This is a genomic window from Cyanobium sp. T1G-Tous, from assembly GCF_024345455.1.
GTDB lineage: Bacteria > Cyanobacteriota > Cyanobacteriia > PCC-6307 > Cyanobiaceae > Cyanobium_A.
Map to the genome: position 1 here is coordinate 1 of NZ_JAGQBD010000018.1, position 55,422 is coordinate 55,422.

The window sequence follows — 55,422 nt, forward strand, 5'->3', positions numbered from 1 at the left end:
AGGCAACCAAGCGCAACCTCTCGCTGAAGATTTTTGACTTTCAGAGCCCCGAGCCCGTGGGGGGCAACCGGGTCAAGCAGGTGGTGAAACTGCGCAAAGGGTTGAGCTCTGAGCTGGCCAAGCAGCTGAGCAAAACCGTGCGCGATGAGCTCAAGAAGGTGACCGTTTCGATCCAGGGCGAAAGCCTGCGGATCACCGGCAAAAACAAGGACGACCTGCAGCAGGCGATCAACCTGCTCAAGGCCCAGGACGTGGAAGTGCCTTTGCAGTTTGAGAACTACCGCTGAGCCAGTGCAGCCGGTCTGTTCCGCCCCTGGCTGGCGGTTCTGGGTTGATCGGGGTGGCACTTTCACAGACGTGGTGGGCTGCAGTCCCGCCGGCGAGCTGGTGGTGCGCAAGGTGCTGTCGGTGCAGCCGGAGTGCCCGGGGGACCCGGCCGTGCGGGCGATCGGGGCCGTGCTGGGCCTGGCGCCCGGCTACCCCCTGCCGCTGGGATTGGTTCGGGAGGTGAGGCTCGGTACCACCGTGGCCACCAATGCCTTGCTGGAGCAGCGCGGCGCCGGGGTGGTGCTGCTGATCAACCGGGGCTTTGCCGACCTGCTCAGCATCGGCGACCTGCACCGCCCCGACCTCTTTGCCCTGGCCATTCAGCGGCCCAACCCCCTGCGGGTGCGGGTGCTGGAGGTGGAGGGGCGCCTGGATGCGCAGGGGTTCGAGCTTGAGGCGCTGCAGTGGGGAGAGGATTTGCAGCAGCAGCTGCTGCAAGCCCAGGCCGACGGCTACAGCAGTTGCGCGGTGGCCCTGCTGCACAGCACCCGCAATCCCAGCCAGGAGCTGCAGTTGGAGCAGTGGCTCGCACCCATGGGCTTCGAGGCCGTGGTGCTCTCCCATCGGCTCAGCAGCCAGCCCCGGCTGGTGCCCCGCGGCCAGACCGCCCTGGTGGAGGCGGCGGTGGCGCCGGTGCTGGGCCGCTACCTGCGCCAGGTGCAGCGGGCCTTGGGGCCAGCAACCCGGCTGCGGGTGATGCGATCCAGTGGGGCTCTGGCAGCGCCTGAGCTGCTGCTGGCCAAAGACACGATCCTCTCGGGGCCGGCCGGAGGCATGGTGGGCGCCGTGGCAGTGGGCAGGAGGGCCCTTGCTGCCGCTGGGCTGCCGCCGCAGCCGATCGTTGGTTTCGACATGGGTGGCACCTCCACCGATGTGTTCCATTTCGATGACCGCTGCCTTTCAAACGCAGGCGGTGATTTGGCCTGGGAGCGCAGCCCTGCCACCGAGATCGCTGGCCTGGAATTGCAAGCTCCGATGTTGCCGATTCACACCGTGGCTGCTGGCGGCGGCTCGGTGCTGCGCTTTGACGGCAGGCGGCTGCAGGTTGGGCCTGTTTCTGCAGGCGCTGATCCCGGTCCGGCGGCTTACCGCCGCGGCGGGCCGCTCACCATCACCGATGCCAACGTGCTGCTCGGCCGTCTGCCGCTTGCCGCCCTGCCAGCGGTGTTTGGCCCCAAGGGCGACCAAGCCGCTGATGGGGAAGCGGTGCGGCGAGGGTTTGCGGAGCTGGCGCTTGAGATGAATGCGGTGGCACCTGGGATCAGTCCGGAGCGGCTGGCGGCAGGGGCCCTGCAGATCGCTATTGAAACGATGGCGGAAGCCCTGCGCCGCATCTCGATCCAACGCGGCCACGACCTGCGCGAGGCCCTGTTGGTGAGCTACGGCGGGGCTGGCGGTCAGCATGCCTGCCGCCTGGCCGAGGTGCTGGCTGTGACGCGGGTGTTGCTCCACCCCTTGGCGGGGGTGCTTTCCGCCTATGGCCTCGGCATGGCCGAGCAGAGGCTGCTGCTGGAGTGCTCGCCGCGGTTGCCGCTGCGCTCCGACAGCCTGCCCCTGCTGCGTCAGCGCTGCGCTGAGCTGGAGCAGCAGGGCCTCGCCGACCTGCGCCGGCTGGGGGATTTGGCCGAGGGGGCCACTGGCCGGATTGGGGTGCAGCTGGAGCTGCGGGCCGCCGGCAGTGAGCGGGGTCTGGAGGTGGCGTGGTTGCCAGACGAGCAAGGGGTGGAAGACCTGCAGCGAGCTTTTAGCGCCGCCCATCTGCAGCGCTTCGGCTATCGCCCGGTGGGCGAAGACTGGATCGTGGAGCGCCTGCTGGTGGAGCTGGCTCCCCCGGTGGTGGTTGGAGGGCAGGCTGTTGCTGAGGGCCCTGGTTGGGATGCAGCCCCGCTTGCTGCCCCAACCACTCCCCTGTGGCTGGGCGAGGCGGCCGGCTGGCGGCCGGTGCCGCTGTGGCAGCGCTCCCAGCTGCAGCCCCAGCAAAGGCTCGAGGGTCCAGCCCTGGTTGTCGATGCGACCAGCACCACCGTGTTGGAGCCTGGCTGGCAAGCCCTGGTGCTATGCGATGGAGCCCTGCTGTTGGAGCGGGCCGGCGCGGCGGCGGCAGGCGGCGGGGTTGACCAGGCTGGTGATCAGACTGTTGAACTTGTGGAGCAGGGTCCCGATCCCACCCTGCTTGAGCTCTACAACCACCGCTTTGCTGCCATCGCCGAGCAGATGGGCGGGCGGCTGCAGCAGAGCGCCCGCTCGGTGAACATCCGCGAGCGGCTCGATTTCTCCTGCGCCCTCTTCGATGCGGCGGGTCAGCTGGTAGCCAATGCCCCCCATATCCCGGTGCACCTTGGTTCGATGGGCGACAGCGTGGTCAGCCTGCTTGCGGCTATCGCCCGGGGCGAGCGTCCCCCATTGGCTTCTGGCGATGTGGTGCTGTCAAACAATCCCTACAACGGCGGTACCCACCTACCAGACATCACCGCCATTACGCCGGTTTTTGTCCCTGGCTTGGGCGACTCCCAGGCTGGGGCCCCTTTGTTTTTTGTGGCCTGCCGCGGCCACCACGCCGATGTGGGCGGCATCACCCCTGGCTCGATGCCGGCCTTCAGTCGCAGCATCGACGATGAGGGCCTGCTACTCGACAACGTGCCCTTTTTGAGCAATGGCAACTTTGATGAGTCGCTGTGGCGGCAGCAATTAGCTGCCGGTAGCCATCCCGTGCGCAACCCCGACCAGTTGCTTGCCGATCTGCAGGCCCAGGCGGCGGCTAACCGGCTGGGTGTTCAGGAGCTGGGGCGCTTGATTGAGCGCCATGGCCTCCCAGAGGTGCGGGCCTACATGGCCCACGGGCAGGCCCACGCTGCCGAGGCGGTGGGCCAGGCGCTGGCGCACCTCAGCGACGGGTCTGCCCGGGTGGAGCTCGACCACGGCGCCTTCATCCAGGTAGCTGTTCGCATCGACGCTGCGGCTCTCCGGGTTCAGGTTGATTTCAGCGGCACCTCGCCCCAGCACAGCGGCAATCTCAACGCCCCCTTAGCCGTAACCAAGGCGGTGGTGCTCTATGTGTTTCGCTGCTTGGTGGGCGAACAGATCCCCCTTAATGCCGGCTGCTTCGAGCCGATCGAGCTGATCGTGCCGCCGGGCTCCCTGCTGCATCCCAAGCCACCGGCGGCGGTGGTTGCCGGCAATGTGGAAATCTCCCAAGCGGCAGCCAACGCTCTGTTTGCGGCGCTGGGAGTGCAAGCCGCCGCCCAGGGCACGATGAACAACCTCAGCTTTGGCAATGGCCAATGCCAGTACTACGAAACGATCGGTGGGGGAAGTGGTGCCGGCATCCGCCCCGGTGGTGCCGGCTTTGACGGGGCGGCCGCTGTGCAGAGCCACATGACCAACTCCCGTATCACCGACCCGGAAATTTTGGAAACGCGCTTTCCGGTGCGGCTGGAGCGCTTTGGGATCCGGGCCGGATCGGGCGGGGAAGGGCAGTTTCGTGGCGGCGATGGGGCGGTGCGGCAGTTGCGTTTTTTGGCCCCGATGACCGTTTCCCTGATCTCCGGTGCGCGGCGGGTGGCTCCCGCGGGGTTGGCCGGCGGGCTGCCGGGCGCCTGCGGCCGCAACACCTGGATTGGGGTTGATGGCACGAGCCGGCAGCTCGACGGCTGCTGCGAGCTGGAGCTCCAGCCAGGTGTTGCCCTGCGCATTGAGACCCCCGGCGGTGGGGGCTACGGCGCCCCCAGCAGGCCATGAGCCCTGTTGTTGTTAATTGGCCTTCGCTAGCGCTGGCGACGCTGCTGGCCGCACCAGCCCAGGCAGAGGTGCTGCAGGAGCGCAGCCAGCGCTTCCACCCCCAGTGGTCCGCCGCCGGCATGGTGGCCAGCCAGGAGCGCTGGGCATCGCTGGCGGGCGCTGAGATCCTGGCCAGCGGCGGCAATGCGGTGGATGCGGCGGTGGCCACGGCCTTTGCCCTGGCGGTCACCCTGCCCCAGGCGGGCAACCTCGGCGGCGGTGGTTTTTTGGTGCTGTGGCTGCCCGGGCCATCACCGGCTGCGGGCCGGGGCTGCCCCACCGCCCCGGAGCTGCGGCTTGGCCGCGGCACGGCGGTGGCCGTGAACTTTCGCGAGACGGCGCCCCTGGCAGCCACCGCTGGGATGTTCCTCGGCCCCGAAGGCGAGGTGGATCGTCAGCGGGCCACCCGCAGCCTGTTGAGTGTGGCCGTGCCTGGCAGCCCCGCCGGTCTTTTGCTCAGCCAGCGCTGCTATGGCCGGCTCTCGCGGGCCGCGGTGATGGCGCCGGCGATCCGCCTGGCCAGCCGCGGTTTTCCTGTGGGCAAGGAACTGGCCGATTCCCTGCGCCAGGCCACACCCCTGCTGCAGTCAGACCCCACCTCCAGCCAGCTGTTTCTTAAGCGCCCCCTGCGACCTGCCCAGCTGTGGCGCCAGCCCTTGCTTGCCGCCAGCCTGCGGCGCATCGCCGACCAGGGCGAGCCGGGATTCTACGAGGGCCCGATCGCTGACGCATTGGTGACCTTGATGCGCCAACGGGGCGGCCTGATTCGCCATGCCGACCTCAAGGGCTACCGGGCCCAGCTGGTGCGCCCCCTGCAGGTGAGATTCCGCAACCATCCGGTGCTCACCATGCCGCCCCCCAGTGGTGGCGGGGTCACCCTGGTGCAGCTGCTCCAGGTGCTCGAGCCCATGCCCCTGGCCGAGCTGGGTCTCAACAGTGCCGCCAGCCTGCACCGGATGGTGGAGGCGATGAACCTCGCCTATCGCGATCGCAACCACTGGCTAGGCGATCCCGACCAGGTGGCGATGCCGTTGGAGCGGTTGCTGAGCGCGGCCCATGCGCAGCGGTTGCGGGCCCAGATCCAGCTTCAGCGCCATCGCCCCGCCAGCGAGCTAGCGGCCCAGGGTTTCCAGCTTGGCGGCACCAACACCACCCACCTTTCAGTGGCCGACCCTCAGGGCGGGCTGGTGGCCCTCACCACCACCCTCAACTTCGCCTACGGCAGTGGCATCAGCGTTCCTGGTGCCGGTTTCCTGCTCAACAACGAGATGGATGACTTCACCGCCAAGCCCGGTGTGGCCAATGCCTACGGCCTGGTGCAGGGCAGCGCTAACGCCATCGCCCCGGGCAAGCGTCCCCTGAGCTCGATGACGCCCACCTTGGTGTTTCGCCCCGATGGCCGGCCCTGGCTGGCTACCGGCAGCCCTGGTGGCAGTCGCATCATCACAACGGTGTTGCAGGTGCTGCTCAACCGCCTGGTGCATGGCTTGAACCTGGCATCAGCCGTGGCCAGCCCCCGCATTCACTCCCAGCTCTGGCCCGATCAGATCAGCGTGGAGCAGGGACTCAGCCCTGACACCGTGGGACTACTGGAGGCGAAAGGCCACCGAGTAGTTGTTACGGCCGCTATGGGATCGGCAAACAGTGTTGAGGTGTTGCCGGAGGGCGGCAGCTTGGGGGTGGCCGATCCCCGCCGCCTCGATGCGGCGGCCATTGGCGAGCTGCCGCTCAACTGGCCGGCTGGCTTGGTGGGGCCGTGAGCAGGTTGATTGCGGAAAACGCCATGCCAATGCCAAACAACATGCCGATCGCCCAGATGCTGTCGGAGGGCCACTCGGCAATCAGCATGCCGCCGAGTACGGCGGTGACGATGCCGTCAATCAGCACCAAGCCGCGAGCCGCTCCCTGGCCGGTGGCCGCGGCGGCTAGCTCCATCACGCCCTGAAAAGCAAGCAGGAAGCCGACAAACAGCGTCAAGCTCACCTCACTGGCAACTGGGAATGCCAGCACCCAGACGCCGCCGCCCAGATAAAGCAGGCCTGAGAACAGGCGGAAGATTTTTCCTTTGATATCGGCTTCGCCAGTGAGACGCAGTATTTGGGACACCCCGGCAATCACCGATACGGCCCCAACGGCGATGGTGAGCAAGGTGGCCGAGACAAATGGCAGCACCACCGACAGCCCGGCAGCAGCAAACAGCAGGGCTGCGGTGACCCAGCGCAGGGCGGGAGAAGCGGGAACTGTCACCGAGATAGAGGCAATTAACTTGCAACTTTAATCGCCGCGCAACAGGAGCTCGCTGTCAGGAAATGCTCATGGATATGTAGTAAAGCATCACAGCTTTCGGCGTTGCCCGATCGCTCTCTCCAGCGTGGAGATCAATCGTGATTGGTATGGGCACCATGCTTGAGCTGCTACCGCCGCTCAACGATCACAACCTCCCTTGGATGGACACCATCCATCCGATCGTTGTGCACTTTGTGATTGCCATGGGGCTGATTACCTTTGTCTTTGATCTCATCGGAGTTGTAACCCGCCGGCCAGCTCTGTTTGAGGTCAGCTTTTGGAATCTCCTATTTGCCACAGCTGCCATCTTTGTGGCAATTATGTTTGGCCAGATTGAGGCTGGGCTGGCCAATCCCTACGGCGCCTCCCGCGAGATCCTCAATCTGCACAGCACAATCGGTTGGTCGTTGGCTGGAGTGTTGTCGCTGATGTCGGGCTGGCGTTATGTAATTCGCAGTAAGGACCCTCAGCAGTTGCCCTTGGCATTTCTGGGCGCCGGTGGGCTGCTCAGTGCCCTGATCGTTTTGCAGGTCACCCTTGGTAATCAGTTGATCTGGGTGTACGGCCTGCACACGGTGCCGGTGGTGCAAGCCATGCGCTCAGGGCTGGTGTGATGGCCGCCTTCATTCCGGCGGGCTCACCGATCGAGCAGTTGGCAGCTGATCTTGGGCCCAACGGGCTTCCCTATGCCCTGCCAATTCATCCAAACCTGGTGCATTTCACGATCGGTCTGTTCGTGATTGCCATCGCCTTCGATATTGCCGGTGCCCTATATCCGGTGGAGAAGCGGGTGTTTCGCTTCCTAGCCCTGCCCGTAACCCGCGGGGGCTTCCACGATGTGGGTTGGTACAACCTGCTGGCCTGCTCCATCGTTACCTTCTTCACGGTGGCCGCGGGCTTCTACGAGATGCTGCTGGCAGTGCCCCTGCCCGGAGTCACCAGCAGCATCGGACTGCAGAGCATGGAGACGATGCTTGTGCATGGCGTCGGTGGGGTTTTGATCCTGCTTGTGATCGTCGCCATGACGGTGTGGCGCGGCTATCAGCGCTTTGTCTGGCGTCGTGACATGGGGCGTCAGGTGCAGTGGCTCTACCTGCTGGTGGGTTTGGGCTTATTTCTTGTGATCGGGCTGCACGGCACCCTCGGCGCCGAGCTTGCAGCTGAATTCGGTGTTCACATCACCGCCGACCAACTTCTTGCCGCTGGCGCTGATCTCACCGAGGCCCTGCCGTGAGTAACTCCTCTGACCGCTCCCGCCCACCAATCAGCAGCGCCGGCTTAGCGGGCTTGCTGGCTTGGATTGGGCTGTTGGTGGCCCTCAGCTGGTGGATGGCCCAGCAGTCCTACAGCTGGTTGCCGGTGCAGGCCTCTACTGCGGCACCACTGGTCGATGGGCTGTTCAGCTTTGAAACGGGCATCGGCACCTTCGTGTTTGGGGCGGTGGTGTCGGTGATGGCTTGGGTGCTGCTTAAGCACCGCGCCGAGAAATACGACGAGAGCGATGCGGAGCCGATTGAGGGAAATACCCGGCTCGAGGTGATCTGGACGGTCATTCCCTTACTGCTGGTGATGGCTATCGCGGTTTACGCCATGCGCGTCAACACCAAACTCGGAGTTCTTGGGCCGATGGAGCACATCCATTTGGCTAATCCGGTGGAAGACCAGGGGGGCTACGCCGCCGATCGCTTGCCGGCCGAGCAGGTGGAGGTGATTGCCCGCCAGTGGTCTTGGGAATTTCGCTATCCAAGCGCCAATGTTTCCACCACCGAGCTGCATCTGCCGGTTGATCAGCCCGTCAGCTTCCGTTTGGTGTCAGACGACGTTATTCATGGCTTTTACATTCCAGCTTTCCGCCTCAAGCAGGACGTAATCCCTGGCCGGGCGATCAACTTCAATCTCACTCCAACGCGGCAGGGGCGCTACCGCCTGCGCGATTCCCAGTTCAGTGGCACCTGGTTTGCCGCCAACCAGGCCGATGTGGTGGTCGAGAGCCCCGAGGCCTACCAGGCTTGGCTGAAGAACGCCGCTAGCCAGCCACTGCAGCCTGGCCTAAGTGATGCAGTAATCGAATACGGCGAGCGCAAGCAGCTGAAGAATCCAGGCTGGGCCACCGTGCCGCCAGCTCCACCGCCCCAGGTGAACGTTCCCGGATCCAACACCCTGCCGCACGACGCCTGAGCCCAATGACCTCCGCTACCTTCCCGCCCAGTCCTCCTGAAAACACCTCCTGGAGCCGTTACTTCGGCTTCAACACCGATGCCAAGGTGATTGGCATTCAGTACATCGTTACGGCCTTTTTCTTCTTTCTGATCGGTGGCCTGCTAGCCATGATCATCCGAGGAGAGCTGATTACACCTCCGGCTGATCTGGTGGATCGCACGGTGTACAACGGCATCTACACGATGCACGGAACAATCATGCTGTTCCTGTTCATCTTTCCGGTGCTGAATGGCCTCAACAACCTGCTGATCCCCACGATGATCGGTGCTCCAGATATGGCCTTTCCGCGGCTAAACGCGGTGGCCTTCTGGCTGGTGCCAATTTTTGGCGCCCTGTTGATCGGCAGCTTTTTCGTTCCTGGTGGGCCGGCCTATTCCGGCTGGTGGTCCTATCCACCGGTGAGCACCCAGAACCCGCTGGGCCACTTTATTAATGGCCAAGGCCTGTGGATCACAGCCGTTGCCCTATCGGGGGTGTCCTCGATCATGGGGGCGATCAATTTCGTGACCACGATTCTGCGGATGCGGGCCCCTGGCATGGGCTTTTTCAGGATGCCGGTGTACTGCTGGACGGCTCTTGCAGCCCAAAGTCTGCAGTTGATCGGCCTGCCGGCCCTTACAGGTGGGGCGGTGATGTTGCTGATGGACCTCAGCTTTGGCACCAGCTTTTATCAACCAGAGGGAGGTGGCGATCCAGTGCTTTATCAGCACTTTTTCTGGTTTTATTCCCACCCGGCCGTGTATGTGATCATTCTGCCGGTGTTTGGCATCTTCTCCGAGCTGTTTCCTGTCTATTCACGTAAGCCACTATTTGGCTACGTCTACGTCTGCCTGGCCTCCTTCATCATCGTGGCACTGGGTTTAGTCGTGTGGGTGCACCACATGTTCCCCAGTGGGGTGGCGCAGTGGATGCGCAACTTCTTTATGTTTTCCACCATGCTGATTGCCGTGCCCACGGGGGTAAAGGTGTTTGCCTGGCTGGGCACCATTTGGCGCGGCAAGCTGCGACTCACCACACCAATGCTTTTTTGCCTGGGTGGCCTGTTCAACTTTGTATTTGCCGGCATCACTGGCATCATGCTGGCCACGGTGCCGGTCGATATTCACGTATCGAACACCTATTTCGTGGTGGGTCATTTCCACTACGTGATCTATGGGGCAGCGGTGATGGGAATCTTTGCCGCTATCTATCACTGGTTTCCCAAATTCATTGGCCGCATGCCTTACGAGGGCCTTGGCAAGGTCCATTTCCTACTCACCTTCATTGGTGCCAACCTCAATTTTCTGCCCATGCACCCTCTCGGTTTGATGGGCATGCCCCGGCGGGTTTCTAGCTACGACCCGGAATTTGCCTTCTGGAATGTGCTGGCCAGCCTGGGCGCCTTCTTGCTGGGAGTGTCGATTATTCCCTTCCTGCTCAATATGGTGAGTGCCTGGGTGCGGGGCCCAAAAGCCCCCCACAACCCCTGGAATGCCATTGGCATGGAGTGGTTGCTGCCATCCCCGCCACCTGAAGACAACTTTGGTGAGCACGTGCCGACAGTGATTGCACGCCCCTACGGTTACGGCACTGGAGAGCCATTGGTTGAGCACCAGGCAGAGATTGAAAATCAGCTCACCCTTCAGGAGGCCAGCGCATGACTGCTACACCTCATTTGAACACTGAGCACCCGAAGCACAACCTCACGGGCTTCGTCATCTTTCTCTGTTCTGAGAGTGTCATCTTTTTGGCATTCTTCAGCGGCTTCGCCCTGCTGAAAACCGCTGCACTCAATTGGCTCCCCCCCGGTGTGGAAGGCCTCGAGTGGCGCACGCCCCTGCTCAACACGGTGGTATTGATTTCTAGTTCGGGCACGATCTGGCTGGCAGAGCGCTGTATGAGTAAGGGGAATCTGATGGGATTTCGGGCTTTCTGGCTACTCACCATGGCCCTTGGCGCCTATTTCCTCTACGGCCAAGCCGTTGAGTGGAGTGGTCTGCAGTTTGGCTTCACTAGTGGTGTATTCGGCGGCACCTTTTATCTGCTTACCGGCTTCCATGGCTTGCATGTGGCCACGGGGGTGTTCCTGATGGGATTGATGCTGGTGAAATCTTTCATTCCCCAGAACTATGCGGGTGGGGAGCAGGGCGTTCAGGCCACATCCCTGTTCTGGCACTTTGTGGATGTGATTTGGATCATCCTCTTCGTTCTCCTTTACGTCTGGCAGCGCAGCTGAGGAACCATTCATGATCATCGACGACAACCATTACGACGTAATTGTCATCGGCAGTGGGGCTGGCGGCGGCACCCTCGCCAATTCGCTTGCCTCATCAGGATTGGCAGTGCTGGTGCTGGAGCGGGGGGAGCAGATGCCCCTCGCTGATCAGAACGTCGCCGATGTGGATTTGTTCCGCAAGGACCGCTATCACCCCAAGGAGCAATGGTTTGGCACCGACGGCGATCCCTTCTCTCCTCAGACGATCTACGCCCTCGGCGGCAATACCAAGATCTGGGGTGGGGTGCTCGAGCGGCTGAGGGAGCAGGAGTTTGCTGGCCTTCATTTACAGGGGGGGCAGGCTCCAGCCTGGGGGCTTAGCTACGCAGATTTCGAACCCTGGTACGACCAAGCTGAGGCCCTCTATCGGGTGCATGGTCAGCGGGGTGTGGATCCCACCGAACCGCGAGCGGCCGCCGACTACGGCATGGCCCCCAAGCCCGTTGAGCCGTTCTTTGAGGAGTTGCGGCTGGCCTTGGTTCGCCAGGGGCTGAATCCCTATTCCCTGCCGCTGAGCTGGTCCCAGTCCAGTGCCGATCCCAGTGGTGACGCGGAGTTGTTTGGGGTGGATCCGGCCCGGGCCTCCGCCACGGTGGTGGTGCGCACCGGAGCTGAGGTGCAACGCCTGCACGTCAACCCCAGCGGAACGGAGGTTCGGGGTGTGGAAGCGCGGCTGGATGGTCAGAGCTGGCTGTTTTTTGGTCATAAGGTGGTGCTAGCCGCCGGCGCCATCAACAGCGCCGCGATCCTGCTGCGTTCAGCGACCGACCGGCATCCGCGTGGCTTAGCAAACGGCTCCGACCAAGTGGGCCGCAACCTGATGAAGCTGCAGCTCACTTCGATTCTGCAGTTGGCCACTGAGGCCAACAGTGGCCGCTATGGGCGTAGTTACGGCATTAACGACTACCTCTGGGGCGACAAGAATGTCTCCTTCCCCCTTGGTTCGATTCAGAACGGTGGCGGTGTTTTGCAGGATGCCCTGTTTGCCGAGTCGCCGCCGGTACTGTCCCTGGTGACCAAGCTGCTGCCCAACTTCGGCCTCGAGCAGCTTGCCTCCCGTTCGATCAGCTGGTGGGCGATGAGTCCTGTGCTGCCCGACCCCCACAACCGCATCAGCCTGCGGGGTGATCGCATTCAGGTCACCTATCAGGCCAACAACCGCGAGGCCCATGATCGCCTCGTGTATCGCTGGATCGACACCCTTAAGGCGGTGGAGGCTGATCCGGATTGCCATGTGGTGAGGGAAGCCCCCACCCATCCCCGCGGTGAGGCGCCCCTATCGGCCATGGGCTACAGCTGCGGCACCTGCCGCATGGGAGTCAATCCGGCCACGTCGGTGGTGGATCTCGATGGCCGTAGCCATGAGGTGGCCAATCTCACCATCGTTGATGCCAGTACTTTCCCGGCCTGCCCGGCCATGGGCTTTGGTCTCACCGTGATCGCCAATGCCCTGCGCATTGCCGATGGTTTGGGGGCAGCACTGCGATGACCACCACTCCCGCTTTGACCAGCGACCCAGAAGTCGAGCGGATCAGCGAGCGCGATAAGGGTATGCAGCCCTGGAGCCTCTGGGGCAGCTACCTCCCCGATCGTCAATGGGGCACCGTCCGCGAGGATTATTCCGGCGATGGCGATGCCTGGCGCTCCTTTCCTCACGATCAGGCCAGGTCCCGCGTCTATCGCTGGGGCGAAGACGGTTTATTGGGGATCTGCGACGAAGAGTGCCGGCTCTGCTTCTCCCTGGCGATGTGGAATGGTGTGGATCCGGTCCTCAAGGAGCGGCCATTCGGCCTGGGTAATCCTGAAGGCAACCACGGTGAAGATCTCAAGGATTACTACTTCCACCTCGCCAACACCCCCACCCATAGCTTCATGCGGGGGCTCTACAAGTATCCGCAGGCTGAATTTCCATATCAGCACCTGGTGGATGAGAACGGGCGGCGCAGCCGCAGCGAGCCCGAATACGAGCTGGTCGATACGGGCATCTTTAATGACAGCCGCTACTTCGATGTTGTTGTTGAATACGCCAAGGCTGCAGCTACTGATCTGCTGATCCGCATTCGGGTCACCAACCGTGGGCCGGATCCAGCACCGCTTGCCCTATTACCCACTCTGTGGATGCGCAATACCTGGGGTTGGGGCTATCCCGATGAGTATCGGCAACCGATGACTCTTGAGGATGATCGTGTTGTCACCTCCGACTTGGCCAACCTCGGTGTCTATGAGCTGCTCTGCCGCGAGCAGGGCGAGTGGTTGTTTACCGATAATGAAACCAACCACCAGCATCTTTACGGCCAGCCTAATTCCACTCAATTTCAGAAGGATGGATTTCACCGTTATCTGATAGACGGGGAGATAGGCGCTATCAATCCTGCCCATACCGGCACTAAGGCAGCACGGCTGGTGCAGCGCACCCTCGCCCCGGATGAGGAGTGGTGCGTTGAGCTTCGCCTGCGGCAGAGGCTGCAGGCTGATACTTTGCTCTCGCAGGAGCCTGAATTTGGCGACTCATTTGATGCGCTCTTTAGCGCTCGAGAACAGGAGTGCCATCGCTTCTTTGAGGCTGTCCTGCCCGGGATCAATGGGGAGGATCGCCTGATCCACACCTCGGCTTTGGCCGGTTTGCTTTGGTGCAAGAAGTATTACGGCTGGAGTGTGTTGCGCTGGCTTGAGGGGGACCCTACCCAGCCAGCACCACCAGCAAACCGCTGGCATACCGAGACGGCCCAGTGGCAGCGGCTGCACGCCCACAACATCATCTCGATGCCGGATGCCTGGGAGTACCCCTATTTTTGCCAGTGGGACTTGATGTTCCATGCGGTTGCGTTTGCCATCGTGGATCCGGAGATGGCCAAGCAGCAGGCCATGTTGCTGCGCAGCCCCCACTTCACTGCCCCTAGTGCCCAGACCCCTGCCTACGAATGGGCTCTATCTGATCCCAATCCGCCGATCGGTGCCTGGGCTGCCATGCGCATCTATCAGATCGATCACAAATACAGCGGCAAGGCAGATCAGCCTTTCCTAAGGTCTGCCCTGCGCAAACTTCTACTCGAATACGGCTGGTGGGCTAACCGCAACGATCGCTCCGGCGACAATGTGTTTGAGGGTGGTTTCCTTGGTCTAGACAATATTGCGGTATTTGATCGCCGCTTTCCTCTCGAAGATGGCAGCCGCATCGAGCAGTGTGATGGCACGGCCTGGATGGCATCGCTGAGCCTCAACCTGCTGAACATTTCAGTGGAACTGAGCTGTGAGGAGCCAGAGTATGCCGATACCTGTGAGCGCTTTGTTTATGATTTTACCCAGCTTGCCCTCACCTTGAATGCACCATCAGATCGGGGATTCCTTAATTGGGACGACGACGACGGCTTCTATTACGACGTGATCAAGCGGCCTGATGGCACTACCGATTTCCTGCGCACTCGATCCCTTTCGGGCCTAGTTCCCCTGCTAGCGGTGGCCAGTTTTGATCGTGAAACAGTCGAGCGCCTCCCAGTGCTTGATGTGCTCAATAGTATGGCTTGGTTTGTGCACGAGCGCACCACACCTACCTGGCTAGAGCATCACCTTGGCCAGTGGCACAATGATCGTATTCTGTATACTCTGGTGCCTGAAGATCGGTTGCGTCGGATCTGTGAGCGGCTGTTCGACGAAGAGGAGTTTCTCTCGCCTTATGGCATTCGTTCTCTCTCTAAGGTCTATGGCGATCATCCTTATACCTTCACTGAGGGTGCTGACAGTCAGACCCTGGCCTACAGCCCCGCCGATAGCCCGGTGGCGATGTTCGGGGGTAACTCCAACTGGCGGGGCCCGGTGTGGATGCCGATTAATTTCTTGCTAATTGAGTCGCTGCAGAAGTTTGCCCATTACTACGGCGATAGCTTCAAGGTCGAGTTTCCCTCCCGCTCGGGCAACTGGTTAAATCTCTGGGAGGTGTCCCTGCAGCTTGAGAAGCGGCTAGTTGGGATCTTTAGGCGGGATGGATCTGGACGCCGTGCCTTCAATGGTGATGTAGAGCTTTTCCAGAGCGACCCCCACTGGCGCGATTTGCTCCTGTTCAACGAATATTTTCATGGCGATAATGGCCGAGGTGTTGGCGCATCGCACCAGACCGGCTGGAGCGCCATGGTCGCCAAAATGATCAACCAACTGAATCGTTATCCCTCTGGTTAATGCAAGGGACTGCCTGCTTCTTTTCTCGACTGCTCACTCTATTCAGCCATGGCCCATCCTTCTAATCGCACCGAGCTTCCTGGTCCTTCCCTGGCAATTTCGCCCATGCCCGCTGCTGCCCAGCTAAATGTGGCAGATGGGGCTCACTTCGATGTGGTGATTATCGGTAGTGGCGCCGGTGGTGGCACCCTGGCGCGTCACCTGGGTTCCAGTGGTTTGAACATTCTGGTGCTGGAGAGAGGCGACTGGCTGCCTCAGGAACCGCAGAACTGGGATGCCGCGGAAGTGTTCCAGAAGGGGCGTTACATCTCCAAAGACATCTGGCACGATAAGCACGGCAAACCTTTTCAGCCTGGTAGCCACTACTTCGTTGGTGGGGCAACGAAGATGTATGGAGCAGCTCACTTTCGCCTGCGCCAGCAGGATTTTGAGCAGCTGCAGCACTTTGATGGCATCTCGCCAGCCTGGCCCCTGCGCTACAGCGATTTCGAGCCCTACTACCAGAGGGCAGAAGAGCTATTTCATGTGCACGGTCAGCGAGGGGAAGACCCTACCGAGCCGCCTTGCAGTGGCCCCTATCCCCATCCACCGGTGGCCCATGAGCCGCGAATTCAGAAGCTAGTAGATGATTTGCGATTGGCCGGATTGCATCCCTTCCATGCCCCTACCGGGGTGATGCTGGATGAGGCCAACATGGCCTTTAGCCGTTGCCGCAGGTGCAATTGCTGCGATGGCTTTCCTTGTCTGGTGCATGCCAAATCCGATGCGGACGTGCTCGGCATGCGGCCGGCCCTGGCTGCTCCGAATGTGTCGCTGCTGACTAGAGCCCACGTTCTGCAGTTGCTTACGGATGCTTCCGGGCGGACTGTGCAAGCGGTGAAGTTGGAGCGCGATGGTGAGCCCATGACCGTGCGCGGTGATGTGGTGGTGGTGAGCTGTGGGGCTGCAAACAGCGCCAGGTTGCTGTTGATGTCTGCCAATGACAAGCACCCGCGTGGGCTGGCCAACAGCTCCGATCAGGTGGGCCGCAACTACATGTTCCACAACAGCAAGGCGATGGTGGCCCTGGCTCACGAGCCCAACACCACCGTGTTCCAGAAGACGCTTTCGATCAACGATTGGTATCTGGGGGATGCCGATTTTGATTATCCGATGGGCAACATCCAGATGACGGGTAAGACCAACGGCACGATCATGAAGGGCTATGCGCCGCTCGAAACCTTCTTGATGCCCGGTTGGTCTATGGACAAAATCGCTGAGCACGCGATTGATTTCTGGATCTCTTCAGAAGATCTGCCTGACCCCAGCAACCGGGTGACCATCGATGGCGAGGGCCAGATTCATCTGGACTACACGCCCAACAACCCAACCGCCGCCCAGCGGCTCTACGGCCGGCTCACCGGGATGCTGGACCAGCTCTATCTCAAGAAGCATTTGGTGGAGCGCCAGATTTATGTCAAGAACGCGATGGGTATTGCCGCCGTGGCGCACCAGGCCGGCACCTGTCGCTTCGGCGACGATTCCGCCACCTCGGTGCTCGACCTCAACTGTAAGGCCCACGACCTCGACAACCTTTACGTAGTCGATACCAGCTTCATGCCGACTATCGGCGCGGTGAATCCTTCCCTTACGGCAATCGCCAATGCCCTGCGGGTTGGCGATCATCTGCGGGAGCGTCTGGGTAAGTGAACCCAGGCTCAACTGAGCAGCGTTTTGAGTAGATCGGCGATCAGCAGGTTGTCGAGGGAGAACAGGCCGCCTCCGCAGCTGGCCAGCACCGCACACATCACCACATACATGGCGGCCTTCTCCCAGCTGGGGGGGTCCCCCACGCCCATGGGGCCGGCGTAATCACCGGGCGGAATCTGGTAGGGATCGGGGCCGATGAAGGGAAAGCCCGCCTTCAGCTCCACAACCACCGCGTAGGCCATCGACACCAGGATCGCCAGGGCCGCCAGGGGGGTGAGCAGCCCCGGGATCAGAGCGATACCGGCGCCCCACATCGAGAAGGCCGACAGAAAGCAGAGCCATTCGGGCGTTTGCATCGCCGTGGCCCAGGTTTTGAGATTGCGCAGCTTGGGCCAGCCGTGGCGGATGAAGCAGATCCCCAGGAACACCCGCATCACCAGGAGGGATGCCTGGGCCAGGGTGGAGGGTGCCGCCGGCACGAGCAGCTCCACCACGGTGATGTCCATCTGGTCTGGGCTGTATTTGGTGCGCTCAAGGTACCCGTATCTGTTTAATCCTGCACCAGTTGCAGTTGGTAGCCATCGGGGTCGGCCAGTTGCAGCGCCCGCTCACTGCCCACTAGAGGCGCCTGGACACCCAGCTCGATCACGCCGCCATGGAGCGGTTGGCCGCCGTAGGTCTGTGCGGCTGTGGCGATGCGATCCAGATCGGCAACCCGCAGCCGGATTTGCCAGTGGGCCAGATCCTGGGCCCCCTGATCCGCGGGCCTTGCTCTGCCGCTGTTGGGGGGCTGGTAGTTGAGGCATTCCACGCCGGCGCCTGAAGGGCAGCGGTGGCCGGTGATGCGCACCCGGGTGTCTTGGAGGCCATCGAGCCCATCCTGGGTGGGACCGCTGTTGACCCCATCGCCCCCCAGCTTCAGGCCCAGCAGCCCGTCGTAGAAGTGGCAGCTGCGCGCCGTATCGGCCACAGAGATGGCGCTGTGGTCGACCCCCAGGAAGGGGGCGCTGGCTGACGCGGCTGCATGCCAGTGGGCCTCTCCCTTATCGGGGGGAAACTGCAGCAGCTCCAGGTTGTGGCCCTCCGGATCGCGGAACTTAAAGGCCTGGATGCCGGCGGCGGCGCTGTTCCATGCCGGCAGGGTCTGGGGGGCGGTGGACACCCCCACAAGGGAGCCGTTAGCAATCGCCTGGCGCGCCGGAGCGCTGGCGGCGTTCAGATCGTTCACCACGATGCAGATGTGTTGAAACCAGATGTCGCAGCTGCGGGAATCGGCCGGGATCGGACGCCCAGGCCGCAGGCCCTCGCCCAGGCTCAGCACCTCGGTGAGCTCCAGGGTTTCGTCGCCTAGGTGCAGTCGCACCAGCTTCAGCCGGGAGCCGGGCAGGCCCACCAATTGGGCGTAGGGTCCGGCTTCCACCAGCAGGCTTTCGCCCCGCCTGAAGCCCAGAGTGGTTTCGAAGAAATCGGCAGTCTTTTCAGCGTTGGCTGTGGTGAAGCCGATACTGCTGATTTGGGGAGCTTGGTGTGCCATGGGGCGCAGGAGCTGTAGATCGTTAGGAGCCCAGGCCCTTGACACCAGCGGTGGCGATGCTGCTGTCTATCTCGGGCGTCATGCCAGACACGCCGATCGCCCCCAGGCAGCTGTCCTCCTGCAGCAGCGGCAGGCCACCGGCCATGGCGGCCGCTGGTTGTCCAAATAGCCCTGCCAGTTGCAGCAGCGCCGGCCGCTCTCCGTTGATGCTGGCCTCCAGGGCCGCGGTGGGCTTGCCGTTGAGGGCCGCCATGCGGGCCTTGGCGATGGCAGCCTCGGCGCTGGCTGGGCTGGATCCATCGCGGCGCTCGAGCAACAGCAGGTGGCCGCCAGCGTCGACGACGGCGATCGACACGCGCGCCTGGTGCTGGTCGGCCGCTAGGTGGCTGGCCGCCGCAATCGAGCGGCAGTCGGCAAGCTCTAGGTGGGGTTGGTGGCGCATCAGCTCCAGATGATTTTCGCTAGCCAAAGGTGTCCTTGGAGTTCAACGCCGGCAGCGGCGGCCTCCAGGTCGGCGTCCGAGAGTTTCAGGGTGGCTTCGGCCTGGTGCTGGACCAGCTCCACGCCGCTGAAGCTGTAGCCCATGGTCGCCCCCAGCTCAGCGATGGCGTTGAGGTTGGGGCAAGAGCTGAAGCGATCGAGCAGGGCTGGATCCCCCTTGACGGTTTTCAGAAAGGCTTCGAGTTGGTCGCGGGCCATGGTGGAGACGGCAATCAGGGCGCCTGGGCGCCGCGGGTGTTGGTGAACAGGGCGTAGATCGCCTTGGAGGCACAGAGAAATAGGCGGCTGTGGTGCCGATCGCCGAAGCAGAGGTTGGAAACTCGCTGGGGCACCAACACCTTGCCCAGTAGGGTGCCATCGGCGGCGACGCAGTGCACGCCATCGGCGGCACCGCACCAGAGGTTGCCCTGCTCGTCGACCCGGAAGCCGTCGGCCCAGCCTGGAGTGACCTTGTGGAAGATCTCCCCACCTGAGAGGCTGTGGCCGTCGGCAGCCATGTCGAACACCCGGATGTATTGGCGGGGGTCCGCTACACCAGGGGCGCCCGATTCAGCCACGTAAAGCTTGCGCTCATCCGGCGAGAAGGCCAGGCCGTTGGGACCGTCGAAGTCGCTGGCCATTGTCTCCACCGCCCCGGTTTTTGGGTCGAGACGGTAGAGCGCCACGGGTTGCTCAGACTGCTGCCGGCCGCCCTCGTAGTCGTTTAGCAGCCCGTAGAGGGGATCGCTGAACCAGATCGAACCGTCGCTCTTCACCACAACGTCGTTGGGGGCGTTGAGACGCTTGCCATGGGCCTCGGTGGCCAGGGTGGTGACCGTGCCATCGGGCTCGAGGCGGGTGAGGCAGCGGCTGGCGTGGTGGCAGGTGATCAGGCGCCCCTGGCGATCACGGGTTTGGCCGTTGCCGTAATCGGAGGGTTCACGGAACACGCTCACCCCGTGCTCGGGACTCCAGCGCATCGTGCGGTTGTTGGGGATGTCGTTGAACAGCAGGCAGTTGTGGTCGCCAAACCACACCGGACCTTCCACCCAGCGGAATCCCTCGGCCAGTAATTCCAGCTCGGCATTGAACAACACCAGCTCGTCAAAGCGACGGTCGAAGCTGACCGTGCACTCGGAGGGCTGGTTCACGAGAAGAACCCCGGCCGCACGCCGCGCCAGAGTTCGTCGTTGCGCTGGATGATCAGCTGCAGGCAGGGCTCTGCTCCTACCTGGGCAGAGAGATGGCCCTTGGCTCCTGAAGCAGTTGCTAGGCACTGCTGATCGCCGCCAAAGGAAAACTCACCAGGGCCGAAGATCTGTTTCTGGCCATCCATGCTCTCCACCGACCAGCTGCCGCGCAGCACGTAGATCCATTTGGGAATGTGGTTTTCGTGCCAGTCCGCTGTCCAACCCACCGGCAGTTGGGTAAGGAAGGAATTTCCATCCTTGAATAGGTCCAGATTCCACTGGGGGGAGTCGTTTGGACCCAACACTCCCAGGGTCCAGGGGGCCATGCTGCAGAGCGTCTGGCGGCTAACTCCCCCGTCGTCGGTCCAGAGGTGCCAATAAGGGAGGACGGTGGGGCTATTGGTGTCAGTCATGGCTTTTGCTCCCACGGTGGTGGCTCAATCTTTAATCGCGATAGCGGAGATCTCCAGCTGGATGCCAAGCACCAAGGCGGAGACTTCCACCACCGCGCGCGACGGGTAGGACTGGGGATCAGTGAAGTATTCCTGCCACACGGCATCGACAGTATCGAGGCTGTTGATGTCGGTGAGATAGACCACGGCGCTCACCACATCTTTGGCGCTGAACCCCGCCTCCTCCAACACTGCCATCATGTTTTCCATCACCTGCCTGGCCTCCAGGGTGATGTCGCCATCTCCGACCTTCTCGCTAGTGGTCGGATCCACCGGCAGCTGACCGGTGATGAACAACATGTTCCCAGCCTGGAAGCCCTGGCTGTAGGAGGCCACGGGGGTGGGGAATCGATCGCTGTGAATCGCCCGTCTCACCAGCTGGGGCATGGCCAATGGTTGAAATTTTCCTCAACCTAATGATGTTGGCGCCCTTGTCATCCCCCAGCCCAGCCAATACCAGTGGGCACGGGGTGTTGCAGATCGCAGCGAGATTGGCCCCATCTGCTTACCCTGCTCCCAGTTGGCTTTCTTCCCGTCCCCATGACCACAAGTTCCCCATCCGTTTCAGCGCCCAGCACCAATCCCCTCGCCGGAAAAGCCCTGTCCAGCTTTCTGCAGGGCAAGGTGGCAATTGTTACTGGTGGTAACAGTGGTATCGGTAAGGCGATTGTTGAAAACTTGGCTGAACTTGGAGCCAAGGTGGTGATCGACTATCGCTCTCACCCTGAGGCTACCGAAGAGCTGGAGCGGGAGATCGGTAGCTATGGCGGCAGCAGCTACGGTGTTCATGCCGATGTTTCGAATCTCGATGATCTGCAGCGTCTGGTGCAGGCTGCTGTGGACAAATATGGTCGCCTCGATGTGATGGTGAACAATGCAGGTGTTGAGACTCGTACCTCAATCCTCAACACTACCCCCGATGATTTTGACAAGGTGTTGGATGTAAATTTGCGGGGTGTATTCTTTGCCTGTCAGTATGCCGCTAAACAGATGATCGCCCAGGGTGGCGGTGGCCGGATCATCAACATCTCCTCGGTGCATGAGGACTGGCCGATGCCTGAGAACACTCCCTACTGCTGCGCCAAGGGAGGGGTGCGCATGCTCACCCGCACCGCTGGACTGGAGCTGGCCTCCCATGGCATCACGATGGTGAATGTGGGCCCAGGCGCCGTGGCTACACCGATCAACGACTCCACCATGAACAACCCGGAGTTGCTGGCCAAGCTCAACGCCGCCATTCCCCTGGGCCGCATGGCCCAGCCCGAGGAGATTGCCAGGGTGGTGGGCTTCCTGGCCAGCGATGCCGCTAGCTACATCACGGCCACAACTATTTTTGCTGACGGCGGCATCATGCAGAGCAGCCCCGGGCTCTAGGCACTTCGGGGCTGCGAGTGCTGCCATGCGCATCACCTCGGAGGAGATCATTCGTCTGCGCGGGCGCCACCGCGGTTATTGGCTGACATTGGCCACTGAAGTGGCCCTGCTGTTGCTGCTGCCGGTGGCCCAGACCCAGATCTGGCTGTTGGCGGTTCTGCTGATCCTGCTGGCGTTGGTGTTGATGTTGTTCGTCAGCCGCTATTCGCCCCTCCGCAAAACTCGCCCGCTGATTTATGGCCTGGGCGGGTTGGCGATCGCTCTTGAATTGATCTGGCACATGGCACTCAGCCTCTGGCCAGCGGTGGGGCGGGCGCTCACCATTCCCCATGTGATCGTCTGGCTGGTCTTTCTGTCGCTTGCTGTGCTCCGCAAGGTGAAGACCCTTACCCGGGAGCCCTTTGTAACCGTCTCGGTGGTGATGGGTGCCGCTTCTGGCTACCTGCTGGTTGGTATGGCAGGTGGGTTGCTGCTCACCGCCCTCTGGGTGCTCGATCCCTCCGCCTTCGACCTGACTTCCCTGCCGGCAGTGGGATCCACGGCGGTGCTGCCCAATGTGTCGGTGGCCCCTGCGCTGATGGCCGCCTCCTTCACCATGCTCACCACCATCGGCACCACGGTGCTCAAAACCAGCCATGTGGGCGGCCAGGTGGTGACCACGGTGATCACCGTGGTGGGCCAGCTCTATGTGGCCATTCTGATCGCCTTGATTCTTGGCCGTTTTCGCTGGCGCACATGATCAATCGACATCTGCTTTTTTATCGACACCGCTTCTACCGGCACCTCTTTTTGGTTGCTACTGGTGTGGTCGCCTCCATGGCGGTGCCGTTCCCGATTCATCGGATCGGGGCCCTCGGTACGGTCGCTTTGATGGTTCTGCTGTCGGTTGAGCTTGGCGGGCCAATTGGTGCCCATCAGAGCCGAAGCCGCTGGTTTGACAGCGTCTACCGCAGGCTTGGCGTGCTGACCCTGCTGTTCCAGCTGCTCTGGATGAGCAGTCCCCGCGATTTCGCCTTTATGGGGTTTGCCGTTCTCCTGGCCACAACGGCCTTTATTTTTTGGAGCCTGAAGCGACTCCTGATCTGCCTGGCTCAGGAAACCCAGATCCGCATGGCCGTGCTCGGCGGAGCGGTGGCTGGGTATCTACTACTGGGAATCAGCGGTGGTTTGCTGTTCGGAGCCCTGGAGACCCTGGCTCCCGGCAGCTTCATCAACCAGGCCGATGGAGGACGGGAACTGCTGCTGGCTGGCATGGGAACTGATTCAGTGGCACTGCGGATCTGGGACCTTGATTTCACCCGTATCCACTACTTCGCCTTCGTCAGTCTCACCACCGTGGGCTACGGCGACATAATCCCCGCCCTGCCACCTTCCCAGATGGCCAGTGTGGCCTTGAGCATCTCTGGGCCGCTGTATCTAGCCATCGTGATGGGCTTGCTGATCAGTCGTTACACCCTGCAGGCAGAGCAGCAGGTCAAGGAGCGCTCAGCGGCTTCTCCAGGCCCACCTCCACATTCAGGTGCTGATTTGGGCGACCGGTGATCAGCATCGAGGCCCGCTGGCGAGTGGCAATCGCCCACAACCACTTGATGAGCAGCGTCAGCCGATTTTCATTGGCGGGCATGAACATCAAGTGGGCAAGGCCCCAGAGGATCCAGCCCGGCAGGCCGCTTACCTTGAGGCCGCGCAGGTCGGCGACTGCGTGCAGCGGACCAAGCACCGCCATGGTGCCGAAATCGGTAAACTGGAAGGCTTTGTGGGCGCGGCCTTCAATTTTGGCCACTATGTCGGCCGCCACCCAGCCGCCCATTTGCACTGCGGGCCCGGCCATGCCCGCCAGGGCTTTGCCATCGCTGGTGTGGCTGTAGGAGCAGAGGTCGCCGATGACGCGGATCTCTGGATGGCCTGGAATCGAGAAGTCGGGCTCCACCACCACCCGTCCGCCCCGGTCGACGCTGCAACCGCTGGCATCGGCCAGCACCTGGCCCAGATGGGAGGCCTTCACGCCGGCGGTCCAGCAGATGGTGGCGGCTTCCAGGGTGCGGGTACCTTCGCTGGTGTTAACAACCACTTTCTCCGCTTCAATTGTCTGAACCCGTCCACCTAGCAGTAGCTCTACCCCTGCGGACTGGAGATAGCTGCCGGCGGCGGCCGAGAGGCTGGGGTCCATGGCTCGCAGCACTCGATCGCCAGGATCGACCAGGGTCACCTTGCATTGCTTTGGATCGAGTTGTTTGAAGTCGCGGCCGAGGGCATGGGCCATCAGCTCCATCAGGGAGCCGGAGAGTTCGCAGCCCGAGGGGCCGCCCCCCACCACCACCGCTGACTGCAGAAAGGCCCGCCGCGCCGGATCGGGGGTCTGTTCTGCTTCTTCCAGGGCCAGCAGCACGCGCCGGCGGATCTCATCGGCGTGCTCGAGAATCTTCATCGGTGGCGCCGCTTCGCGCCATTCGTCGTGGCCGAAGTAACTGCTGCCGGAGCCCGCCGCCAGGATTAGGTGGTCATAGCCGTAGCGGCGCTCGTTAAACACGATCTGCCGAGCCGCGGTGTCAATTTCCCCCACTTCACCCAGCAGCACCTGCACATTGGGGGCCTGCCCCACCAGCTGACGCAGCGGTGAGGCCACATCGCCCTCCGCAACCAGCCCTGTCGCTACCTGATAAAGCAGGGGTTGGAACAGGCTGAAGTTGCGTTTATCGATCAGGGTGACGCGCACCGGCTTGCCAATCAGGGCATGGCAGGCCTTGAGTCCGGCGAAGCCCCCGCCAACCACCACCACGTGGGGCAGGCTTTTGAGACTGCTATCTGGTGGATCTAGCTCAAGGAAGAAGCGTTCGCGGGCCATTGCTGCCTTAACACTCGCCTCAACGTATCGAGCCCGCCATGGTTTGGCCTGCTAGTAGTGGCTCTGGTTGCTGAGTCGGTCATGTCTGTTGCGTCTATCCAGGCCTTTGTGGCCCGCGTTGCTGGTGATGCCGCCCTCCGCGACAAGCTGCATGCCGCTGCCGGGGTAGACGACATCGTGGCCATGGCGGCGGAGCATGGACATGCCATCGATAAGACAGTGCTGCTGCGTCAGCACGCCAAGGCCTTGGGCAGCGCCAAGGACCACGAGCTAGCGGCAATCAACAGCTGGGGCGATGCCCTAATGCATTGCTTTGGAGCTACCGAGAACGACTGAGCTGCAGCTGCTGAGTTCGCCCCTGCTCAGTTTGCCCCTAGATAGGAAGCCTGGAGGCTGTCGTCGGCCAGGAGTTGTTCGGCGCGGCCGCCGGCGCTGATGCTGCCCGCCTCCAAAACCAGGCCCCGATCGGCAATGGTCAGGGCTGCCTGGGCGTTTTGCTCTACGAGCAAAATGGTGAGCCCATCTCGGTGCAGCTGGGCCAGGGCGGCCATCACCTCGGCTACGAGCCGGGGCGCTAATCCCAGACTCGGCTCATCCAGCATCAACAGGGTGGGCCTGGCCATCAGGGAGCGGCTGATGGCCAGCATCTGCTGCTCGCCGCCGGAAAGGGAGCCGGCCAGCTGATTGCGGCGCTCGGCCAGGCGGGGAAATAGGGCGTAGCAGCGCTCCAGATCTCTGGCGATTGCGGCTTTGTCCCGGCGCAACCAGGCGCCTAGGGCAAGGTTGTCGGCTACCGACTGGCGGCTGAGCACCCGGCGACCTTCCGGGCAGTGGCTGATCCCCAGCTTCACGGTGCGCTCGGTGCGCAGGCGATTGATCAAGCCGCCATGCCAGAGGATCTCGCCGCCGGCGGGGTGAATCAGGCCGGAGATAGCCCGCAGGGTGGTGCTTTTACCGGCGCCATTGGCTCCCAGCAGGGTCACCAGCTCGCCGGCTTGCACCGTCAAATTGATGCCATGCAGGGCCGTGATGCTGCCGTAGCGCACCACCAGGTTGCGAAGCTCCAGCAGGGGCGCTTGGGGGCCGTTCATGCGCCACCGCCCAGATAGGCCTCGATCACGGCCGGATCGCGCCGCACCTGCTCGGGGCTGCCCAGGGCGATGCGTTGGCCGAAGTTGAGCACTGCCAGCCGGTCGCACAGGCCCAACATCAAGGGCACATGGTGCTCAATGATCAGCACCGTCAGCTTGAACTGGTCCCGGATGCGCCGGATCAGCTCCCGCAGCTCATCTTTTTCTGCGGGGTTCATGCCAGCGGCCGGCTCATCGAGCAGCAGGAGCTGGGGGCGGCTGGCCAGGGCCCGGGCCATCTCCAGGCGGCGCCGGTCTCCGTAGGAAAGGCTGGCGGCGTTTTGGTGGGCAGCGGCTTCCAGTTGAAATAGGGCAAGCAGCTCTAGAGCCTGTTGATGCAGCTGGGCTTCGCGGCGGCGAAAGGACTGGGTTTGCAGCAGGGCCGCTAGGGGCGGCTGACGGCCGTGCTGATGCAGGCCCACGAGCACATTTTCCAGGCAGCTCATGCTGCTGAACAAGCGCAGATTTTGGAAGGTGCGCGCGATGCCGAGACGGGCAATGCGGTGGTTGCTGAGGCCAGCAAGGCTTGCCCCCCGCCAGCTCACGCTGCCGCTGCTGGCGGGGGTGAGGCCAGAGATCACGTTGAACAGGGTGGTCTTGCCGGCACCATTGGGGCCCAGTAGGCCAAAAATCTCGCCCTGCTGCACCTCTAAATCGACACCCTGCAAGGCCTGCAGGCCACCGAAGCGCACCCCCACATTCTCAACCTGAAGCAGGCTCATGGCCGTTCCCCCTGCGCTGCTGGGGTGGGTGGGCGCCGCATTATTCGCTTGAGTGTCTTAAACAGCTCAGGGGTGATCACTCCTTGGGGAAAGAACAGGGGACCGACCAGAATCACAGCGCCAAAGACAATCAAGCGCAGGTCGCCGACCGGACGCAGCAGTTCTGGTAGGGCGGTGAGCAGCAGGCCACCAAACACCGGCCCCAGCCAGGTGCGCGAGCCGCCGAACACCACGAACGCCAGGGTGGTGATGCTGGCGTCGAAGTTGCCCAGTTTGGCGTTCCAGGAGTTGAGGAAGTGGGCTGCCACAACGCCGGTGATCCCCGCAACCAGGGCGCTCAGCACAAAGGCAAGCAGCTTGCTGTCGGCGGTGTTGATGCCCTGGCTGGCGGCGGCCAGTTCGTCGTCGCGGATGGCGGCCATGGCCCGGCCAGGCCTGGTCTTTTCGAGCCGGTCGCATAGCCAGCAGATCAGCGCCAGCAGCGCCAGGGTGAAGGCGGCGTAGCCAGCGGCGCTATCAAAGGGCTGGGGGATGCCGAAGATGCCCAGGGCTCCGCCGGTGAACTCCAGGTTGAGGGTGACAACCCGCAGGATCTCGACCAGGGCGATCGTGGCGATGGCTAAGTAGATGCCCCGCAGCTGCAGCACCACCCGGCCCAGGCCCAGGGCCAGCACGCCGGTGAGCAGGGCTGCTAGCGCCATCTCCAGCAAAACTGAAGTGATCGGGTAGGTGCTGCCGCTGCCGGCTAGGGCGGGCACCCGGGTAGAGAGCAGGGCTGCCACAGTGCCGCCAATGGCGAAGAAGCCCGGGGTGGCCAGGGAGAGCTGGCCGCAGCGCAGGGGCAGGTACACCGATAGGCCCAGCAGGGCCCCCAGCAGCATTTGCTCGAGCAGGCCGGCATCCATGCTGATCACACCTTGTTGGGCTGGGGGCGGCCCAGCAGACCCTGGGGCCTGATCAACAGCACCAGGAACAGGAAGCCAAAGGAGACCGCATCTTTGTAGCCCGATAGCTCGGCCGGCACGCAGGCCTCGGCCAGGCCGATGATCAAGCCGCCCAGCACGGCGCCAGGCACGCTGCCGAGCCCGCCTAGCACCAGCACCCCCAGCCCCTTGAGCCCGTAGCCAATGCCGAAGTAAGGCCCGGCGATGCTGACGCTCAACCCCACCAGGCCGCCGGCCACGCCGGCCAGGAAGCCGCTGATGCCGAAGGCGATCTGGATCATGCGGCCGCTGTTGATGCCAAGCAGCTGGGCGGTCACCGGGTCTTCGGAAACGGCCTGCAGCGCCTTGCCGCTGCGGCTGCCGTCTATCCAGATCGAAAGGGCTGCCAGCAGCAGGCCGGCGATGGCCAGCAGGATCACCTGCACGGTGCGCACCTTGGCACCGGCGATGCTCAGCGCCGCCGGCAGGGAGCCAAGGGTGCCCACCGGAATCGAATAGCTCTCGGCTCCCACCAGCAGCTGGATCAGGTTCACCAAAATCACCCCGGCCCCCAGGCTGGTGATCAGGGCCAGCAGGGGATCGGAGCCTCGATCGCGCAGGGGGCGAAAGGCGATGCGCTCCACCACCAAGGCCACGGCGGCGGCGGCCATGCCCGCCACTGGTAGGGCCAGCCAGAAGGGCAGGGCAAAGGGGAGCTGCAGGCCGGCCAACAAACCATTGGCACCCACCGCGCCACCAATCAGCAGATAGGTGAAGTAAGCACCCAGGGTGAAGATCGCCCCGTGGGCGAAGTTGATCACCCCCAGCACTGAAAACACCAAGGTGTAGCCAAGGGCAAACAGGGCGTAAACAGCTCCTACCGAGAGCCCGTTGAACAGCAGTTGCAGCAGGCCTTCCATGCCGCTCCCCTAGGGCAGCAGGCTAAAGCGACCGCTTTTGCCCCCAGCATTCATGCGCACCTGGGCGACGAAGAAGTTTTTCTGGATCACCTCGCCCTCGGGGGTGAAGCGGATTTCACCAAGGGGTGTTTGGTAGGTGCCGCCGAGGATTTCATCCATCAAGGCCCGGCGCGCCTGGCTGACTCTGAGGCTCTTGAGCGGTTGGCTGCGATCGAGGCGAGCGAGCGCTTCGCCGATCACCTGCATGGCGGTGTAGGCCTGGGCGGTGAGCTGGGGTGGGATCGGGCTGACCTTGGGATTGCGGGCCTGGGCTGCAGCGAAGGCGGCAGTAAAACGCTGGTTGGCGGGCGTGGCCAGCTCCGGGCTGTAGGCCTGGGCGATCAAGATGCCGTCGCAATACTTCTGGCAGATCGGGTAGATGTTTGGCGTGTTCATGCCATTGCCCACCACGATCGCGCCGCGGTAGCCGAGCTCTCGCAACTGGCGGATCAGGTTGCCGCCATCCATGGCCTGCAGTGACAGCACCACCAGATCTGGCTTCTGATTGAGAGCGGCGGTGATCTGGCTCTGGAAGTCCTGGTCGTTGAGCTGGGTGCGTTGCACCGTGACTGGCTTGAGACCTTTGGCTGTGAGGGCCTGCTGGAAGATCACCGTCTCGGCGGTGCTGTACGCGTCGTCTTGGGCGTAAAACACCGCTGCCCTGCGGATGCTGGGGTTGAGTTGCAGGGCCTTGGCAATCGAGAGCGGCGCGATCACCGAGCTCTGGGCTGATACCCGGCTAATGAAATGACCGATCTCCGGAATGCCGGTGGCGGTATTAGATGGAGCCACCACGGGCACGCCCCGACGCTGGGCGATTGGATCTGCCGAAAAGGCTTGCTGGGAGAGGGTGGGGCCGATCAGGGCAAGCATGCCCCGGTTGATCTGCAAGGTGAAGGCAGCGTTGGCACTGGGCTCGGCGCTGCCCCCGTCTTCGATGCTCAGGGCGAGCGGTTTGCCATTAACTCCGCCGGCGCCATTGAGGGCTGCCAGGGCGAGCTCGATGCCGATTTTTTGGTCCTGGCCGTAAACGTTGGCATTGCCGGTGAGGGCCAAAACGGCCCCAACGGGAACGCCCTTGCTGAGATTCACCGGACCTTGATCGTCTGAGCCCTGGCAGGCGCTGAGTGCCGCTGAAGCAGAGATCAGGGCGGCCAGGCTGGAGGCAAGACGACGCTTCATGGGGGCTGGGCTCAGGCCACCGCTGCGAAACACTCGCGGAAGGCGGCGATAGTGGCGTCGATGTCCGCGTCTGAGTGGGCCAGGGAGGTGAAGCCCGCCTCGAAGGCGCTTGGGGCCAGATAAACGCCGCGCTCAAGCATGGCGCGATGCAGTTTGCCGAAGCGAACCGTGTCAGCCGACTTGGCATCCTCGAAGTTGCGCACCGGGCCATCGCAGAGGAAGAAGCCAAACATGGCGCTGATCGAGCCGCCGCAGATTGGTAGACCGGCGCTGCCGGCAGCATCAAGGATGCCGGCGACCAACCGCTTGGTGATCACCTCTAGGCGCTCGTAGGTGCCGGGCTGCTGGAGCAGCTGCAGGGTCTTGATGCCGGCAGTCATCGCTAGGGGATTGCCGCTGAGGGTACCGGCTTGATACATGGGACCGGCTGGAGCCACCATCGCCATGATGTCGGCTCGGCCGCCGTAGGCCCCCACGGGCAGGCCGCCACCGATCACCTTGCCCATGGTGGTGAGGTCGGGGGTGACGCCGAATTTGGCCTGGGCGCCGCCGTAGCTGATGCGGAAGCCGGTCATCACCTCGTCGAATACGAGCAGGGCGCCGTTCTCCTTGGTGAGCTCGCGGATGCCCTCGAGGAAGCCTGGCTCGGGGGTGATGAAGCCCGCATTGCCAACCACAGGCTCAAGAATCACGCCGGCAATTTCACCTGGGTTCTCGGCGAAGAGCTGCTTGACGGCTTCCAGGTCGTTGTAGGGGGCGGTGAGGGTGCTGGCGGCGGTGCTGCGGGGCACGCCCGGAGAATCGGGCAGCCCCAGGGTGGCCACCCCGGAGCCGGCCTTCACCAAAAACATGTCGGCGTGGCCGTGATAGCAGCCCTCGAACTTGATGATCTTTTCGCGGCCGGTGAAGGCGCGCATCAGGCGCAGCACCGACATGCAGGCCTCGGTTCCGCTGTTGACGAAGCGCACCATCTCCACGGAAGGCACCGCGGCGATCACCATCTCGGCGAGGGTGTTCTCCAGGGCGCAGGGGGCGCCGAAGCTGGTGCCCTTGTCGAGGGCCTCATGCAGGGCTGCGATCACCTCGGGGTGGGCATGGCCGCAGATGGCCGGCCCCCAGCTGCCGATGTAGTCGATGTAACGGTTGCCATCTACGTCCCAGGCGTAGGAGCCCTTGACCCAATCGAAGACGATCGGCTGGCCACCGACCGACTTAAACGCCCGCACCGGCGAGCTGACGCCCCCTGGCATCAAGCTCTGGGCAGCATTGAAGAGCTCCTGGGAGCGGCTGGTGTTGAGGGCAGAACCCGAGGCCGGAGCGGAGGTGGCAGCCGAGGTCAAAGCGGAACCCGCAGAGGGACAAAACCGTCAACCATCCTGACCCAAAACCTGCCCGTAGTGCTTGCTCGGTAAATTGGGTCTCTTGCGATGGGTCATCTGGGCATCAATTGGCCAGAGATAGAGCGGCAGTTACGTCAGTTCCTGCCACCCCGCGCCGTGGTGTCGGCGCGCCAGGAGCTGCTGGCCTACGACTGCGATGGACTCACCCTGAGCCGGCACCAGCCGCCTCTGGTGGTGCTGCCTGAGACGACGGCCCAGGTGGCTGCCGCGGTAAAGCTCTGCCACCAGCAGGGGGTGCCGTTTGTGGCCCGGGGTAGTGGCACGGGCCTCTCCGGCGGCGCCTTAGCCGAGATCGAGTCCCTGGTGATCGCCACCAGCCGCATGCGCCAGGTGCTGGCCATAGATCTTGAAAACCAGCGCATCACGGTGCAGCCCGGTGTGATCAACAGCTGGGTGACGCGGGCGGTGGCCGGCGATGGCTTTTATTACGCCCCAGACCCTTCCAGCCAGGTGGCCTGCAGCATCGGCGGCAACGTGGCCGAAAATTCCGGTGGCGTGCACTGCCTCAAGTACGGCGTGACCAGCAACCACGTGCTGGGCCTGGAGGTGGTGCTGCCAGATGGCAGCGTTACCAGCTTTGGCAGCGAACTCGACGAAACTCCCGAACTCGATCTGAGGGGCGCATTTATAGGCAGTGAGGGCACTTTGGGTATCGCTACGGCGATCACCCTGAGGCTGCTGCGGGCGCCCCAGAGCGTGGCCGTGCTGCTGGCTGACTTCATCAGCATGGAAGCGGCCGGCGAGGCGGTGCGTCAGGTGACTGCGGCCGGCTTGCTGCCTGCTGGCATGGAAATGATGGATCGCCTCACGATCGAGGCGGTGAACGACTACTTCGGCGTTGATGAATACCCCCGCGATGCGGCGGCGCTGCTGTTGATCGAGCTGGATGGTCAGGAGGGGGAGGTCGCCGCGGCGGTGCAGCTCGCCACCCAGCTCTGCTCCCAGGCGGGTGCCCGCACCGTGCGCCAGGCCACCGACGACCAGGAGCGCGCCCTGCTCTGGAAAGGGCGCAAATCGGCCGTATCAGCCTTGGGTCGCCGCTTTCCCAGCTACTACCTCCAGGACGGCGTAGTGCCCCGCAGTGCCCTGCCGCGGGTGCTGGCTTCGATTGAGCAGCTCAGCGCCAGCTACGGCTTGCCGGTGGCCAATGTTTTTCATGCCGGCGACGGCAATCTGCACCCCTTGATCCTTTATTCGGCCCAGGAGCCCGGCATCGAGGAGCGGGTGAAGGCCCTGGGCGCAGATATTTTGCGGCTGTGTGTGGATGAGGGGGGCAGCATCAGTGGCGAGCACGGCGTGGGTAGCGATAAGCGCTGCTACCTCGACTGGATGTACAGCCCCGAGGACCTGGCCACGATGCAGCTGGTGCGCCGGGCCTTCGATCCGCTGAATATTGCTAATCCCGGCAAGATCTTCCCCACCCCAAGTAGTTGCGGCGAATCTGCCCGCAGGGTGGCGGTGCTGCAGTCCCAGGGCCAGGCGCTGCCCGATGACGCGGTGGTGTTTTAACCGGGCTTAGTTCCAGTCGTCGGCTTCAGGCGGCCACACCAGATTCACCACCACCGGGGCGTGGTCGCTGGGCTGCTCATTGCCGCGGGTGGCCTTGTGGATCACGCAGCTGGTGGCGCAGGCGAGCAGTTGTTCGCAGAGGTAGATGTGGTCGATACGCCAGCCCCGGTCCCGGTCCCAGGCGCCGGTGCGGTAGTCCCACCAGCTCCAGTGCCCGGCCTCTGGCTCGAACACCCGAAACACGTCTGTGAGCCGCTCGCCCAGGAGCTGCTGCAGGCCTGAGCGCTCCGCCGCGCTGGCCATGATGCCGCCGCTGAGTCGCTCCGGATCGTGGATGTCGCGGGCCTCGGGGCCGATGTTGAAGTCGCCCACCATGCAGAGGGGATCTCCCTGGCGCTCTTGCTCCTCCAGGTAGCGCCGCAGGCAGGCCAACCACGCAAGTTTGTAGGCGTACTTTTCGCTCTTGAGCGAGCTGCCGTTGGGTACGTAGAGATTCAGCACCCGGATGCCGTCGATCAGGGCGCTGATCACCCGTTTCTGCTCGCTGAGATCGGCGGCTTCTTGCTCGGAGGGTAGTAGGGCCTCAAAGCCGATCTGCACGTCCTCGAGGGGCAGCAGGCTGAGGATGGCGACGCCGTTGTAGGCCTTCTGGCCGCTGATGGCCACCTCATAGCCCAAGGCCTCAAAGGCTTCACGCGGAAACAGTTCATCGGTCACCTTGGTTTCCTGCAGGCACAGCACCTCTGGGCGTTCCTGTTGCAGCCAGGCGAGCACCTGCTCGAGGCGGGTGCGCACCGAGTTGACGTTCCAGGTGGCGATTTTCATAGGTAGGGGGTCAGCAGGGAGGCGGCCGAAACCCACCCTGGGGAACGCACCTAGGATGGGACTTGGAGAGCATCGGAGTACATAACCAATGGCCGCTGATAGTTCGCCACTTCCGCGCCCACGCTCTGCCAAGGCACTGGGATCGAATCCCCTTGGATGCAATTCCCTGAGATGCCTCGGCGCAACGCTTGCTTTGGCCGCTGGGGTTGCTTCTGTAGTTGGAGTTGCTCCGGTAGCTGGAGTTGGAGTGGCCCTGGCCCAGGAGAAGGGCTACGGCCAAACGATCAGCAGCCCCCAGCAGGAGCGGGAGCTCGATTACGGCACCGGAACCAATCGAGGTGGAACGGTGCTCGATTCCGCCAATCCGATCGACTTGATGAACAAGCTGCGCAAAGCCACCTCCATGGACGACGCCACTCCCCCTGGCGATGCGGTGGACGCGGCCCTCAGGGATTTCCACTCTCCGCCTGCAGCGCCGGCGTCGGCTTCCCCGGCGGCAACGGTGAAGGGTCCCTGAGCGGCGCCAAACCCCAGGCGGCGGCCACCTGATCCAGGCGCGGGTCGCTTGGGCCAGGTTTACGGGCGCGGGCTAGAGCCAGCGACTCCTGGGCTCCTTTGATGTCGCCACGCTCCTGCTGCAGCATCGCCCGTGCCAGCAGGGGGCGTTGGTCGGTGGGGAATTCTGCGGCCAATTTGAGCAGCAGGGACTCGGCCTGGCCCGGCTGATCTCGCTTCTGCAGCAGGTTGGCAAGCAGCAGGCCGATCGGCAGGGCCTCCGGCTTCAGCTGGGGTTTGCTAGCCCTTTGCAGCGCCGCTTCCAGCTGGCTCTGGGCCTGGGCTCCACGCCCCATTTCAAGTTGCAGTAGGGCCATCAGTTGCAGGCCTTCGATCTGGTCGGGCCGCAGGTTGAGCAGTTGGCGCACCTCCCGCTCAGCGCCGCTGCGGTCCTGCTGGTCGCGGCGCAGCTCGGCTAGGAGCAGCCGCAGCGACCACTGCTGCGGTTGCTGGTCCGCTAGGCGCTCCAGCAGTGCTGTGGCCTCTGCTTTGCGGTCCAGAGCTACTAGTAGCTCCAGCAGCCGCTGCTGTTCGGCCTCGCTGGCCTCGCCCTGGTTGAGCCGCTGCTGCAGGGAGGAGGCCTGACGCTCCAGGGCCGTGCGGGAGGGATCGGATCCAGCCGAACCGCCCTGCAGCTGTCCCAGCCACCAGCCAGCGGCGATGCATAGCGCTCCAGCCCCCGCAATGGCGAGCCCAGTCCAGATCCCGGAACGGTTGGGAGCGGCGGGCATTGGCAAGCGGCCTGCGGTGGGCTGCCAGTCTGCCCTTTGTCCCTTTGCCCTGGGGGCACTTAAAGTCCAGCCCATGCGCCAACACCCGATTTCTCCGGTAACCGAACCCACGCAATACCGGGCCATTGGCGTGGTGCGAGGCGTTTATGTACCTACCGATGCCGAGCAGCTCACCCGGGGGGTGATCCGCACGGCTGATGGCACCGAGCTTGAGGCCGTGGTGCTGGGCCGGCTGCTCACTTTGATGCGCCGCCACCTCAACCTCGAAGAGCCCCATCTCTGGGTGGTTTACCCCCGCTCGCGGGAGGAGGAGGGGTTGCACCTGCAGATGGTGGGCGTGTGGGAGCCCAGCACCCTGGCCGCGGGCGAGGAAGCTGAATCCCCTGCTGCCGATAGCCCTGCTTCCGAAACCCCTGCCGCCGATAGCCCTCAAGACGCCCTGCCCGAGGGCGACGACTACTTCTCGGTGCGCGGTGAATTGATTTACACCCGCCCTGAAACCGGCGATCTGGTGGTGAAGGTGCGGGTGATGCCCCGCCCGGATGGCAGCCGGCCCGTGCCCTTCAAGCTGCAGCTCAAGGGTGATGTGCCCCTCGAGCATTTGCGCCACTTCGTGGCGCTCAACCTGCGCCGCCAGGCCCAGCAGCTGCAGCTGGAGAGCTTTGAAGTGATCGGTCCGGTGGCCCAGCGGGGTAACCGTGGCGGCAAGGGGCGCCGCGATGGTGCCGCAAGCAAGGGCGGGAAGGGCGGCAAGGCACGGCCGGCGGCGGCTGCTCAGGGCGGCCCGCGCCGGCCATGACCCAACCCCTGGCGGCTGGCCTGGCAGTGGGCTTGATCAGCCTGGCGGCGATTCTTGGCCCCGCCCTGGGCCTATCGCCCTGGATTGTGACCCTGATAGCTGGCCTGGGCTTGGGTGGCCTCACCTTGGATGCGGCCCGCTTCGGTGGCCGCGGCGGCCATGTGCTGGCCGAAGCCCTGCCAGGGGGCCGCGCCCGTCTGCGGCGGATTGCGATTCATGAGGCGGGTCACCTGTTGGTGGCCCGTAAAGAGGAGATGGCTGTGCGCCAGGTGCTGGTGGGTTCCCTGGCCTGCCTGCGGGCCGGCCTCAACACCAGCGGCAGCACCGAACTCGAGCCACCGGCCCATGCCAAGTTGCCGGCCGAGGAGCTGCGGCGCTGGAGCCGGGTGCTGCAGGCGGGCATGGTGGCCGAGCAGCTGATCTACGGCCAGAGCGTCGGCGGCAACGACGACCGGGCCCTGCTGGGGCGGCTCTGGGGCCTGTCCGGCCAAGACGTTGATACCGCCCAACGGGAACAGCGCCGGGCCCGCCGCGAGGTTGAGGCCCAGTTGCGCGCCAGCGAGCAGCAATTGCAGAGCGAGGCCGATGCCCTGCTGGCCCTGGCGCCAAGGCTGGGACGCCCCCTGGCTGGGGAGGCTTGAGGCGGTGCTGGCGCTGCTGGATGCGCCCACGGGCTTAGCCGGCAACATGCTTTTGGCAGCCCTGTTGGATCTGGGGCTACCGCAGGCGGAGATCGATGGCCCCCTGGCTGCCCTCGGCCTAGCCGGGACCTACCGCTTGGAGCTGGAAGAGCGCCGCAGCGGCGGCCTCCGGGGTATGCATTTGGAGGTGGTGAGCCTGGAGCGCCAGCCGGCCCATCGGCCCTGGGGCGCGTTGCGGAGCCAGTTACAGGCGGCCCCTTGGCCCCAGCCCTTGCGGCAGCGGGTGCTGGAGGTGTTTGGCCTACTGGCGGCGGCGGAGGCGGCGGTGCACGGCCACAGCCCCGAGCAGGTGCACTTCCACGAGGTGGGCGCCCTCGATGCCCTGGTTGATGTGGTGGGGGTGTGCGCCGGGCTGCTGCACTTCGGGGTGGAGCAGTTGGTGTGCAGCCCGCCGCCGGCGGGTCATGGCCTGGTGGCTACGGCCCACGGCACCCTGCCCTTGCCGGCGCCTGCCGTATTGGAGCTGGCCCGCTTGCGGGCGATTCCCCTGGCTTCAGCCGAAGGCTTCCCCCCGGGCGAACTCACCACCCCCACGGGTCTGGCCTTAGCGGCCTGCTGGGCAACGCGCTTTGGCCATCCCCCCACCCACGTGCCTAAGCGGGTGGGCGTGGGCCTGGGCTCGCGCAGCCTGGATCGCCCCAACCTGCTGCGGCTCACCTTGGCGGATTGCGGCAGCTCCGATCCTGCCCAGCTCGAAACTGTGCATCAAGAAACGGTGCTGGTGCAGCAGGCCCAGATCGATGACGCCACGGCGGAGGATCTGGCTTTCCTGGCTGAGGAACTGCGCCAGGCCGGCGCCCTGGAGGTGTTTAGCCAGGCGATTGCCATGAAGAAAGGGCGCACCGCCCAGCTGCTTACGGCCCTTGTCGCCCCCGAGCAGGCCGAGAGCTTGCGCCGGGTGTGGTGGCAGCACAGCAGCACCCTGGGGTTGCGCGAACACCCCCAGACCCGCTGGGTGCTGCCGCGCCGCAGCCGGCAGCTGGCCACGCCCCTGGGGCCGGTGCGGCTCAAGCAGGCCCAGCTGCCCGATGGTCGTTGGCGCACTAAGCCAGAACACGACGACCTGGCAGCTCTTGCTCGCCAGCACACACTGGGGATCGATCAGGTGCGCTTGGTTGTGCAGCAGGCCCTCGAGGCCCTGCCCGACGCCAATCTGCCCAGCCAGCCCTAAGCCAACCAGCCCCAAGCATGCCGCCTTTTGCCCACGCCCTGCTTCAGCGCTGCCGCCGCGGGCTGACTCGTTTGGTCGCCTGGTGGGAGGGCTTGCCGCCCTTGCCCGGCGGCCTGAAGCTGTGGATCAGCCTGCTGAGTTTCGGTTTTCTGCTGGCGGCCCTAGTGGGCCACGGGCGCCAGCTGCTGCAGCTCAGCCTCGATCGTCAGGGCTGGCTGTGGTTGCTGCTGGGGGTGGGGGTGAGCTTGCTGAGCCTGGTGGCCAACGGCCTGGCCTTCGGCGTGGTTTTGCGCTGGCTCGGGCTGCGCCCGCGCTGGGGCGAACTGGTGCGGGCCTACCTCGATACCAACCTGCGCAAATTCCTGCCCGGCGGCATCTGGCACCTCAGCAGTCGCGTGCAGCTGTTGCGCAGCGCTGAGGCGCCCTTGGCGGCCCCGGCCCCGGGCGCTTTGGCCCTAGTGGCGGTGCTGCTGGACCCCTTGGTGGCGGCGGTGGCGGCCCTGGCGCTGGTGTCTGCGGGCGGCTGGCAACAGGGCCTGGCCTTGTTGGGGTTGTTGCCCTTGGTCTTGCTCTGGCCGCGTTTGCTCAACCCCCTGCTCAGTCGCCAGGAGCGCCGCAAGGCCTCGGCGCTGGCCATGGACATCGAGGCGGCCGCCACTGCGCCGATTCGCTCCTATCCTTGGCCGCCGCTGCTGGTGCAGTTTGGATTTGTGCTGCTGCGCTTTGGCGGCTTTGCCTGCTGCGTGCAGGCCTTCGATCTCTCCTACAGCCTCAGCTGGGGCGGCTGGCTGGCGGGCTTCGCCCTGGCCTGGACCGCTGGCCTGGTGGTGCCCGGCGCCCCCGGCGGCCTGGGCGTGTTCGAGTCGGTGCTGCTGCTGCGCCTCGGCTTCGCCATTCCCGAGGCGCCGCTGCTGGCGATCGCCATCAGCTACCGGCTGGTGGTGACCATTGCCGATCTGCTGGCGGCGCTCACGGCCCGGTTGGATGGGTCTTCTTTGCTCCGTAATTCAGCAACAGCTCCCTGAATCCCCATCTGAACCTTCGCCCTCACCGGAGCCGCTGCCCGTGAAGGGCAGGCTGCTGCCGCAGCCGGGGAACAGGCCGTAATGGCGGCTGAAGTCGCCGATGAACGTGAAATGGGGCGCAAATCGCGTCGCCTGCAGCATGCGGAAGCTGTTGCCGCACACCGGAAACACCCGGCCGGTTTCGATGGCGTGGTGGCTATCGAGGTCAAAGCGGTTGGGGTGGAGGGGGATCGTGCCGCGGTAGATCACGGCCTGGCCATGGTCTTCGCAGGCATCCTCCAGTTCGGCGAGGTTGAACAGGCGGTAGGTGGCGGCATAGAAGCGGGCCTCGCCCACCAGGGGGGCCAGGGCCGGCTCGGTGATCCGGAGCTCGCGGTCGCTCACCAGCCGTGGGTCGGGTAAGCCAGCACCCTTGGCGAGGCGCAGGAAGTCGTTCCAGTAGAGGGCTCCGCCCAGGCATTCGCCGTAGAGCACTGGATCGCGCCGCACCGCTTCCGGCAGTCGCCGATCCACATACACATCGGAGAAGTACAGCTCCCCGCCGGGTTTGAGCAGCAGTTTCACCCCTTGCAGCACAGCCGCTTTATCGGTGGAGAGGTTGAGCACGCAATTGCTCACCACCACATCGAAACTGCCGGGCTCCAGGGGCAGGGCCTCGAGAGCTTCGATCGTGCCCTCCAGAAACGACACGTTGGCGTAGCCGAACTGCTCGGCATGGAAGTCCAGGTGCTCGCGGGCCACCGCTAGCTGCTCCGGCGTCATGTCGACGCCCACCACTGAGCCGCTCGCTCCCACCAGCTGGGCTAGGGCGTAGACGTCGCGGCCCGTGCCGCAGCCCAGATCGAGAATGCGGCAGCCCTCCAGCAGGGGCGGGCACACCAGGCCGCAGCCGTAATAGCGCTGCAGCACGTCCGGGTGGATGCGGGCCAGCAGCGGCCGCAGCCAGGCCGGCACCGCGTCGGCATCGCAGCAGGCGCTGGTTTTGAGGTCGGCCGTGCCGGTGAGCTCCTGGCCGTAATAGGCCTGAACGGCGGCTTGGGTGGGCATGGCAGCTCGCGGCCTGGGGAGATGGGTTCAGTCTGCCTCTGTCAGATGCCCGGCAAGGGCGGCCACCAGGCGCTGGCGGGCTTGGCGGGAAGCCCAGCCGATGTGGGGCGTCAGGATCAGGTTTGGCACCTTTTTAAGGGCCTCCAACTCGTCGCCTGGCGGCTCCTTGTCAAGCACGTCGAGCGCAGCTCCAGCCAGGCGGTCCTGCTCCAGGGCTTCAATTAAGGCCGGCAGCTCGATCAGGCCGCCCCGGCCCAGGTTCACCAGTACGGCAGGCGGCTTCAACCAGCTCAGCCGCTCGGCGTTGATCAGGCCCCGGGTCGCCGGGGTGAGCGGGGCATGCAGGCTCAGCACATCCGCCTGGCGCAGGGCGGCTTCGAGTTCGCCGGCACTGCTGCGGCTGGTGATCAGGCGCACCTCCATACCAAAGGCTTCCGCCACGGCCGCCACGCCTCGGCCGATGGTGCCGGCTCCCAGCACGGTGAGGGTGCGGCCGGCTAGTTCATTAAATTCTGGCTCCACCAGGGAAAAGACTGGGCTGCGTTGCCAGTCGCCCTGCAGCACCTGGCGCCGCCGGGTTTGCAGATCGCAGACCAACTCCAGGATCAGCGCCCAGGTCACCTGCACCACCGAGGCCGTGCTGTAGCGACCGGCATTGCGCACGGCGATACCCAGCTCGCTGCAGGCCTGGCCATCGATCTGGTCGGTGCCGGTGCTAGCTGCGCAGATCAGCCGCAGCTGGGGCAGCCGTCGCAACAGCTCTCCATCCAGCCGGATCTTGTTGGTGATGGCAATCGCGGCCCCCTGAAGCCGCTCCAGGCGGAGCTCCGGCGGGGTGCTTGGCCAGGAGATCAGCTCGGCATGACGCTCCAGGGGGGTCAGGTCTACCGGGCCCAGGCTGAGGGCATCGAGAAAGACGGCCCGGGGTTTGCTCATGGCACCTCTTCGCAACTGCACCTATTGTTGAGAAGCTTGGGATCACGCTGTGACCGCCCGACTCAGCCCTGGAGCCCAGCCCCCCGCTGCAACCCTTCCCGCCGGTGGCGATGGCCTGCGCTCCAGCCTGCACGATCGCGGCCAGAGGCTGACGCCCCAGCGCCAGAGGGTGTTGGCCCTTTTTGAGCGCATTGGTGAAGGCAGCCACCTAGGCGCTGAAGAGGTGCACCAGCGCCTGCTGCGCAGCGAGGAGCGGGTGTCGCTCGCCACCGTGTATCGCACCCTGCGGCTGCTCAGCTCCATGGGGCTGCTGCAGGAGCTGGAGCTCCCGGAGGGTGGTCGCCGCTTTGAACTGGCCAGTGATGCCCACCGCGACCATCACCATCTGGTGTGTGTGCGTTGTGGCCGCACTGAAGAATTTGAAAATTCTGCGGTGCTCCAGGCTGGCGAGCGGGCCGCGGGTGGCTATGGCTTCCGCTTGCTTGAGTGCGTGCTCAACGTGCGAGCCCTCTGCCCCAGCTGTGCGGCGGCTGAGTAGTTCCCGAATACATCTCAAGGCAACTCCTAAACGCAGCCTTTTGCAAAAGCGTCAGCGCAGCTGACGGCATCTGCAGTGCTACTTAGCTTTGGGAAAGTGAATGCACCCATGCTTGCCAGCTGACTTCGATGCCTAGCTCCGAGCCAAGCTTTTTGCTTGTTTTTGATCAGGGACTGGCCACCCTGGCCATGGCCCTGCGCAGCGTGCTTGAGGCCTTCTCGCTGGCCACGGTGGTGCTCGGTTTGTTGATCACCCTGCGCCAAGCCTGGCAGGGCTGGCGTGCCCGGCGGCGCGGCCCCAGTTCTTTTCAGGCGGTGAGGCTCACCTTCGGCAGCTGGTTGGCGATGGCTCTGGAGTTTCAGCTCGGGGCAGACATCGTCGCCACCTCCACTGCCCCTACCGGTGCCCATCTGGTGCAATTGGGCGTTGTCGCGGTGATTCGCACCTTGCTCAATGTGTTTTTAGCCCGTGATTTGGAGGCCGAAGCATCCCATCGATCCCTGAGCCCGGAGGGGCGCCCATGAATCTCACCAACGAACTGGCCAAGCAACGCAACCGGGATGCGGCCGAACGCACCCTGATGGCCTGGATCCGCACCTGTCTCTCGCTGATCAGTTTTGGCTTCGGCTTAGACAAGATTGTCGGAGCAATTGATCGTGCCGCCGGTGGCCAAGGTGCCCAGGTGGAGTGGGGGGTGCAGCTGGTGGCTGCTGCCTTCACCATCACTGGGATTCTCGCCATGGCCGGAGCCACGGTCCAATACCGCAAAGAGTTGCGCCGTCTCCAACAAGACGACTACATCTACCGAGATAAGCCCCACATAGCTGCTGCTACAGCTGTGATGCTCACTTTGATCGGCGTGCTGGCTCTGGGGCTGATTGCTGCCCGCGCCGGCAGCTAGGCCCCTGCCACCTGGCTCTTTTTTGATCTGCTGTTCAGCGTCTTGCTCCGATGGCTCAATCCCCGCCCCTGTTGGTTTCTGCCACCCTGTTCGCGATCATGTTTGCCCTGGGGGTGGGCTTGCCCCTCGATGGCTTAAGCCGCTGGCAGCAGCACCGGGGGCTGCTGTTGCGTGGTCTCATCGGCACCTGCCTGCTCGTGCCAGTGGCAGCCGCGCTGTTGCTGTTGTTGCCACCAACCATGGCTCTCTCCCAGCCGGCTCGATTTTCCATCGCCCTGATGGCTGTTTGCCCCAGTGCCCCCCTGCTGATGCGCAAGGCGGGCAAGCAGGGGGGGGATCGCATCCTGGCCGCCCTACTCCAAGTGGCCGCAGCCTTGGCGGCGATCATCACCATTCCCCTGCTGGCGAGCGGCTTCACCCGCATCTTTGGAGTCGAGGGTTGGCAGGTTCAGTCACACCACGTAGCTGCGCAGGTGGCCCTGGTTCAGCTGCTGCCCCTGTTGTTGGGCTTCTTGTTTAGGCGCTTCGCGCCTAAGTGGGCAAGCCGAATGGAGAACCCCCTCGATCGCGTTGCTAATGGTTTGCTGCTGCTGCTCGTATTGGCTGTGCTGTGGAAAACGGCGCCGCTTTTGGTTTCCTATCTAGGAGCCAATTTGATTGCCCTGCCGGTAATGGCGGCTTTGGTGTTGATCAGCCTGGCCTTGGGCTATGGCCTGACAAACCGAGATCCCTGCTTGGGGGTCACCTTGGCATTAGTTACATCGATGCGTAACCCAGGTCTTGCCTTGTTGCTGGCCGGCACCTACGCCCCGGAAGTGCCTGCCGTCAAACTTGGCATCCTGGTGTATCTATTAATGACTGTGCTGCTATCGATTCCATTTTTGAAGTGGCAGCGGCGTCTTCAAGCCTGAAATATCTTGGTTGGCAATCTGGCTGGCAGATTTGCCCGTAGCATTTAATCTTTGTATTTGTGCCAATATTTGCATTTGCGCAAATAAATTCTGGCCTAAATATTTGGGTGTGAAGAAGTGCATAGCTTTCTTGCGATGTGCTGCCAGCATTCCATCCTTTGAGCAGGCGTATTCGTCTCTTTCCTTCCCATGCCAAACGGAAAACCCAACGTTCTCATCCTCTGGGGTGACGACATCGGCCAAAGCAATCTGAGCTGCTACAGCGATGGCTTGATGGGCTATCAGACCCCCAACATTGACCGTGTGGCTAAGGAGGGTGGTCGCTTCATTCACTACTACGCCGAACAGAGCTGCACCGCTGGTCGTGCGGCCTTCATTTCCGGCCAGAGCGTCTTCCGCACCGGTCTCAGCAAGGTGGGTTTGCCTGGCGCCGAAGCCGGCTTTAAGGCAGAAGATCCCACCATTGCTGAACTGCTCAAGCCCCAGGGCTATCGCACCGGCCAGTTTGGTAAAAACCACTTCGGCGATCGCGATGAGCATCTGCCGACCATGCATGGTTTTGACGAGTTTTTTGGCAACCTCTATCACCTCAACGCCGAGGAGGAGCCTGAGCTGCGCGACTATCCCACGCCTGAAGATTTCCCGAACTTCAAGGAGCGCTTCGGTCCCCGCGGTGTGTTGCATTGCTGGGCAAATGGTGACGGCAGCCAACGGATTGAAAACACCGGCCCCCTAACCCGTAAGCGGATGGAGACGGCCGATGATGAATTCATGGCTGAGGCAAAGCGTTTCATTAGCGATGCCGTTGCCTCTGGTGAACCCTTCTTCGTCTGGTTCAATACCACCCACATGCACTTCCGCACCTATGCGCGTCCCCAGGATGTGGGCCGCAGCGGTCGCTGGCAGTCGGAGTATCACGACGTGATGATCTATCACGACGAGTGCATTGGTGAAATGCTCAACCTGCTCGACGAGTTGGGTGTCACCGATGACACCATCGTGATGTATGGCACTGACAACGGTCCCCACATGAACAGCTGGCCTGATGCCGGCATGACACCCTTCCGCAGCGAGAAGAACACCAATTGGGAAGGGGCTTATCGGGTGCCGGCCCTAGTGCGCTGGCCGGGGCACATCGCTCCTGGCACCATCTTCTCGGGTATCTGTAGCCACCTCGACTGGCTGCCCACCATCCTGGCGGCGGCCGGTGAGCCTGAGATCAAGGAGAAGCTCAAGGCGGGCTATCAGGTGGGCAATAAGACCTTCAAGGTGCACCTTGATGGTTACAACATGCTCGATTATTGGACTGGCCAGGCTGATAAGAGTCCCCGGGTTGAGTTCTTCTACTTCTCCGACGACGGTGACCTCACCGGCCTGCGTTACGACAACTGGAAGTTTGTGTTCATGGAGCAGCGCTCCCAGGGCACCTGCCAGATCTGGGCCGAACCGTTTACGGCTTTGCGGGTACCCAAGATCTTCAACCTGCTCACCGACCCCTATGAGCGCGCTGATGTGACCTCAAACACCTATTGGGACTGGATGTTTGATCACATTTTCCTTCTGGTACCAGCCCAGACCTACGTGGCCCAGTTCCTCGCCACCTTCGCTGAATACCCACCCCGCCAAAAGGCTGCCAGCTTCTCGCTGCAGCAGGTGATGGAGAAGATGGTGAATACTGTCGGCGGACCCTGATCCTGCCGCCATGTCAGCCGGCACCGCCCGATCCCCCGGTCGTCCCCCATTCCCTGGAATGGTGTGGATACCGGCGGGCGGCTTCCGGATGGGGTCAGACCACCACTACCCCGAGGAGGCTCCGGCCCATGACGTCGAGGTTGCTGGATTCTGGATCGATCGCACTCCCGTTACTAACGCCCAGTTTCGGAGCTTTGTGAAAGCGACCGGTTACCGCACGCTGGCGGAGCAGCCAGCAAACCCCGCTCTCTATCCCGGCGCCAATCACGAACGATTAGCGCCGGCATCAATTGTTTTTGTGCCGCCCCCGGGGCCGCTAGGGCCTGGAATCCACTACCGCTGGTGGCAATATCTTGCCGGAGCAAACTGGCGTCATCCGGAGGGGCCGGGAAGTTCGATTAAGCGCCGCGAGCAGCATCCGGTGGTCCATGTTGCCTGGGAGGACGTTTTGGCCTACGCCAGCTGGTGCGGCAAACAGTTGCCTACGGAGGAGGAATGGGAGCGGGCTGCTTGGGGCGGCCTGTGCAATGTCGAGTTTGCCTGGGGTGAAGAGCTCTATCCCGGTGGGGTGCCCCTAGCTAATACCTTTCAGGGTGATTTCCCCCACCACAACAGCCGCTTAGATGGCTACGAGCGCACCTCCCCCGTAGGTGCTTTTCCTGCCAACGGCTATGGGCTAGTCGACATGATCGGCAATGTGTGGGAGTGGACCGATAGCTGGTATGGCCACCACCAGCAGAGCCCGGGAGGCTGTTGCGCCGCAGCCGCCGAAGTCAAAGCGCGTGAAGCGAGCATCGATCGCCACTCCCAGCACGGCGAGCAACCACGCAAAGTGGTTAAGGGCGGTTCTTATTTATGTGCACCTAGCTATTGCCGTCGTTACCGACCAGCAGCTCGAATGGCCCAGGGGCTTGATACCTCCACGGGCCATATGGGTTTTCGCTGTGTGGTGAGGCCTTCAGAGCTGGCGACGTTCTAAAGCTTCTGCCAGGCGGGTAGCGGCAGCAGCAAGTTGAGCCTGGGGATCGGGAGCTGAGATCGGTCGTTCGCCACGCTTCATGGCTTCAAGGCCGCGCACGATCAGGAACACCACGAAGGCGATCACGATGAAATTGATCAGCGCCACGAGCACAGCTCCTGCTGGCAAAGCGCTGATAGCCGACACATTGGCAGCTTTCAGCGTAGGAGCAAGCAGTGAGGTCATCACTAGGCTGACTACCGCATCCACTACTTTGCCAAAAGCTCCGCCGATAACCACTGCAACAGCGAGATCGACAACATTACCTTTGCCGACAAATGCCTTGAAGTCTGAAAGAAAAGTGGTGCGACGTTTCATTTTAGTTAGAAGAAGAATTTGAGGCCAATTTCAAAGCCGTTCCGATAGCTGCTGTAGCCACTATCGGGGGTATTGCCAGTATTGTAATTGATCCCCGAATAGCGCCAGGAAATGTTTAGGTCAGTGCTATTGCCAACTGCATAGCCAAGTCCGATCTGGGCGTTTCCGGAAAGATCTTCTGATCCACTTAGCCCAAAGCCACCGATGTCGGCGCGGGCAAATGCCCGTAAGCGGGGAGACATAAAAATCGTAGCCTGGGTTCCCAAAAGAGGTTGAACCCAGGTGCGTCCAAAAGAACCTTCTCGTTCAAAACTGACCCGTCCTCCACTGCCTTGAATCTGGGCTGCCACATCCAGCTGGGCATCGATTACCCGTATGCCGGCGTAGGGGATCAGGCTGAATTGCCCAGGCTTGCCCACTGCAGCTTCTCGATCCCCAAAGCGATAGCGCAGGGCAAGATCGTAAATACCCTGGCTAGCGGTGACATCGGCACTCCCCGTGAAAATCCCACGCTGGCCCGTTTTTGATCCGTATTGCCCAAGTTTGACGTAATCCAGATCTACTAAAACACCTAGTCGATCCTTTTCGATGCTACCGCGCAGGGTGGTTGCCCACTTCAGCTTAGAAAGAACTTCACCGAGATTCAGATCGGTGTCCGTACTGAAGTTTCTTGTTCCATTTGTGACAGTTGTTGTCCCGGTGCTACGCACTGGAGCAAAGCCATATAACTCAATTGTGCCTGCCCAAGGAGTGGCAGCCGCTGGCTGGGGTGTGGAGACAGCGGGAGTCTCTTCGCTAGGGGGATTACCAGCGGCGGTATCAGACTGCTGGGCGCGCAGTTCATTTGTTAGGCCACAGCCAAGGCTGAGCCCTAACAAGATGGGTATGGCTCTGGCCTGCTGCCTGGCTTGATTGCCAAGAAGTTGCTTCATCATCTCGGCTAATACATGGAAGTTGGAACGATGGCTTACATTTTGCCATCAATTTTTTTATCAAAAAAGTTGGATCTGCCGCTGCTATGGCGACAGATCCATGGGTTGTTAGCCAGTCAAACCGATCCGTATGCCACTTGGCAGGCGGCATTGAGTAGCTCGGCCTCTTCGGCATTGCTGGGCTCTTGACCGTTGATTGTGCCTTGGTTGCAGTTAGCAGTCAGCTGGTAGTTGTTGCCATCTGCCTGCATCACAAAACTCACTGCATTAGTGCCGGATGGTTGGACCGTTCCGAATAGCAACTGATAGTTAGTATTCGGGACAACAATATAAGTTGTATTGCTGCTTACGGCATTATTAACGGACTCGTTAATAATTGCTGCGGTGGCGAGAGTTGCCACTCCCCAAGCCGCTGCCCTCGCGCCCCACCATCCCCAAGTTGGGGTCGACCAGCCGCCATACCAGCCGTAGTTCCAAGGGCGTGCCACACCCCATCCGGGCCTCGCCCAACCTGGGCGTACATTGACATTGTTGATATTGACGCTTCGGTTCCAGTTGCGATTCACATCGCGATTTATATTCCGATTCACATTTCGATTGACGTTGCGATTCACATCGCGATTTACATTTCGATTGCCGTCACGGTTGGCGATACGGTCACCGCCTTGGCCGGCGCCTGGTAATTGACGCGTGCCGGCTGCCGAACGGTTAGTCGCTGCTGGCCGGTTTAGGGAAGGTCCTCCGGCCCCTCCGGCTCCCGCACCAACCTTGGCATTGTTGCTCCAGCCACCGGTGGGTCGGCTTGAGCCGCGGTTGAGGCCCGCACCGGCATTGCTGAAGCCGCTGTTGCCACTGGCTCGCCTGGCACTGCCACCACCGCTACCGCCACCACCGCCTCGGGATCCGCCACCACCACCACGGGAGCCCCCACCACCGCCACCGCGGGCAAGCAGCTGGGCTGTGCCGCTATCCGGCATGGGGTTATTCGCCATGGGGCGATCAATGGCAAACGCCGTGCCGATCGGCAGGGCCAGCACTCCCGCCAGCACCAGTCCCAGACCACTCCACGGGGTTTTGAGAGCACTGTTCATTTGCCGACCCCCTTGCAGCCGTCGTCGTAGCAGGTGAGATCTATGCGGCCATCAGCGCCGAACTGCACCTTGATCAGGTCGCGGCCTGCCGTTGCGTCAGGGCGGTCTTCCTTAACACTGTTGAGGTAATTGGGGTTGATCACGCACAGGTCGCGCCCGTTGAAGCAGATCGTGTTCGTAGAGAAGCGAGCTGCTGCGGAGTCGAGGTTTTTCCAGGTTTTGGTGCTGTCAACCCAAATGCTCATCCGCACTGGGCTATCGGTTACTCGAATCGTTTCGACGTTTTTGCCCATGATGTGGCGGTAGAGGGTTGCATTGCCCTCGTTTACAGCCTCCACTACGCAGGCCTGCGGTTCACCGCCTTTGATGCTGCACTTGGTGTCTAGCTTGTAGAGGGTTTCTGTTTGGGCTAGGGCTGGAGCTGCCGCCAGCAGGCTCGCGGCAGCGGCCAGCAGGCCGATGCGGCTGCAGATGGGGTTGCGGTTCAACATGAAGGGAAAATCCCCAACGTCGGTGGGAAGCAATTCCAGGATGCCTATGGCTGAGGATTTTGGCTGCAAGTTGTAGCCCATAGCTACAAAGGCCGATTTTGCGTGCGTTAGAGATGCAACTGGTGAAAAAGTAGACAAAAAGCGCAATTGAAACCGCGCTTGGCCCGGACGCCTGCCCTCTTGCAATTGCTAGTTGTTATTGAGAATCGCTTGCAAAAGGCGTCATTCTTGTTTAGGTTGCGACTCATTCGCAACAAGCCTTCTGCCGCGGCCATGAGTTTTCGCTTCCTGCCCGCCGATTCCCTTGCCGCCGTGCGTATGCCAGTTGGGCAAACCGTGCTGCTAAACCCCGCCCTGCTCCCCGCTGGCAGCTGCATTGAGGTGCTGGACGGTGTGGCTCGCGTCTATTGCCCCTGCGAGGAAACCGAGGGGATGACCTTGGCTTTCCTGCAAGCGGGGGATCAGCTATGCACCGAGCGCCTCTGCAGTGAGGGTGTCTGCGTGGAGGCGCTCACGCCTTTGAGTTTCCGCAGTGACGCCACGCTCCGGCAGGGTGATGGCTTTGATGCCGTCAATGAATGGACCTTGCAGCTACTGCGCATCCGTCACTTAGGTAGCGCTGACCAGCGGCTACATGCATTGTTTGGTCTGCTGGTGCGCCGACTCGGTCGTCGCTGCGGTAGCTGGTGTGATCTGCCGTTTCGTCTCACCCATGAACGGATCGGTGAATTGATCGGCACCACCAGGGTTACCACCACGCGGCTGATTTCACGGATTCGCCAGGCCCAGCTGCTCGAGGCCCCCGTCGGCGAGGTCGGCATGCGCCTGGCGCCGGAACTAATTGATTCCGCCCCTTTGGCTGCCGCCTGATTGAAGGGAGCCTGATCGGTGCCTGATCGGCAGCGCTTAGTCGCGCTGCTCCAGGGTGGGCACTAGGGCAAATGCCGCTAGCAAGCCAAACGCCATGATCATGACGGCTGGTGCCATTGCGGCACCAACCCTTTCATCACTGGCGTATTGGAATACACGCACCGCCAGGGTGTCGAAATCGAAGGGCCGCAGGGCCAGGGTGATCGGCAGTTCTTTCACCACATCTACAAACACCAGCAGTGATCCCACCAGCAGAGGCCCTCGCAGTAGGGGCAGGTGAATCCGCCGCAACACAGCCAGCCAGTCGCAGCCAAGGCTGGTCGCTGTTTCGTCGATGCTGGGGGGTATGCGCTCAAGCGCAGCATCAAGCCCCTGTTTTGAGACAGCGATGAAGCGGTCGCCGTAGCCCCAGAGCAATAGCAGCACTGGGCTGAAGCCGAGGGGGCCGCCCAGCACGATCAGCCCGAGGGCCAGCACACTGCCGGGAATGGCGTATCCCAAGCCGGCGATGAAGCTGAGCTGTTGGACGAGCGGTTGGGGGCTCCAGCGCCGGCAGATGGCCAGCAGCAGCGAACCCAGGCAGGTCACCGCAGTGGCAATCAAGGCCAAACCGAGGCTGCGGCTTGCCAGCTGGCCCAGTTCTGCGAACGATTCGCTCTGCAGCCCTTGCCAGCCCTGTTGAATCCATAGGGCTGGAATGGCCACAGCAATAAGGGGTGGCAGCACACAGAACAACTGGGCCAGGGCGGCGCGCCAGCCCGCCAGATGCCAAACGTGGGCGCTGCCCGTTCCGCCTTCCAGGTTCCAGCGCCGACTGCGTTGGCGCAACTGACGTTCGCTGGCGATCAACACCGCCACGATTGCCAGAGCCACCAGAGATAGCAGCGCCGCACCCTGGGGATCGCCATCCACCTGCCAGCGATCGAGGATGCCAGCAGAGAGGCTGGGCACGCCAAGCAGTCGCACCGCGCCGAGATCGTTCACGACCTCCATGGCACTTAGGGCAATGCCGGCGCCGATCGAGGGCAGGGCAATTGGCAGGGCGACGCGAAAAAAACTTCTCCAAGGGCCCACGCCAAGGCTGCGGCTGGCTTCCAATAGCCGCCTGCCACTAACAGAGAAGCTCTCGGTGCTCAGCAGAAATACATAGCTGTAGTTAGCCAGGGTGAGCAGCACGATGGCCCAGCCCAGGCCATGGATGCGCAGGCCCCGGTAGCTGCCCCAGTCGATCAGGCTGGCGGCCAGGAGGTAGGCAGGGAAGGCCATTGGCACCAGTTGGGCGATGCGCAGCCAGCGGCGGCCTGGGAAGCGGCAAACCGCGGTGAGCCAGCCGATGGCAGTTCCCACAACGGCGCCTAAGAGCCCCTCCCCTGCAACCAGCAGCAAGGTGCCCCGCACCTGTCTGAGCCCGTCAAATCCCAGCACCAGCTTGGTTTCGCCCCTGTTGATCAACACGTCTTTCAACAGGCTGAGCAGGGGCAATAGGGCGAGCCCACTGGCCAAAATCACAACCAGTAAGAGCCAGGTCCGGCTGCTGGAGCGGCCCGGTCCCTGCGCGGGAGCGCCTTGTCCCTGCGCAGGGGCGCCTTGGATCGTGGAGGGCGTCAACGCGATGCCAAGTCGTTACTCCCAGCCAGCCTGCGTCATCAGTTGCACCGCTTCGCGGTTGCGGCGGCCCAGCTGCTCCATGGAGACCGTTGAGGCCTTAAAAGTGCCAAATGCCTTCAGGGTTGGGTTGTTGCCCCAGCCCTTGAGGGGGTATTCGTTGTTGGCGGCGGCGTAGCCCTCTCCTGATTGGGGCGAAACCAGGAACTCCAGCAGACGTTGCGCACCCTCGGGGTTGCGGGAGCTGCGGGTGACGCCACCGGCCGAAATATTGATGTGGGTGGGGTTGGGCCACACAACTTTCAGCTTCGAAGCGGTGCTGCGCTCAGTGCTGTTCTTGTCTTGCAGCATGCGCGCTAGGTAGTACTGATTGGCCACAGCAGCGCCGCACTGTCCCTGTCCCACGGCTCGCAGCATGGGGGTGTCGGAGGTAAAGAAGGGCCTTTTGGTGTTGGCGAGCATCCCCTGCAGCCATTGCTGGGTGGCAGGTTTGCCGCGCCGCACCAGCTCATCGGCCGTGAGCGATTGGTTGTAGACGCTGGCGCGGTTGCGTAGGCAGAGCTTGCCTTTGAGCTCCGGACGGCTGAGGTCGGCGTAGCTGCGGATCAGGCCGGGCTTCACGATTGCTGGGTTGACCATTACGGGGCGGGCCCGGCGGGTCAAGGCAAACCAATGACCCTTGGGGTCCCGCAGGTTGGCCGGCACGTCCTTGTTGAGTTCAGCGGAGCGAATCGACCTAAACAGATTGGCCTCCTGGGCTCGATAAATCCGGGCCGCATCCACCAGTACCAGCAGATCGGCTTTGCTGTTGTTGCCCTCGCTCTTCAGGCGCTGGATCAGCTCGTCATCTTTACCCTCCAGCAGGTTCACCTTGATACCGGTGCGTTTGGTGAACTCGCTATAGAGCTGTTTATCGGTGTTGTAGTGCCTTCCGGAATAGACATTCACTTCCTGGGGCCGGTTCTGGGCCATGCCGGCCACGCCGATGGCGCTGGCCAGGGTGGTAGCGGCTAGGGCACAAAAGCCAAGATGTAGGCCCCAGGGGCGGGAACGTTGGCAGCTAGTGCTGGGTGGGAGAGTCATGTTGGAAATGGATTTGGCGCTGACAATGCCCTCAGGCTAAGAACGCTCACGCCTGCCCCCTGTGATTAATGCAAGCCTTGGACGTAACTATTGCTACGCCCAAGGTGGATTTGCTTCAAGATCAGAAGCGGAACTGGGTTTGAATCACTCCACCCCAGAGATCTTTTTCATTCACCTGGTTAGAACTGTTGGTGATGTAGAACAGCCCTGGAGTGATTGAGATGTTGTCAGTTACCTGGAACTTGTAGAAGAGCTCAAGAGAGAGAGGATCATCTATGCCTGTTCCAGCGCTGGGGTTCTGCCCAATTGCCACACCGGCGATGTTGCCCTTAACGAAGGCGTCATCCCACTGCAAGCCGACGTACCAGGACTGGGAATCGGCGGCTCCAGCTACGCCCCCTGATATGTCAGTGAAGCCATAACCAGCGCTGATCGAGGGGATAATGCCGCTGTCAAGGGGTTGCCAGTAGCCAGATAAGGAGAAGCTGTTGGAGCTCTGGCCAGAGCTCAGGTTGCTGTTTGCTGTGCCGTTGGCATTGATGGTGCGGGTGCCGGTGGTGCCGTTGCGGTAGGCGATGGCGGCTCCCCAGTTGGGGGCTTTGTAGCCGATCTGGGCCGTGGTGTTGAGGCTGCCATCGCTGTCGAAGATGCCCTCGTTGGAAATCTCACCATCCTGGGCGATGTAGTTGAGCGAGGCGTTCCAGAAGCCCTGCCCTTTTGCTACCTGTTGCTTCCAAACAGCGCCAAATCCCTGGCCGGTCACTTTATTGTATGCACCAGGGGTCCCAGCCACGGCGAAGAAGTCGAGCAGCTGGGATCGGTAGGCACTGGGAATAAAGGCGAGAATTTCAGTGTTGCGCACCAGGGCACCGGCGGTAAGCGTGAATTGCTTGCCCACCGGGAACTGGTAATAGAGGCGATCGATTGACACCGCATCGAGGCCACCAGCGCCTGATGCTCCCGCATTAGTGCTGGAGGCTTTATCCAACTTGAACAGGCTGTCTCCAGCATTGAAGGGACTGAAGGCCGTGAAATTACCCGAGCGCAGGCGGGTTTTGAGCAGGTCCTTGCCGGTGAAGCTGGTATCCAGATTCAGGCGCAGGTCGTAATTGAAGGTGGTGCGATCTTGCCGGCCACTGGTATCTGAGTTGTAGTCGGGTACGCCACCCAGGATGAAGTTCACCTCTCCTTTGAGCTTGGTGGTGGTGGAAAACTGCTGGGCTTCGAGGGTGCCCACCTTGGCCTCAAGTCCGTCGACGCGGCCCTTCAGCACAGCTAGCTCCTTCTTGAATTCATCCATCAACCTCTGCAGCTCGTCGGTCACTTCGGTGACACGGTCGAGGCAGGCATTCAAAAGGGCCGCCGCCTCGTAGCGGGTCATGGCCTGTCCACCCTTGTAGGTGCCGTTGGGATAGCCGGCCACGCAACCGTACTTTTCAACCAGATTGGTCAGTGCTTGATAAGCCCAGTCGGTGGGCCTTACGTCAGAAAATTGGTTGACGCTGGTGACCTGGTTGAGGGAGCGCCAAGCCTTGAGCTCGTCAATTTCTTGTTGCTCCATGTAGTCGTTGATTGCCTCCCGGCTATTCAGCAACGGGATTTCATTGGCAACGGCGGAGTCTTGGGCGGCCAAGCTTGGTAATAGTGCGCCAAAAATGGATGGGGCCAGCAATAGGCGATGGAACTGATTCATAGACTCCTCACAACAGAAGTTTGTTGATGTCCACTGGGGACCCAACTAGCCACACTTCTATTGGATTTAGCCAATGGGCGTGCAGACTATTGATTCAAAATGATGTAATCAATATCACCGGTTTTGTCTGACGCGCACTGGGACCAGCACGGGCTGCATCAGGCCGCCACCACCATTGTCATCATCGGAATCGGTGGCGAGCCAAAAAGCCAAGCCAAACAAGGCGACAACGCCGGAGAAAAGAATCAGCTCGGCCATGGCGTTTGATTTCGATTTGATAAGCGTAGCTAGCTCAGCAAGGGGCTTGTGTAACAAAAGTGTCCGCTTGGGACGGTTCTCACGCCAACGGGGCAAGCGCTAGCAGCGCTCCAGCGATGCTGAGGGCAACTGCCAAGCGCCGTCCCCAGCTGGGGGCCAGCTGGCGGATCACGGCGAAACTTGCCCCCACCACGGCCGCTGAGCAGAGGCTCGCCCCTAGCCACCAGCCCAGCAGATCTGCGCTGCTGCCTGTTGCTTCCTGGCCATGCAGCATGGCGTGAATAGCCACTCCTCCTGCCAGCACTACGGCCAGCAGCTGGCCCTGGCGTGCAGCCAGCGCTAGGCCAAGACCAGACACCATCAAGGCTGCTAACACCTCGGCGCCTGGCAGGTTGCCCCCTAGGGCCCCATACAAGCTGCCAGCAATCGCAGCGGCTAGGGCCACGAGCAGTAGCGATGGGCCGGCCAGGGCGGCAGCGCCGCCAACGCCAAGCAGCAACAGCAAGTGGTCTAGCCCAAGCAGCGGGTGGCTTGCTCCTGCGGCCAAGCCCGCGCTTGCCAGGCCATGGGCACCTGCTGGCAGGGTCGACAACAGGCTGAGGGCCAAGCCAGCGGCGGCGGCCGGGGCCAGTTGGCGCACGGTGGTGGACATCATGAATTTGGCTGGATCCTCTGAGTCAGTATCCCGTTCAAGCGAAGCCCTTGCCGGAATCTTTGGCAACGCACACCTGCAGTTGCTTGCGCAACTGGGCGTGGTCGAGATTTTTACCGATCAGCACGATCTGGTTCTTGCGCCCTGAGCCCTCTGGCCAGTCGGAATCGTCGATCGAGAAGCGCTTGCCAGCCAGGTGGAACACATGGCGGCGCTCACTTTCGTTGAACCAGAGGATCCCCTTGGCGCGAAACACCTCTGCTGGCAGCTGGTTGTCGAGAAAGTTCTGAAATTTGCGCAGGGCGAAAGGCCCCTCTGATTCAAACGACAACGAGGTGAATCCCTCGATGGCGGCGTGGTCGGGGTGATCGGCGTGATCGTGCTTGTGATGATCGTGGTTGTGGTGCTCGTGGTGCTCGTGCTCGCAGTGGCCGTGATCGTGGTCGCAGGAGCTGTGGTCTGGCTCGGCGCTGAGCTGCTGCTGGGCAACGATTTTGTCGCTTTCGAACAGCCCCACGCTGAGTAGTAGGGGCAGGGGCACTTCGCCCTTCACCGAGCGCAGGATGCGGGCATCGGTCTTGATCTCGCGCAACTGGGCCTCTAGGGCAGCCAGCCGCTCCTCAGCTACCAAGTCGCATTTGTTTAGCAACAGCATGTCGCTGTAAACGATCTGGGCCCGGGCCACCTCACCCTCCAGCAGCTCGTCGCTGAAGTTCTCGGCGTCAACCAGGGTGATGATCGAATCGAGCCTGGTGGCATCTCGCAGGTCGCTGCCGAGGAAGGTCATGGCCACCGGCAGGGGATCGGCCAGGCCGGTGGTCTCCACCACCAGATAGTCCACCGGATCGGGGCGCTCCAGGATGCGGTACACAGCTTCGAGCAGTTCACCGTTGATGGAGCAGCAGATGCAGCCGTTGCTCAGCTCCACCATGTCTTCGCCGGTGGCAACAATCAGGTCGTTGTCGATGCCGATTTCACCGAATTCGTTGACCAGCACGGCGGTTTTGACCCCCTGCTGATTGCTGAGAATGTGGTTGAGCAGGGTGGTCTTACCCGCCCCCAGAAAGCCGGTGAGGATTGTCACGGGCAGGCCCGTGGGGGTGGCACTGGCGGTCATGGAATGGGGCATGGCTTGGCTGTGATGACCCTAGGA

Annotated in this window: 57 protein-coding genes; 28 read left to right on the top strand and 29 right to left on the bottom strand. The window is 62.6% G+C overall.

Going from position 1 to position 55,422, the window contains the following annotated elements; translation table 11 throughout:
• The 3 genes from KBY75_RS10685 to ggt all read left to right on the top strand — a co-directional run.
• The coding region (locus KBY75_RS10685; RefSeq protein WP_255023879.1) for a DUF520 family protein at positions 1–287 on the top strand (287 nt) is incomplete at its 5' end.
• A gap of 4 nt (positions 288–291) precedes the next feature.
• A complete protein-coding gene (locus KBY75_RS10690) occupies positions 292–4,065 on the top strand; it encodes a hydantoinase B/oxoprolinase family protein (protein ID WP_255023880.1) in 3,774 nt (1,257 codons plus the stop codon).
• A complete protein-coding gene (gene ggt, locus KBY75_RS10695) occupies positions 4,062–5,864 on the top strand; it encodes a gamma-glutamyltransferase (RefSeq protein ID WP_255023881.1) in 1,803 nt (600 codons plus the stop codon). Before KBY75_RS10690 ends, ggt begins: the two co-directional genes overlap by 4 nt.
• Here ggt and KBY75_RS10700 read toward each other — a convergent pair.
• Positions 5,833–6,351 carry an HdeD family acid-resistance protein gene (locus KBY75_RS10700; protein WP_255023882.1) on the bottom strand — a complete coding sequence of 173 codons (519 nt, stop codon included), beginning with the start codon at positions 6,349–6,351 and terminating at the stop codon, positions 5,833–5,835. The genes ggt and KBY75_RS10700 overlap by 32 nt on opposite strands.
• Before the next feature lie 155 nt (positions 6,352–6,506).
• On the opposite strand from KBY75_RS10700, the gene KBY75_RS10705 reads away from it, so the two are divergent.
• The 8 genes from KBY75_RS10705 to KBY75_RS10740 all read left to right on the top strand — a co-directional run bounded on the left by KBY75_RS10705 (position 6,507) and on the right by KBY75_RS10740 (position 16,726).
• Positions 6,507–7,004, top strand: coding sequence for a DUF2231 domain-containing protein (locus KBY75_RS10705; protein WP_255023883.1), 498 nt, complete (start codon positions 6,507–6,509; stop codon positions 7,002–7,004).
• A complete protein-coding gene (locus tag KBY75_RS10710) occupies positions 7,004–7,624 on the top strand; it encodes a DUF2231 domain-containing protein (RefSeq protein WP_255023884.1) in 621 nt (206 codons plus the stop codon). The genes KBY75_RS10705 and KBY75_RS10710 overlap by 1 nt, the downstream gene beginning before the upstream one ends.
• Entirely contained in the window at positions 7,621–8,568 is a 948-nt protein-coding gene (locus tag KBY75_RS10715) for a cytochrome c oxidase subunit II (RefSeq protein ID WP_255023885.1), read from the top strand. Before KBY75_RS10710 ends, KBY75_RS10715 begins: the two co-directional genes overlap by 4 nt.
• A gap of 5 nt (positions 8,569–8,573) precedes the next feature.
• Positions 8,574–10,250 (top strand): cbb3-type cytochrome c oxidase subunit I, encoded by a 1,677-nt coding sequence (locus KBY75_RS10720; RefSeq protein WP_255023886.1) that lies wholly within the window; start codon positions 8,574–8,576, stop codon positions 10,248–10,250.
• The gene (locus KBY75_RS10725; protein WP_255023887.1) at positions 10,247–10,825 is read left to right on the top strand and encodes a heme-copper oxidase subunit III; all 579 of its coding nucleotides are present in this window, start codon (positions 10,247–10,249) and stop codon (positions 10,823–10,825) included. The genes KBY75_RS10720 and KBY75_RS10725 overlap by 4 nt, the downstream gene beginning before the upstream one ends.
• Positions 10,826–10,835: 10 nt before the next feature.
• Complete coding sequence (locus tag KBY75_RS10730; RefSeq protein WP_255023888.1) at positions 10,836–12,353, top strand: GMC oxidoreductase; 1,518 nt, start codon at positions 10,836–10,838, stop codon at positions 12,351–12,353.
• On the top strand, positions 12,350–15,037 hold the full coding sequence (locus tag KBY75_RS10735; RefSeq protein ID WP_255023889.1) for an MGH1-like glycoside hydrolase domain-containing protein: 2,688 nt from the start codon (positions 12,350–12,352) through the stop codon (positions 15,035–15,037). Before KBY75_RS10730 ends, KBY75_RS10735 begins: the two co-directional genes overlap by 4 nt.
• 105 nt (positions 15,038–15,142) lie before the next feature.
• Positions 15,143–16,726, top strand: a complete 1,584-nt coding sequence (locus tag KBY75_RS10740; protein ID WP_255023930.1) for a GMC family oxidoreductase — start codon at positions 15,143–15,145, stop codon at positions 16,724–16,726.
• Positions 16,727–16,734: 8 nt separating this feature from the next.
• On the opposite strand, the gene KBY75_RS10745 is transcribed toward KBY75_RS10740, so the two are convergent.
• From KBY75_RS10745 to KBY75_RS10775, 7 genes are read right to left on the bottom strand one after another with little or no spacing between them, the layout of a single operon-like run.
• The gene (locus KBY75_RS10745) at positions 16,735–17,232 is read right to left on the bottom strand and encodes a DoxX family protein (RefSeq protein ID WP_254936579.1); all 498 of its coding nucleotides are present in this window, start codon (positions 17,230–17,232) and stop codon (positions 16,735–16,737) included.
• A 44-nt stretch (positions 17,233–17,276) separates the two neighbouring features.
• The gene (locus KBY75_RS10750) at positions 17,277–18,260 is read right to left on the bottom strand and encodes a VOC family protein (protein WP_255023890.1); all 984 of its coding nucleotides are present in this window, start codon (positions 18,258–18,260) and stop codon (positions 17,277–17,279) included.
• A 22-nt stretch (positions 18,261–18,282) separates the two neighbouring features.
• Entirely contained in the window at positions 18,283–18,702 is a 420-nt protein-coding gene (locus KBY75_RS10755; protein WP_255023891.1) for a heme-binding protein, read from the bottom strand.
• Entirely contained in the window at positions 18,702–18,959 is a 258-nt protein-coding gene (locus tag KBY75_RS10760) for a Nif11-like leader peptide family RiPP precursor (RefSeq protein WP_255023892.1), read from the bottom strand. Before KBY75_RS10760 ends, KBY75_RS10755 begins: the two co-directional genes overlap by 1 nt.
• Positions 18,960–18,973: 14 nt before the next feature.
• Complete coding sequence (locus KBY75_RS10765; protein WP_255023893.1) at positions 18,974–19,891, bottom strand: SMP-30/gluconolactonase/LRE family protein; 918 nt, start codon at positions 19,889–19,891, stop codon at positions 18,974–18,976.
• Entirely contained in the window at positions 19,888–20,343 is a 456-nt protein-coding gene (locus KBY75_RS10770; RefSeq protein WP_255023894.1) for a cupin domain-containing protein, read from the bottom strand. The genes KBY75_RS10765 and KBY75_RS10770 overlap by 4 nt, the downstream gene beginning before the upstream one ends.
• Positions 20,344–20,367: 24 nt before the next feature.
• Complete coding sequence (locus KBY75_RS10775) at positions 20,368–20,769, bottom strand: Rid family detoxifying hydrolase (protein ID WP_254936573.1); 402 nt, start codon at positions 20,767–20,769, stop codon at positions 20,368–20,370.
• 153 nt (positions 20,770–20,922) lie between these two features.
• Between KBY75_RS10775 and KBY75_RS10780 the strand changes: the two genes are divergently transcribed.
• From KBY75_RS10780 to KBY75_RS10790, 3 genes are read left to right on the top strand one after another with little or no spacing between them, the layout of a single operon-like run.
• Entirely contained in the window at positions 20,923–21,756 is an 834-nt protein-coding gene (locus KBY75_RS10780; RefSeq protein ID WP_254936572.1) for an SDR family NAD(P)-dependent oxidoreductase, read from the top strand.
• 25 nt (positions 21,757–21,781) lie between these two features.
• Complete coding sequence (locus KBY75_RS10785) at positions 21,782–22,495, top strand: hypothetical protein (RefSeq protein ID WP_255023895.1); 714 nt, start codon at positions 21,782–21,784, stop codon at positions 22,493–22,495.
• Positions 22,492–23,298 (top strand): potassium channel family protein, encoded by an 807-nt coding sequence (locus tag KBY75_RS10790; protein WP_254936570.1) that lies wholly within the window; start codon positions 22,492–22,494, stop codon positions 23,296–23,298. Before KBY75_RS10785 ends, KBY75_RS10790 begins: the two co-directional genes overlap by 4 nt.
• Here KBY75_RS10790 and KBY75_RS10795 read toward each other — a convergent pair.
• The gene (locus tag KBY75_RS10795; protein WP_255023896.1) at positions 23,231–24,601 is read right to left on the bottom strand and encodes an NAD(P)/FAD-dependent oxidoreductase; all 1,371 of its coding nucleotides are present in this window, start codon (positions 24,599–24,601) and stop codon (positions 23,231–23,233) included. The genes KBY75_RS10790 and KBY75_RS10795 overlap by 68 nt on opposite strands.
• An 81-nt stretch (positions 24,602–24,682) precedes the next feature.
• On the opposite strand from KBY75_RS10795, the gene KBY75_RS10800 reads away from it, so the two are divergent.
• A complete protein-coding gene (locus KBY75_RS10800; protein ID WP_255023897.1) occupies positions 24,683–24,937 on the top strand; it encodes a Nif11-like leader peptide family natural product precursor in 255 nt (84 codons plus the stop codon).
• 26 nt (positions 24,938–24,963) lie between these two features.
• On the opposite strand, the gene KBY75_RS10805 is transcribed toward KBY75_RS10800, so the two are convergent.
• Genes KBY75_RS10805 through hemL form a run of 6 tightly spaced genes read right to left on the bottom strand, consistent with a single transcriptional unit; the run spans position 24,964 to position 30,767 of the window.
• Positions 24,964–25,692, bottom strand: a complete 729-nt coding sequence (locus KBY75_RS10805; RefSeq protein ID WP_255023898.1) for an ABC transporter ATP-binding protein — start codon at positions 25,690–25,692, stop codon at positions 24,964–24,966.
• The gene (locus tag KBY75_RS10810; protein ID WP_255023899.1) at positions 25,689–26,453 is read right to left on the bottom strand and encodes an ABC transporter ATP-binding protein; all 765 of its coding nucleotides are present in this window, start codon (positions 26,451–26,453) and stop codon (positions 25,689–25,691) included. The genes KBY75_RS10805 and KBY75_RS10810 overlap by 4 nt, the downstream gene beginning before the upstream one ends.
• Positions 26,450–27,358 carry a branched-chain amino acid ABC transporter permease gene (locus KBY75_RS10815; protein ID WP_254936664.1) on the bottom strand — a complete coding sequence of 303 codons (909 nt, stop codon included), beginning with the start codon at positions 27,356–27,358 and terminating at the stop codon, positions 26,450–26,452. Before KBY75_RS10815 ends, KBY75_RS10810 begins: the two co-directional genes overlap by 4 nt.
• A 5-nt stretch (positions 27,359–27,363) precedes the next feature.
• Positions 27,364–28,296 (bottom strand): branched-chain amino acid ABC transporter permease, encoded by a 933-nt coding sequence (locus KBY75_RS10820; RefSeq protein ID WP_255023900.1) that lies wholly within the window; start codon positions 28,294–28,296, stop codon positions 27,364–27,366.
• A 9-nt stretch (positions 28,297–28,305) separates the two neighbouring features.
• The gene (locus KBY75_RS10825) at positions 28,306–29,517 is read right to left on the bottom strand and encodes an ABC transporter substrate-binding protein (protein ID WP_255023901.1); all 1,212 of its coding nucleotides are present in this window, start codon (positions 29,515–29,517) and stop codon (positions 28,306–28,308) included.
• Between the two features lie 11 nt (positions 29,518–29,528).
• Positions 29,529–30,767 carry a glutamate-1-semialdehyde 2,1-aminomutase gene (gene hemL, locus KBY75_RS10830; RefSeq protein WP_255023931.1) on the bottom strand — a complete coding sequence of 413 codons (1,239 nt, stop codon included), beginning with the start codon at positions 30,765–30,767 and terminating at the stop codon, positions 29,529–29,531.
• 177 nt (positions 30,768–30,944) lie between these two features.
• Between hemL and KBY75_RS10835 the strand changes: the two genes are divergently transcribed.
• The gene (locus KBY75_RS10835) at positions 30,945–32,426 is read left to right on the top strand and encodes an FAD-linked oxidase C-terminal domain-containing protein (protein WP_255023902.1); all 1,482 of its coding nucleotides are present in this window, start codon (positions 30,945–30,947) and stop codon (positions 32,424–32,426) included.
• A gap of 6 nt (positions 32,427–32,432) precedes the next feature.
• On the opposite strand, the gene xth is transcribed toward KBY75_RS10835, so the two are convergent.
• A complete protein-coding gene (gene xth / locus KBY75_RS10840) occupies positions 32,433–33,251 on the bottom strand; it encodes an exodeoxyribonuclease III (protein WP_255023903.1) in 819 nt (272 codons plus the stop codon).
• Positions 33,252–33,444: 193 nt separating this feature from the next.
• Between xth and KBY75_RS10845 the strand changes: the two genes are divergently transcribed.
• Positions 33,445–33,768, top strand: a complete 324-nt coding sequence (locus KBY75_RS10845; RefSeq protein WP_255023904.1) for a hypothetical protein — start codon at positions 33,445–33,447, stop codon at positions 33,766–33,768.
• Here the strand turns inward: KBY75_RS10845 and KBY75_RS10850 are convergent.
• Positions 33,698–34,537, bottom strand: coding sequence for a hypothetical protein (locus KBY75_RS10850; protein WP_255023905.1), 840 nt, complete (start codon positions 34,535–34,537; stop codon positions 33,698–33,700). The genes KBY75_RS10845 and KBY75_RS10850 overlap by 71 nt on opposite strands.
• A 73-nt stretch (positions 34,538–34,610) precedes the next feature.
• On the opposite strand from KBY75_RS10850, the gene KBY75_RS10855 reads away from it, so the two are divergent.
• Genes KBY75_RS10855 through KBY75_RS10870 form a run of 4 tightly spaced genes read left to right on the top strand, consistent with a single transcriptional unit; the run spans position 34,611 to position 38,233 of the window.
• On the top strand, positions 34,611–35,336 hold the full coding sequence (locus tag KBY75_RS10855; protein WP_255023906.1) for a hypothetical protein: 726 nt from the start codon (positions 34,611–34,613) through the stop codon (positions 35,334–35,336).
• Complete coding sequence (locus KBY75_RS10860; RefSeq protein WP_254936558.1) at positions 35,333–35,977, top strand: hypothetical protein; 645 nt, start codon at positions 35,333–35,335, stop codon at positions 35,975–35,977. The genes KBY75_RS10855 and KBY75_RS10860 overlap by 4 nt, the downstream gene beginning before the upstream one ends.
• Positions 35,922–37,208 carry a nickel pincer cofactor biosynthesis protein LarC gene (larC, locus tag KBY75_RS10865; RefSeq protein ID WP_255023907.1) on the top strand — a complete coding sequence of 429 codons (1,287 nt, stop codon included), beginning with the start codon at positions 35,922–35,924 and terminating at the stop codon, positions 37,206–37,208. The genes KBY75_RS10860 and larC overlap by 56 nt, the downstream gene beginning before the upstream one ends.
• 17 nt (positions 37,209–37,225) lie before the next feature.
• Entirely contained in the window at positions 37,226–38,233 is a 1,008-nt protein-coding gene (locus tag KBY75_RS10870) for a lysylphosphatidylglycerol synthase domain-containing protein (protein ID WP_255023908.1), read from the top strand.
• Here the strand turns inward: KBY75_RS10870 and KBY75_RS10875 are convergent.
• Positions 38,216–39,280 (bottom strand): methyltransferase domain-containing protein, encoded by a 1,065-nt coding sequence (locus KBY75_RS10875; protein ID WP_255023909.1) that lies wholly within the window; start codon positions 39,278–39,280, stop codon positions 38,216–38,218. The genes KBY75_RS10870 and KBY75_RS10875 overlap by 18 nt on opposite strands.
• Before the next feature lie 27 nt (positions 39,281–39,307).
• Positions 39,308–40,216, bottom strand: a complete 909-nt coding sequence (locus tag KBY75_RS10880) for an NAD(P)-dependent oxidoreductase (RefSeq protein WP_255023910.1) — start codon at positions 40,214–40,216, stop codon at positions 39,308–39,310.
• Between the two features lie 49 nt (positions 40,217–40,265).
• On the opposite strand from KBY75_RS10880, the gene KBY75_RS10885 reads away from it, so the two are divergent.
• From KBY75_RS10885 to KBY75_RS10910, 6 genes are all read left to right on the top strand, one after another.
• On the top strand, positions 40,266–40,754 hold the full coding sequence (locus tag KBY75_RS10885) for a Fur family transcriptional regulator (RefSeq protein WP_396098229.1): 489 nt from the start codon (positions 40,266–40,268) through the stop codon (positions 40,752–40,754).
• A 128-nt stretch (positions 40,755–40,882) separates the two neighbouring features.
• Positions 40,883–41,278: a DUF1622 domain-containing protein gene (locus tag KBY75_RS10890; RefSeq protein WP_255023911.1), complete on the top strand. Its 396-nt coding sequence runs from the start codon at positions 40,883–40,885 to the stop codon at positions 41,276–41,278.
• Positions 41,275–41,655, top strand: a complete 381-nt coding sequence (locus KBY75_RS10895) for a YidH family protein (RefSeq protein ID WP_255023912.1) — start codon at positions 41,275–41,277, stop codon at positions 41,653–41,655. Before KBY75_RS10890 ends, KBY75_RS10895 begins: the two co-directional genes overlap by 4 nt.
• Before the next feature lie 50 nt (positions 41,656–41,705).
• Positions 41,706–42,566 (top strand): bile acid:sodium symporter, encoded by an 861-nt coding sequence (locus tag KBY75_RS10900; RefSeq protein WP_255023913.1) that lies wholly within the window; start codon positions 41,706–41,708, stop codon positions 42,564–42,566.
• A gap of 189 nt (positions 42,567–42,755) precedes the next feature.
• Positions 42,756–44,258: an arylsulfatase gene (locus KBY75_RS10905; RefSeq protein ID WP_255023914.1), complete on the top strand. Its 1,503-nt coding sequence runs from the start codon at positions 42,756–42,758 to the stop codon at positions 44,256–44,258.
• Positions 44,259–44,268: 10 nt separating this feature from the next.
• Positions 44,269–45,237: a formylglycine-generating enzyme family protein gene (locus KBY75_RS10910; protein ID WP_255023915.1), complete on the top strand. Its 969-nt coding sequence runs from the start codon at positions 44,269–44,271 to the stop codon at positions 45,235–45,237.
• Here the strand turns inward: KBY75_RS10910 and mscL are convergent.
• From mscL to KBY75_RS10930, 4 genes are all read right to left on the bottom strand, one after another.
• Positions 45,217–45,594 (bottom strand): large conductance mechanosensitive channel protein MscL, encoded by a 378-nt coding sequence (gene mscL, locus KBY75_RS10915; RefSeq protein ID WP_255023916.1) that lies wholly within the window; start codon positions 45,592–45,594, stop codon positions 45,217–45,219. The genes KBY75_RS10910 and mscL overlap by 21 nt on opposite strands.
• A gap of 5 nt (positions 45,595–45,599) precedes the next feature.
• Positions 45,600–46,526, bottom strand: a complete 927-nt coding sequence (locus tag KBY75_RS10920) for a hypothetical protein (protein ID WP_255023917.1) — start codon at positions 46,524–46,526, stop codon at positions 45,600–45,602.
• A gap of 116 nt (positions 46,527–46,642) precedes the next feature.
• Positions 46,643–47,617, bottom strand: coding sequence for a hypothetical protein (locus KBY75_RS10925; RefSeq protein WP_255023932.1), 975 nt, complete (start codon positions 47,615–47,617; stop codon positions 46,643–46,645).
• Positions 47,614–48,177 (bottom strand): hypothetical protein, encoded by a 564-nt coding sequence (locus tag KBY75_RS10930; RefSeq protein WP_255023918.1) that lies wholly within the window; start codon positions 48,175–48,177, stop codon positions 47,614–47,616. Before KBY75_RS10930 ends, KBY75_RS10925 begins: the two co-directional genes overlap by 4 nt.
• A gap of 204 nt (positions 48,178–48,381) precedes the next feature.
• Between KBY75_RS10930 and KBY75_RS10935 the strand changes: the two genes are divergently transcribed.
• Positions 48,382–48,978, top strand: coding sequence for a Crp/Fnr family transcriptional regulator (locus tag KBY75_RS10935; RefSeq protein WP_255023919.1), 597 nt, complete (start codon positions 48,382–48,384; stop codon positions 48,976–48,978).
• 36 nt (positions 48,979–49,014) lie between these two features.
• Here KBY75_RS10935 and KBY75_RS10940 read toward each other — a convergent pair whose 3' ends face one another.
• The 6 genes from KBY75_RS10940 to KBY75_RS10965 all read right to left on the bottom strand — a co-directional run bounded on the left by KBY75_RS10940 (position 49,015) and on the right by KBY75_RS10965 (position 55,386).
• Positions 49,015–50,487: an iron ABC transporter permease gene (locus tag KBY75_RS10940; RefSeq protein ID WP_254936531.1), complete on the bottom strand. Its 1,473-nt coding sequence runs from the start codon at positions 50,485–50,487 to the stop codon at positions 49,015–49,017.
• 114 nt (positions 50,488–50,601) lie between these two features.
• Positions 50,602–51,666, bottom strand: coding sequence for an extracellular solute-binding protein (locus KBY75_RS10945; protein ID WP_255023920.1), 1,065 nt, complete (start codon positions 51,664–51,666; stop codon positions 50,602–50,604).
• 121 nt (positions 51,667–51,787) lie between these two features.
• Positions 51,788–53,359: an iron uptake porin gene (locus KBY75_RS10950; RefSeq protein WP_255023921.1), complete on the bottom strand. Its 1,572-nt coding sequence runs from the start codon at positions 53,357–53,359 to the stop codon at positions 51,788–51,790.
• 114 nt (positions 53,360–53,473) lie between these two features.
• Positions 53,474–53,617 (bottom strand): hypothetical protein, encoded by a 144-nt coding sequence (locus KBY75_RS10955; RefSeq protein ID WP_254936528.1) that lies wholly within the window; start codon positions 53,615–53,617, stop codon positions 53,474–53,476.
• Positions 53,618–53,696: 79 nt separating this feature from the next.
• Complete coding sequence (locus KBY75_RS10960; protein WP_255023922.1) at positions 53,697–54,269, bottom strand: HupE/UreJ family protein; 573 nt, start codon at positions 54,267–54,269, stop codon at positions 53,697–53,699.
• 37 nt (positions 54,270–54,306) lie between these two features.
• Positions 54,307–55,386 (bottom strand): CobW family GTP-binding protein, encoded by a 1,080-nt coding sequence (locus KBY75_RS10965; RefSeq protein ID WP_396098237.1) that lies wholly within the window; start codon positions 55,384–55,386, stop codon positions 54,307–54,309.
• Positions 55,387–55,422: the final 36 nt, after the last annotated feature.

Coding starts and splice junctions, on each gene's coding strand:
- ggt (WP_255023881.1), top strand. CDS start 4,062: ATGAGCCCTGTTGTTGTTAATTGGCCTTCGCTAGCGCTGGCGACGCTG.
- KBY75_RS10705 (WP_255023883.1), top strand. CDS start 6,507: ATGCTTGAGCTGCTACCGCCGCTCAACGATCACAACCTCCCTTGGATG.
- KBY75_RS10710 (WP_255023884.1), top strand. CDS start 7,004: ATGGCCGCCTTCATTCCGGCGGGCTCACCGATCGAGCAGTTGGCAGCT.
- KBY75_RS10720 (WP_255023886.1), top strand. CDS start 8,574: ATGACCTCCGCTACCTTCCCGCCCAGTCCTCCTGAAAACACCTCCTGG.
- KBY75_RS10725 (WP_255023887.1), top strand. CDS start 10,247: ATGACTGCTACACCTCATTTGAACACTGAGCACCCGAAGCACAACCTC.
- KBY75_RS10730 (WP_255023888.1), top strand. CDS start 10,836: ATGATCATCGACGACAACCATTACGACGTAATTGTCATCGGCAGTGGG.
- KBY75_RS10735 (WP_255023889.1), top strand. CDS start 12,350: ATGACCACCACTCCCGCTTTGACCAGCGACCCAGAAGTCGAGCGGATC.
- KBY75_RS10740 (WP_255023930.1), top strand. CDS start 15,143: ATGCCCGCTGCTGCCCAGCTAAATGTGGCAGATGGGGCTCACTTCGAT.
- KBY75_RS10745 (WP_254936579.1), bottom strand. CDS start 17,232: ATGGACATCACCGTGGTGGAGCTGCTCGTGCCGGCGGCACCCTCCACC.
- KBY75_RS10750 (WP_255023890.1), bottom strand. CDS start 18,260: ATGGCACACCAAGCTCCCCAAATCAGCAGTATCGGCTTCACCACAGCC.
- KBY75_RS10755 (WP_255023891.1), bottom strand. CDS start 18,702: ATGCGCCACCAACCCCACCTAGAGCTTGCCGACTGCCGCTCGATTGCG.
- KBY75_RS10760 (WP_255023892.1), bottom strand. CDS start 18,959: ATGGCCCGCGACCAACTCGAAGCCTTTCTGAAAACCGTCAAGGGGGAT.
- KBY75_RS10770 (WP_255023894.1), bottom strand. CDS start 20,343: ATGACTGACACCAATAGCCCCACCGTCCTCCCTTATTGGCACCTCTGG.
- KBY75_RS10775 (WP_254936573.1), bottom strand. CDS start 20,769: ATGCCCCAGCTGGTGAGACGGGCGATTCACAGCGATCGATTCCCCACC.
- KBY75_RS10780 (WP_254936572.1), top strand. CDS start 20,923: ATGACCACAAGTTCCCCATCCGTTTCAGCGCCCAGCACCAATCCCCTC.
- KBY75_RS10785 (WP_255023895.1), top strand. CDS start 21,782: ATGCGCATCACCTCGGAGGAGATCATTCGTCTGCGCGGGCGCCACCGC.
- KBY75_RS10790 (WP_254936570.1), top strand. CDS start 22,492: ATGATCAATCGACATCTGCTTTTTTATCGACACCGCTTCTACCGGCAC.
- KBY75_RS10795 (WP_255023896.1), bottom strand. CDS start 24,601: ATGGCCCGCGAACGCTTCTTCCTTGAGCTAGATCCACCAGATAGCAGT.
- KBY75_RS10800 (WP_255023897.1), top strand. CDS start 24,683: ATGTCTGTTGCGTCTATCCAGGCCTTTGTGGCCCGCGTTGCTGGTGAT.
- KBY75_RS10805 (WP_255023898.1), bottom strand. CDS start 25,692: ATGAACGGCCCCCAAGCGCCCCTGCTGGAGCTTCGCAACCTGGTGGTG.
- KBY75_RS10810 (WP_255023899.1), bottom strand. CDS start 26,453: ATGAGCCTGCTTCAGGTTGAGAATGTGGGGGTGCGCTTCGGTGGCCTG.
- KBY75_RS10815 (WP_254936664.1), bottom strand. CDS start 27,358: ATGGATGCCGGCCTGCTCGAGCAAATGCTGCTGGGGGCCCTGCTGGGC.
- KBY75_RS10820 (WP_255023900.1), bottom strand. CDS start 28,296: ATGGAAGGCCTGCTGCAACTGCTGTTCAACGGGCTCTCGGTAGGAGCT.
- KBY75_RS10825 (WP_255023901.1), bottom strand. CDS start 29,517: ATGAAGCGTCGTCTTGCCTCCAGCCTGGCCGCCCTGATCTCTGCTTCA.
- hemL (WP_255023931.1), bottom strand. CDS start 30,767: ATGCCAGGGGGCGTCAGCTCGCCGGTGCGGGCGTTTAAGTCGGTCGGT.
- KBY75_RS10835 (WP_255023902.1), top strand. CDS start 30,945: ATGGGTCATCTGGGCATCAATTGGCCAGAGATAGAGCGGCAGTTACGT.
- xth (WP_255023903.1), bottom strand. CDS start 33,251: ATGAAAATCGCCACCTGGAACGTCAACTCGGTGCGCACCCGCCTCGAG.
- KBY75_RS10850 (WP_255023905.1), bottom strand. CDS start 34,537: ATGCCCGCCGCTCCCAACCGTTCCGGGATCTGGACTGGGCTCGCCATT.
- KBY75_RS10855 (WP_255023906.1), top strand. CDS start 34,611: ATGCGCCAACACCCGATTTCTCCGGTAACCGAACCCACGCAATACCGG.
- KBY75_RS10860 (WP_254936558.1), top strand. CDS start 35,333: ATGACCCAACCCCTGGCGGCTGGCCTGGCAGTGGGCTTGATCAGCCTG.
- larC (WP_255023907.1), top strand. CDS start 35,922: ATGCCCTGCTGGCCCTGGCGCCAAGGCTGGGACGCCCCCTGGCTGGGG.
- KBY75_RS10870 (WP_255023908.1), top strand. CDS start 37,226: ATGCCGCCTTTTGCCCACGCCCTGCTTCAGCGCTGCCGCCGCGGGCTG.
- KBY75_RS10875 (WP_255023909.1), bottom strand. CDS start 39,280: ATGCCCACCCAAGCCGCCGTTCAGGCCTATTACGGCCAGGAGCTCACC.
- KBY75_RS10880 (WP_255023910.1), bottom strand. CDS start 40,216: ATGAGCAAACCCCGGGCCGTCTTTCTCGATGCCCTCAGCCTGGGCCCG.
- KBY75_RS10890 (WP_255023911.1), top strand. CDS start 40,883: ATGCCTAGCTCCGAGCCAAGCTTTTTGCTTGTTTTTGATCAGGGACTG.
- KBY75_RS10895 (WP_255023912.1), top strand. CDS start 41,275: ATGAATCTCACCAACGAACTGGCCAAGCAACGCAACCGGGATGCGGCC.
- KBY75_RS10900 (WP_255023913.1), top strand. CDS start 41,706: ATGGCTCAATCCCCGCCCCTGTTGGTTTCTGCCACCCTGTTCGCGATC.
- KBY75_RS10905 (WP_255023914.1), top strand. CDS start 42,756: ATGCCAAACGGAAAACCCAACGTTCTCATCCTCTGGGGTGACGACATC.
- KBY75_RS10910 (WP_255023915.1), top strand. CDS start 44,269: ATGTCAGCCGGCACCGCCCGATCCCCCGGTCGTCCCCCATTCCCTGGA.
- mscL (WP_255023916.1), bottom strand. CDS start 45,594: ATGAAACGTCGCACCACTTTTCTTTCAGACTTCAAGGCATTTGTCGGC.
- KBY75_RS10920 (WP_255023917.1), bottom strand. CDS start 46,526: ATGAAGCAACTTCTTGGCAATCAAGCCAGGCAGCAGGCCAGAGCCATA.
- KBY75_RS10925 (WP_255023932.1), bottom strand. CDS start 47,617: ATGAACAGTGCTCTCAAAACCCCGTGGAGTGGTCTGGGACTGGTGCTG.
- KBY75_RS10935 (WP_255023919.1), top strand. CDS start 48,382: ATGAGTTTTCGCTTCCTGCCCGCCGATTCCCTTGCCGCCGTGCGTATG.
- KBY75_RS10945 (WP_255023920.1), bottom strand. CDS start 51,666: ATGACTCTCCCACCCAGCACTAGCTGCCAACGTTCCCGCCCCTGGGGC.
- KBY75_RS10950 (WP_255023921.1), bottom strand. CDS start 53,359: ATGAATCAGTTCCATCGCCTATTGCTGGCCCCATCCATTTTTGGCGCA.
- KBY75_RS10955 (WP_254936528.1), bottom strand. CDS start 53,617: ATGGCCGAGCTGATTCTTTTCTCCGGCGTTGTCGCCTTGTTTGGCTTG.
- KBY75_RS10960 (WP_255023922.1), bottom strand. CDS start 54,269: ATGTCCACCACCGTGCGCCAACTGGCCCCGGCCGCCGCCGCTGGCTTG.
- KBY75_RS10965 (WP_396098237.1), bottom strand. CDS start 55,386: ATGACCGCCAGTGCCACCCCCACGGGCCTGCCCGTGACAATCCTCACC.